This window comes from Thermomonas sp., from assembly GCF_019104945.1.
GTDB lineage: Bacteria > Pseudomonadota > Gammaproteobacteria > Xanthomonadales > Xanthomonadaceae > Thermomonas.
This window is the reverse complement of sequence record NZ_JAHRWW010000022.1, coordinates 1-40823: the sequence shown is the minus strand read 5'-3', so window position 1 is coordinate 40823 and position 40823 is coordinate 1. Positions and strand designations below refer to the sequence as shown.

At 56.6% G+C, this 40823-nt stretch carries 38 protein-coding genes and 2 pseudogenes; 11 read left to right on the top strand and 29 right to left on the bottom strand.

The genetic code is table 11. From position 1 onward, the window contains the following. The 10 genes and pseudogenes from KUL77_RS06425 to KUL77_RS06380 form a co-directional block, all read right to left on the bottom strand. Window positions 1–830: pseudogene (locus KUL77_RS06425) on the bottom strand (carboxypeptidase regulatory-like domain-containing protein); the annotation flags it as partial. Next, window positions 827–2947: a hypothetical protein gene (locus KUL77_RS06420; RefSeq protein ID WP_297144679.1), complete on the bottom strand. Its 2121-nt coding sequence runs from the start codon at window positions 2945–2947 to the stop codon at window positions 827–829. The gene KUL77_RS06420 and the pseudogene KUL77_RS06425, both read right to left, overlap by 4 nt. Continuing rightward, window positions 2944–4095: a BatA domain-containing protein gene (locus KUL77_RS06415; RefSeq protein WP_297144677.1), complete on the bottom strand. Its 1152-nt coding sequence runs from the start codon at window positions 4093–4095 to the stop codon at window positions 2944–2946. The genes KUL77_RS06420 and KUL77_RS06415 overlap by 4 nt, the downstream gene beginning before the upstream one ends. Further along, the gene (locus KUL77_RS06410; protein WP_297144674.1) at window positions 4092–4976 is read right to left on the bottom strand and encodes a DUF58 domain-containing protein; all 885 of its coding nucleotides are present in this window, start codon (window positions 4974–4976) and stop codon (window positions 4092–4094) included. The genes KUL77_RS06415 and KUL77_RS06410 overlap by 4 nt, the downstream gene beginning before the upstream one ends. 12 nt (window positions 4977–4988) lie before the next feature. Next, window positions 4989–5990, bottom strand: coding sequence for a MoxR family ATPase (locus KUL77_RS06405; protein ID WP_297144672.1), 1002 nt, complete (start codon window positions 5988–5990; stop codon window positions 4989–4991). 5 nt (window positions 5991–5995) lie between these two features. Next, the gene (locus KUL77_RS06400) at window positions 5996–6661 is read right to left on the bottom strand and encodes a DUF4159 domain-containing protein (protein WP_297144682.1); all 666 of its coding nucleotides are present in this window, start codon (window positions 6659–6661) and stop codon (window positions 5996–5998) included. Between the two features lie 39 nt (window positions 6662–6700). Next, entirely contained in the window at window positions 6701–8035 is a 1335-nt protein-coding gene (locus KUL77_RS06395) for a TldD/PmbA family protein (RefSeq protein WP_297144670.1), read from the bottom strand. Window positions 8036–8061: 26 nt separating this feature from the next. Continuing rightward, the gene (locus tag KUL77_RS06390; protein WP_297144668.1) at window positions 8062–9696 is read right to left on the bottom strand and encodes a TldD/PmbA family protein; all 1635 of its coding nucleotides are present in this window, start codon (window positions 9694–9696) and stop codon (window positions 8062–8064) included. A gap of 143 nt (window positions 9697–9839) precedes the next feature. Then, window positions 9840–11468 carry a TldD/PmbA family protein gene (locus KUL77_RS06385; protein ID WP_297144665.1) on the bottom strand — a complete coding sequence of 543 codons (1629 nt, stop codon included), beginning with the start codon at window positions 11466–11468 and terminating at the stop codon, window positions 9840–9842. A gap of 108 nt (window positions 11469–11576) precedes the next feature. Beyond that, a complete protein-coding gene (locus KUL77_RS06380; RefSeq protein WP_297144662.1) occupies window positions 11577–11780 on the bottom strand; it encodes a heavy-metal-associated domain-containing protein in 204 nt (67 codons plus the stop codon). 147 nt (window positions 11781–11927) lie between these two features. Between KUL77_RS06380 and KUL77_RS06375 the strand changes: the two genes are divergently transcribed. Next, the gene (locus KUL77_RS06375) at window positions 11928–14123 is read left to right on the top strand and encodes a heavy metal translocating P-type ATPase (protein ID WP_297144660.1); all 2196 of its coding nucleotides are present in this window, start codon (window positions 11928–11930) and stop codon (window positions 14121–14123) included. 9 nt (window positions 14124–14132) lie between these two features. Further along, window positions 14133–14576 (top strand): Cu(I)-responsive transcriptional regulator, encoded by a 444-nt coding sequence (gene cueR / locus KUL77_RS06370; RefSeq protein ID WP_297144658.1) that lies wholly within the window; start codon window positions 14133–14135, stop codon window positions 14574–14576. A gap of 5 nt (window positions 14577–14581) precedes the next feature. Here cueR and KUL77_RS06365 read toward each other — a convergent pair whose 3' ends face one another. The 11 genes from KUL77_RS06365 to ccmA form a co-directional block, all read right to left on the bottom strand. Next, complete coding sequence (locus KUL77_RS06365; RefSeq protein WP_297144656.1) at window positions 14582–14857, bottom strand: hypothetical protein; 276 nt, start codon at window positions 14855–14857, stop codon at window positions 14582–14584. Window positions 14858–15222: 365 nt separating this feature from the next. Beyond that, on the bottom strand, window positions 15223–16215 hold the full coding sequence (locus KUL77_RS06360) for a tetratricopeptide repeat protein (protein ID WP_297144653.1): 993 nt from the start codon (window positions 16213–16215) through the stop codon (window positions 15223–15225). Further along, window positions 16215–16664 (bottom strand): cytochrome c-type biogenesis protein, encoded by a 450-nt coding sequence (locus tag KUL77_RS06355; protein WP_297144649.1) that lies wholly within the window; start codon window positions 16662–16664, stop codon window positions 16215–16217. Before KUL77_RS06355 ends, KUL77_RS06360 begins: the two co-directional genes overlap by 1 nt. Beyond that, window positions 16664–17206, bottom strand: a complete 543-nt coding sequence (locus tag KUL77_RS06350) for a DsbE family thiol:disulfide interchange protein (protein WP_297144647.1) — start codon at window positions 17204–17206, stop codon at window positions 16664–16666. Before KUL77_RS06350 ends, KUL77_RS06355 begins: the two co-directional genes overlap by 1 nt. Then, window positions 17203–19185, bottom strand: coding sequence for a heme lyase CcmF/NrfE family subunit (locus KUL77_RS06345; RefSeq protein WP_297144644.1), 1983 nt, complete (start codon window positions 19183–19185; stop codon window positions 17203–17205). Before KUL77_RS06345 ends, KUL77_RS06350 begins: the two co-directional genes overlap by 4 nt. Next, window positions 19185–19673 (bottom strand): cytochrome c maturation protein CcmE, encoded by a 489-nt coding sequence (ccmE, locus tag KUL77_RS06340; RefSeq protein WP_297144641.1) that lies wholly within the window; start codon window positions 19671–19673, stop codon window positions 19185–19187. Before ccmE ends, KUL77_RS06345 begins: the two co-directional genes overlap by 1 nt. A 13-nt stretch (window positions 19674–19686) precedes the next feature. Then, window positions 19687–19863, bottom strand: coding sequence for a heme exporter protein CcmD (locus KUL77_RS06335; RefSeq protein ID WP_297144638.1), 177 nt, complete (start codon window positions 19861–19863; stop codon window positions 19687–19689). Beyond that, window positions 19860–20612, bottom strand: coding sequence for a heme ABC transporter permease CcmC (gene ccmC, locus KUL77_RS06330; protein ID WP_297144636.1), 753 nt, complete (start codon window positions 20610–20612; stop codon window positions 19860–19862). The genes KUL77_RS06335 and ccmC overlap by 4 nt, the downstream gene beginning before the upstream one ends. 148 nt (window positions 20613–20760) lie before the next feature. Continuing rightward, on the bottom strand, window positions 20761–21339 hold the full coding sequence (gene azu, locus KUL77_RS06325) for an azurin (protein WP_297144634.1): 579 nt from the start codon (window positions 21337–21339) through the stop codon (window positions 20761–20763). Window positions 21340–21428: 89 nt separating this feature from the next. After that, window positions 21429–22100: a heme exporter protein CcmB gene (gene ccmB, locus KUL77_RS06320; RefSeq protein ID WP_297144632.1), complete on the bottom strand. Its 672-nt coding sequence runs from the start codon at window positions 22098–22100 to the stop codon at window positions 21429–21431. Next, window positions 22097–22744 carry a heme ABC exporter ATP-binding protein CcmA gene (gene ccmA / locus KUL77_RS06315; RefSeq protein ID WP_297144629.1) on the bottom strand — a complete coding sequence of 216 codons (648 nt, stop codon included), beginning with the start codon at window positions 22742–22744 and terminating at the stop codon, window positions 22097–22099. Before ccmA ends, ccmB begins: the two co-directional genes overlap by 4 nt. 92 nt (window positions 22745–22836) lie before the next feature. Here ccmA and KUL77_RS06310 point away from each other — a divergent pair, with 92 nt between their 5' ends. Further along, on the top strand, window positions 22837–23985 hold the full coding sequence (locus KUL77_RS06310) for a pyridoxal phosphate-dependent aminotransferase (protein ID WP_297144626.1): 1149 nt from the start codon (window positions 22837–22839) through the stop codon (window positions 23983–23985). 6 nt (window positions 23986–23991) lie between these two features. Here the strand turns inward: KUL77_RS06310 and KUL77_RS06305 are convergent, their stop codons facing one another. Beyond that, the gene (locus tag KUL77_RS06305) at window positions 23992–24369 is read right to left on the bottom strand and encodes a hypothetical protein (protein WP_297144625.1); all 378 of its coding nucleotides are present in this window, start codon (window positions 24367–24369) and stop codon (window positions 23992–23994) included. Between the two features lie 213 nt (window positions 24370–24582). On the opposite strand from KUL77_RS06305, the gene msrA reads away from it, so the two are divergent. The 5 genes from msrA to KUL77_RS06280 all read left to right on the top strand — a co-directional run bounded on the left by msrA (window position 24583) and on the right by KUL77_RS06280 (window position 30385). After that, window positions 24583–25908 (top strand): peptide-methionine (S)-S-oxide reductase MsrA, encoded by a 1326-nt coding sequence (gene msrA, locus KUL77_RS06300; RefSeq protein ID WP_297144623.1) that lies wholly within the window; start codon window positions 24583–24585, stop codon window positions 25906–25908. A gap of 20 nt (window positions 25909–25928) precedes the next feature. Continuing rightward, on the top strand, window positions 25929–26726 hold the full coding sequence (locus KUL77_RS06295; protein WP_297144621.1) for an amidohydrolase: 798 nt from the start codon (window positions 25929–25931) through the stop codon (window positions 26724–26726). Window positions 26727–26793: 67 nt separating this feature from the next. Continuing rightward, a complete protein-coding gene (locus tag KUL77_RS06290; protein WP_297144619.1) occupies window positions 26794–27531 on the top strand; it encodes an ABC transporter ATP-binding protein in 738 nt (245 codons plus the stop codon). After that, a complete protein-coding gene (locus tag KUL77_RS06285; RefSeq protein WP_297144616.1) occupies window positions 27528–29309 on the top strand; it encodes a putative ABC exporter domain-containing protein in 1782 nt (593 codons plus the stop codon). The genes KUL77_RS06290 and KUL77_RS06285 overlap by 4 nt, the downstream gene beginning before the upstream one ends. A gap of 50 nt (window positions 29310–29359) precedes the next feature. Continuing rightward, window positions 29360–30385 (top strand): glycosyltransferase family 2 protein, encoded by a 1026-nt coding sequence (locus tag KUL77_RS06280; protein ID WP_297144613.1) that lies wholly within the window; start codon window positions 29360–29362, stop codon window positions 30383–30385. Here KUL77_RS06280 and KUL77_RS06275 read toward each other — a convergent pair. Continuing rightward, window positions 30382–31755: a tryptophanase gene (locus KUL77_RS06275; protein ID WP_297144611.1), complete on the bottom strand. Its 1374-nt coding sequence runs from the start codon at window positions 31753–31755 to the stop codon at window positions 30382–30384. The two genes, KUL77_RS06280 and KUL77_RS06275, sit on opposite strands and share 4 nt — an antisense overlap. Before the next feature lie 148 nt (window positions 31756–31903). Between KUL77_RS06275 and KUL77_RS06270 the strand changes: the two genes are divergently transcribed. Genes KUL77_RS06270 through tpx form a run of 3 tightly spaced genes read left to right on the top strand, consistent with a single transcriptional unit; the run spans window position 31904 to window position 33521 of the window. Continuing rightward, window positions 31904–32200 (top strand): biotin--protein ligase, encoded by a 297-nt coding sequence (locus tag KUL77_RS06270; RefSeq protein WP_297144609.1) that lies wholly within the window; start codon window positions 31904–31906, stop codon window positions 32198–32200. After that, a complete protein-coding gene (locus tag KUL77_RS06265; protein ID WP_297144606.1) occupies window positions 32197–32967 on the top strand; it encodes a biotin/lipoate A/B protein ligase family protein in 771 nt (256 codons plus the stop codon). The genes KUL77_RS06270 and KUL77_RS06265 overlap by 4 nt, the downstream gene beginning before the upstream one ends. Window positions 32968–33020: 53 nt before the next feature. Beyond that, on the top strand, window positions 33021–33521 hold the full coding sequence (tpx, locus tag KUL77_RS06260; protein WP_297144604.1) for a thiol peroxidase: 501 nt from the start codon (window positions 33021–33023) through the stop codon (window positions 33519–33521). A gap of 61 nt (window positions 33522–33582) precedes the next feature. Here tpx and KUL77_RS06255 read toward each other — a convergent pair whose 3' ends face one another. The 6 genes and pseudogenes from KUL77_RS06255 to KUL77_RS06230 form a co-directional block, all read right to left on the bottom strand. Further along, window positions 33583–35133: a S8 family peptidase gene (locus KUL77_RS06255; RefSeq protein WP_297144601.1), complete on the bottom strand. Its 1551-nt coding sequence runs from the start codon at window positions 35131–35133 to the stop codon at window positions 33583–33585. Window positions 35134–35183: 50 nt separating this feature from the next. After that, complete coding sequence (locus KUL77_RS06250; RefSeq protein ID WP_297144599.1) at window positions 35184–36803, bottom strand: M64 family metallopeptidase; 1620 nt, start codon at window positions 36801–36803, stop codon at window positions 35184–35186. A 132-nt stretch (window positions 36804–36935) separates the two neighbouring features. Continuing rightward, window positions 36936–39260: a serine/threonine-protein kinase gene (locus KUL77_RS06245; protein ID WP_297144597.1), complete on the bottom strand. Its 2325-nt coding sequence runs from the start codon at window positions 39258–39260 to the stop codon at window positions 36936–36938. 5 nt (window positions 39261–39265) lie between these two features. After that, entirely contained in the window at window positions 39266–39817 is a 552-nt protein-coding gene (locus KUL77_RS06240; RefSeq protein ID WP_297144594.1) for an ECF-type sigma factor, read from the bottom strand. Between the two features lie 57 nt (window positions 39818–39874). After that, window positions 39875–40261 (bottom strand): hypothetical protein, encoded by a 387-nt coding sequence (locus tag KUL77_RS06235; protein ID WP_297144592.1) that lies wholly within the window; start codon window positions 40259–40261, stop codon window positions 39875–39877. Between the two features lie 19 nt (window positions 40262–40280). Further along, window positions 40281–40823 (bottom strand): annotated as a pseudogene (locus KUL77_RS06230) (hypothetical protein); the annotation flags it as partial.

Here is a 40823-nt window from a genome sequence, read left to right as displayed (position 1 = left end):
CCGAGTATTAAGCCGTCACCGGCGCTGATACGGGTGTGCAGTGTGGCCCCGGCATCCAGCGCCCAGCGGCGCAGATATTTAAGCTCCGGCGTGGGCGCACCCGCCAACACTAGGATGCGAAGCGGCGGCGGCGCTTGAACTTCAAGTGTAATGGGAAAGGTTTCGCGCAGCTTGTTATGGGCATCGAATATGCGCAGCTGAAATGCGGCCAGCCCAGCCGTTTTAACGCTACCGCTAAGTGAGAATGCACCGTGGCTGGTTAACCGTGTTTCCGCAGCACGCTGCTGGGCGGGTGTGAGCAGTTCAACACGCCCCTGTGCAATGCCTTGTACGCGCCCAGATACTTGAAAAGAATTACCAACAGCCACTTGGCGCGGGGCTGAAAGTTGGATCAGCCCGGTCGGTTTTGCGCTTGGGTTAAATGTTAGAGGACGACGCTTGGCGGCTTCTAGGTCGCGGAGTTCAAGCCCTTGGCCAACGATGTGTAGCTGGCTTATGTTTGGGAAGCGGCGCAGTGCGCTGGCAAGGTCTGGAAAGTGCTGTGCTTGCACGGCTGGCGGTGCTTCTGGAAGCGCGATGCGTAGCCCTTCCGCAGATGCTGGTGTGGGCGCTTCTGCGGTGAAGACGGTTAGCGTATCTGCAGTAACGGCCGTGAGTGGTGGGTATAACCCAAGATAGAGCAGCGCAGCTAGTGTGGGCTGTGCGATCAGCAAAAACGTGAATCGAAGCTTTGGCATAGGCGCGCGGCGTTGACGCAAGGTGCAGCGCAGCAAGCCGAAGACTACGGCCAGTATGAGAATGCCAAGCGTGAGTAGCTGCGGCTGGCTCATGGCGTTTTCTCGCGCTGCAGGGCGTCTAAATAGCGCAGACCTTGCGCGCTTGGTGTAGGGCGACGCGTTACGCTGGCAGGAGGCGTGCTGAGCAACGGCCAAATTAAACGGCGCAATTCGCTGCGGCAGGATAAGCAGTTATTTTGGTGTTGCAAAACGTCTATCGCAGCCTGAAGTGCTAGCGGGTCTTCTGCGCGCGGAGCGGCCTCATGAAGTGCTTTGAGATCGGCCGCGTTGAGGGGGCTGAGGGTGGTTTCCCCTAATCGCTGCCAGAGTAAAGCGAGTGACGGGTTGGCGGATGTGGCGGGTTGCAGCATATCGGGGCGTGATGTGAGCCCATCGCGTTTGCCGGTAAGACGACGTGTTTCGTCAATAGGGGGAAGCTCTGGCCCCACACGGGCCAGATAGATACGGCTAGCCTGTTGCACCTGTTTGATAAAGCCCAACGCCTTGTAGGCGAATGGAAGGGCTTGGTCGGGCTTGCCTTGGCGTAGATGCAGCTCGGATTGCCACATTTGATCGAGTGCTTTTTTGAGCGTGGCGCGGGTTTCTGGGTCTAGCAGCGTGGTCGCTTCGGCGTTGTCGTGGGTGTGGCCGTAGCTTTCAAGTAGGTTAGATTCTTGGCCAAAAACTGTGGGTTCACTCGGTTGGGCATGGTCATGTGCATCGCTATGATCTTCGCCCTCGTGATCGCCGTCGGTGTCGCCGTCGGCGGTGGGGAGTTTGGGCGCACCGCTGGCTTCTTCGCCTAAAAATTGGCCGTAGCGCAGGCGCAAAATGCGTTGGTCCACGCCGATACTATCGGAGCGTTCAATAAACTTGTGTTCGGCTAATTTAGGCTTTTCTTTTTGCAGCGCTTCGGCATCCAAAATGATCTGGCGTTGGCTGCGGAAATAGGCAGGAAGCACGCGTTTCACCGCGCCTTCAATGCCTGCTGCTTCGGCTTGCTGCTGGGTTTGTACGCGCAAGATCAAGCTACTGCTACGCACACGCTGCGGCTGCGGGCGGCGGTTGTCTTCTACTTCAAGTTGAACAATTAAATCGTCACCGGGCTGCAGGCCAAGGGCGGGAAGGTTAAGCGTATGCGTGAAGCGCAGCCGCTTGAGATCGCCTTGACCTTGGAGTGGCAGGGTGCGGGTTTGAAATTGGATATTCTCGCCGCTGCCTTGCGCGTGCGTGATGTGCAGTGTGGCTTGGCGCGAAAGGCCAAAATCATCACTGGCTTCAAACGCCAATGCCCAGCGCTGCTGCGTGGGCGAGGCACTGGTGAGGCTGTGCTCGGGCTGGATCACTTTAATCTGTGGCGCTTGGTCTGCGCTGGCTTCAAGACGCCACGGTTTTTCGGTATTGAGCAGCGCGCCATCAATTTCAATGCGATAGAGGGTAGATGCCATAAGCGGCATGCTGGCGATCCACGCTTCACCTTTGCGCTGTAAGGGCAGGCGACGGCCGTCAAACAATTTTAATGCGGCCTGTTTGGGCTGACGTGAAAAATGTAACTGCCAGTAAAGTTGTGAGGCCTGCACAGTTTTAATCGATAGCGCGTCGCTTTGAATGTTAGGCAGGTGCGTATAGGCCGGAGGGTGGGCGCTCAGCGATGAGCGCAGCAGTGTGATCGGGCCTGCAGGCGTGATAGCGATGGCATGTTGGGCTTGAAGATCAACAAGAGTCGCTTTGTTTGGCCAGTACAGAACAATGCTTGTAGATAGCGCCGCCAAACACAGCCCAATTATTAATTTGCGTAATGGCCAATGTGGGCGCAGGTCTGCGGGGACTTTGCTCAAACGTTGGATTAAGCGTTCGCGCTGCAGCGTTTGTAAGGACGTTAGCGAAGGATGCTGCAAAAGTAGGTCGGCGCTGTCTTCAACATCTTTGCGCGTTTGATTGAGCTGATGAACACACCAGCGTGTAGTGATGTTGCGAAGCTTGAAAAACAGCGCCGCCGCGGCAAAAACAACGAACGCCGACACGGCTCCACTAGCGAATTGAATGCTGTGCGCATGACGAAGGGATAACCAAAGTGCGATGCACCACGGCAGTGCGAAGGCCACGCCGATCAAGCTGATACGAAGACGCGCTGCGTTGCGTAGATGCGCCAATAGCGGGGCTTGTGTCATGCGGCTGCCCCCTGCCGGTTGCGTAAGCTGAGGCCGCGTTCGAATAGAAATACGAGTGCGACTAATACGCCTAGCCAAGTGCCGAGTGGCAGCGGTGGTTGCGGGGCGCGGCGCGCACCTGTATTGGGGCGATAGGCGCGTGCATCGGCGCGCGTTGCTTGCTGCGCGTTGGGTTGTAGCATGGTGCGCAGTTGTTCGGGGAAGCGGACATCCATAAGTAGAGGGATGGCTGTGGCGTTCACCGCACGGGTGAAGCGCAGTAGCTGGCCTTGGCCTAATGCCGCGCCTTCCACTAAGGTCTGGCCGTTTTCATCTTGCCAATGTGGAGACAGTTGCAATGATTTTGAGAGGGGCGTGGTATTGGCCGTAAGCGCTGTCCCGCCTGCGCGAACCCATTGCAGAATAGGCTGGGGCAAGGGCCTGCTGTTGAGCCAGACCACCGTATCGGCTGTTGTGCTGGGTGGGTTGAAATTCGTTTGCACAAGATAGTGCGTGTTGTTACCCATCCACGCAAAAGCTGCTGCTTCAAAGTAAGAGGCTGCGTTCGACTGGGACGTATCTGCCCAGACATAAAGCTTGGGCAGCCCTTGTGCAGGCTGCGTCTGCGGGGGGCGATTGGAGGTGATGCGCCAATCAATTTTGCGCGATAGCTGAAGCGCTTGAGCATCTGCACCGTCAAATTGCGCGGTGGTGATGACGATCATTGGAACATCGGCGGGAAGCTCGGCATCAAGCTGGCGCAGCAGGCTGGCTGTGGGCTGTGGCGTGGTTGGAGCAGCGGCCGACAGTGCTGGAAAGTCTAGGCTGAGCCAGTGCAGCCGCGCTTGTTTGGGGAGGTTTTGCGCTGCAAGAGTCGGTGCCGATACGCCTGGCATCACTGCAACATAGGGTGTTTTTTCATCCATGCCATACATGGCGGGCTTGGCCAGCCAAAGCGCAATTAAGGCAAGCAGTACGAGGCGGGTGAGCAGTAGCGGCCAGTCTTCTAAATGCAGGCGTTTTTGCGGGCGCGGGTTGGCACGCAGCCAGCGCAGCGCGGCAAAATCGAGTGTTTTTAATTGCTGTTTACGCGCAAGATGGATGAGCAGCGGTAGCGCAAGCGCAGCGAGTGCCGCAAGTGCGGCCGGTGCGAGCAGAACGGCATTCACGCGCGCACCTGCTGTGCAAAGAGCGCGCGCAGCGGCGCGTCGAGTGGCTCGCCTAGTGTGTAGCGAACGTGGGGAATGCCTGCGGCTGCAAGTCTCGCGGTGAGCGCCGATTGCGCTGTATTAAAGCGTTGCAGGTAGTCTGCGCGCAGGGTTTTAGCATCGCCCGGGAGCTGCTCGCCGGTTTCAGGGTCACGAAAGAGATAGCCGCCGGAGAATGGGAAGTCACGCTCTTCTGTAGTGATGAGTTGAATCATCACTACTTCGCGCCCAGCCTTGGCTAAGCGTTCGGCCAGTGCAATGGCGGCTTCATCAAAACCATCACTAAGGAGCACGACAAGATCGTTGGCGGCGATGCGCTCCCAAACCGGCTTGAGCTGCTCGCCTTGTGGGAAGGTGCCACGCGCGGTGAGCTTATTGAGCGCAAGCCATAAACGGTTACGCCCGCGTGGGCCGTGGCTGGGAGGGAGCGGCTGTAGTTGTTGGTTGTTCAGCCCCAACATGCCGAAGCGGTCGCCCTGCTGAATGGCAAGTTCGGCCACGCATGCGGCAAGTGATTGCGCGGCGTGTAGGCGCTGCCAGTGCGGCTTGGTTTGATCGGCCTGTGCCATCGAAGCGGAGGTGTCGATGAGTAGCCAAACCGTGAGTGGGCTTTCACGTTCGGATTCGCGCACGAAGAAACGGTCGGAGCGTGCGTAAAGTTTCCAGTCGATTTGGCGCAGTTCATCGCCGGGTTCGTAAGCGCGGTATTGCGAGAACTCCAGCCCCACACCGCGGTTATGGCTGCGGTGGTTGCCAATGCCGCGCTGGCCAATGGCACGGCGTGCGTGCAGGTGCAGGTCTTTCAACCGGCTGCGCACGTCGGGCGGAATCAACGTTTCCATCACAGGTAAGTGCTAGTGCATCGGGAAGGGAACCGCCTGCAGCAGTTCGGCAATCACGTCGTCGGCTTGCTTTTGTTCGGCCTCTGCGGCAAACGAGAGCAGCAGACGGTGACGCATCACGGGGGCTGCGAGTGCGGTGACATCATCGCGAGTGGCGGCTAAACGGCCTTGCAAGAGCGCACGTGCTTTCGCGGCAAGCACGAGTGATTGCCCCGCGCGTGGCCCTGCGCCCCAGCGTAGATAATTGCGCACGGCGGCGGGAGCGGCTGCATCGGCAGGACGGCTGGCGCGTACTAAACGGGTGATCCAAAGCAAAAGGTCATCGCCCATATGTACGTCGCGCACTAAGGCTTGCAGCGCAAGAATATCGCCGCCTTCCATCACCTTGGGCACTTTGCCGGTTTGATTGCCGGTGGTTTGCGCCAGAATGGCGCGTTCGTCGGCTTCGTCTGGGTAGTCCAGCTTGATGTGCAGCAAGAAGCGGTCGAGCTGGGCTTCGGGAAGTGGGTAGGTTCCTGCCTGTTCCAGTGGGTTTTGCGTGGCCAGCACAAAGAACGGTGCGGGCAGTGGCCATGTTGTACCCGCATAGCTCACGGTGCGTTCGGCCATGGCTTCAAGCAGGGCTGCCTGTGTCTTGGGCGGCGTGCGGTTCAGTTCATCGGCCAGTAGCAGGCTGGTGAAGATGGGGCCTTGTTGAAAGCGAAATGCGCGCTTGCCGGTGCCGTGGTCTTCTTCCAAAAGCTCGGTGCCGAGGATGTCGCTGGGCATGAGATCGGGGGTGAACTGGATGCGCCGAAACGGTAGATCCAAGGCCTGCCCAAGCGAGCGCACCAGCAGCGTTTTTCCTAGGCCGGGTACGCCTTCAAGCAGGCAGTGGCCACCAGCCAGTAGGCCAATTAAAAGCTGTTCAACAACATCGTGCTGGCCTACGATCGCTTGTGCAATGGCCTGCCGGAGTTGCGCTAATTTTTCGATTTGCTGTGCAAGCTGGGTTTCGGTAATGGGGGCATTCATGGGGTTTAGGACATCAGTGCGTACATCACGATATTGACGGCGAATTTGGTGTTGTCTTCGGCAAGAAAGCGCTTATTGCGCCAGTCGTAGTCCCATTCGCAGCCGTAGTCTTTATTGCTGTAAAGCAGGCCAAGGCGGCCGTTGATCTCGATTCCCTTCAGGTAGTCGTGCACCAAATCATCGCCCCAGCCGTTGAGTTCAAACCCCGTTGCTGGCGGGCCATCGGGGAACTTGAAGAAGCTGGAATAGAGCGGGTGCTTATTGGGTAATTTCTTCAGCGCTGATTTGCCAAAGATAGAAGCCATTTGCGCTTCGAACGATTTGGCAAATAGACCGTCGATATCGTGGTTGCAATCGTCCACAAACACGAACCCACCGTTGCGCACATAGCGTTCAAAATTGCGGCGCTCAGCGGGATTAAATTCAACCAATTTATGTCCAGCCAAGTAACAGAACGGCGCTTCCAGTATCTTGGGGTCAGACAAGGCGACAACATGCTCTTTTGGGTCGATGCGAAGATGCGTGTAGTCGATTAACGAGGTGATGAGGTTAGACGGCATGCGCGCGTCCACGTCCCAATCGCCGGAGTCGTACTTTAAGCGCGTAAACCAAAAATCGTAGTGGGAAGCGGCACGCACCGGCGGCAGTAGAAGTGCCGCCGATGCGCCCATGAGCAGGCGCAGAAATTCGCTGCGCTTCACTCTATGTCCTTACACCGCATCAGAGAGCGAGGTGAAGGTGAAGTCACGCAGACGCATGGGCGGAAGCATCATGACCGTATTGGACTCATCACCTTGCACACGCACCGGCTTACCTAGCTCATCGATGTTGTTGAGCATGATGACCGGCGATTCGTTGAAACGGAAGTTCTTGATGGGGTACTTGATTTCGCCGTTTTCAATATAGAACGTGCCGTCGCGGGTCAAACCGGTGAGCAGCACCGTTTGCGGGTCCACCATGCGGATGTACCACGTGCGCGAAACCAAGATGCCTTTTTGCGTGCCGCGCACGAGGTCTGCCGTGGATTTATCACCACCTGCCATCAAGATATTGCCGGGCCGTGCGTTGGCGGTTTTGCCCTGCTTATCCGCCCAGTAGCGCGAATAATTGAGGTTCATCACCTTGCCGTTTTTGACAATATCCATACGCTCGCGCGGTAGGCCTTCGCCGTCCCACGGCAGCACTGGGGCTTGTTCATCCCACGGGTCGGTAATGACGTTGACGCGTGAGTCGAACACTTGTTCGCCCAGCTTATTGCCGCCGCCTTTCTTGGATAGGAAGCTGCGACCTTCATCGGCGCTACGTGCATCGAAGAAGTTCATCATGAAGCCAACCAGCCCGGCGACGGCGGCAGGCTCTAGGATTACGGTGTACTTGCCCGGTTCTAATGCCTTGGCGCCTGCGGAATCACGCGCTTTACGGATGGCGACTTGGATGTCTTTGCTGGCGTTGAACTCGTTGGCGTCTTTGACATCATGCCCCACCCAGCCCGAACCTCGCCCGTCCTCGGTGCGCACGGTGCAGGTGTAATTGAAGTTGGTGGTTTTCTGGTAGCCAAAATTTTTCTTGCTATTGGCGGTGGCTACAAAGCCTTGGCCGTCTTCAAGAAAGCCTGCTGCCACCAACCCTTTACCGCGACAGGGGGCGATGGAGTCGGCCGCGACTTGTGCGCGGTAGTCAGGGGTAATGGCGGCAATCGATTCGCTAAACGTGTTGCTGGGTTTATAGGTTTGCTTGCCGATCAGTGGCATGTGCTCCGGGTTTTCCGGGGCGAGTTTGGCAAGGTCTTCGGCGCGCTTAACCACGCGTGCCAGCGCCGCATCATCAAACTCGTTGATGCTGGCCATGCCCACGCGCTTGCCGTACGCCACCACGACGTTGAGCTGGGTGTTATCCACGATGCCGCTGGTGGAGATATTGTTCAACGCGAAGCGCACGTTGCCGTCGATCGAGCCTTGCAGCGTTGCGCTGCACTCGTCGGCGGTGGATAGCTGCATGACCTTGTCCAAAATGGCTTTGGCCTGTGCTTCGGTAAGAATGCTCATCTGTAATTATCTCCCTAAAGCGCCGGTTAGCCGAGCGCGCGCGCGGTGTTGATGACGTTGATGCCGTTGAAGCGTGCGGTGCTCGACCCGTGTGACACGGCCGAGACTTGTCCGGGCTGACCTTTGCCGTCGAAGAACGAACCACCAAGACGGTAGTCGCGCTCATCAGCTACAGCCACGCAAGCGTTCCAGAACTCCGGTGTGCGGATTTGGTACGCCACGTCTTCCAACATGCGGGTGACTTTGCCGTCTTTGATTTCGTAGAACAGCTGGCCACCGAACTGCGCGTTGTAGCGCTGTTGGTCGATGGAGAAGGAGCCATCACCGACGATATAGATGCCGTTTTCGACATTCTTCACGAGGTCGGCCACCGAAAGCGCGTCTTTGCCTGCGGCGAGCGATACGTTGGCCATGCGCTGGAACTGTACGCTTGACCATGAATCTGCGTAGCAGCAGCCGTCAGATTCGGTTTTGCCAAGGATATGGGCTTGATCGCGGATGGCTTGGTAATCCATCAATTTGCCGCCCTTGATTAGATCCCACTTTTTGCACTTCACGCCTTCATCGTCGTACCCCACCGCACCAAGGCTGCCGGGCTGGAGTTTGTCAGCAAAGATGTTGACCTTGTCACTGCCGTACTGGAAGTGTTCTTTCTGCTTGTCCAGTGTGGCGAAGCTGGTGCCTGCGTAGTTGGCCTCGTAGCCCAGTACGCGGTCGAGCTCGAGAGGGTGCCCCACCGATTCATGAATGGTGAGCCATGTGTGCGACGGGTCCAGTACAAGATCGTACTTGCCGGGCTTTATCGACGGTGCTTTGAGCTTTTCTTGCGCGTGCTTGGCGGCGGCTACGGCGTCTTCACGCATGTCATAAGACTTGCCGTACACGGTGACGCCATTCGGTAGAACGGTCTTATCGGCGGCATTGCCGTCCAGATATTCGTAGCCCATCCCCATTGGCGAGGAAAGTCCCGCGCGAGTACGGAATTTGCCGCTGGACTTGTCGATGGCGGTTACGCTCATGGGCGCCCAGATACGGTGCACGTCTTGGTCGATATACGAGCCGTCGGTGGAGGCGAAGTATTTTTGTTCGTTGATGGCAAACAGTGTGGAATTCACAAAGCTCGCACCAGCGGCCATCGCCGCAGCATTCACACCTAGTAATAGATCCGCTTTTTCTTTGACTGGGACGGCCATTGCGTTTTTCTGAAGCGGTGTGCGCCAGCTCACTTCACCGAAGCCGGGTGCTTTCGCTAGTTGCACCGGTGCGGTTTGAATTTTTGCGTTAGCCTTTGCAATGGCCGCGGCCTGCTGCGCAGCGCGCACAACGCCTGCTTGGGTGAGTTCATTGGTGGCCGCAAACCCCCACGCACCATTGGCAATCACGCGAATGCCCACACCGGTGGACTCGCCATTCATGATGCCTTGCACCTTGTTTTCGCGCGTCATCACGGCTTGGCGTAGATAACGGCCAATACGCACGTCGCAGTAGCTGGCACCTGCAGCTTTGGCGGCGGTCATGGCGTCATCGGCTAGGCGTTTTTTTAGTGCAGGGTCGATTGTTTCCAGCAGTTGTTCGGCGGCGATGGCGCGGCCGAAAAAGGAGGGCAGCAATAAGCCGCCAGCGGTAAGCCCGGAAAGGGCAAGAAAGTCACGTCGTTGCAAGGCAGTTCTCCGCGAGTTCAAGGTGGCAAGTCACAATGGAGCAAGGCAGGGATACAGTCTGATGTTACGCATGCTGATTCTTGTCATTGAACGTGCGTCCACGCAAATGACTTTTGACATAGGAAACGCCGTTTGCTGCGGCTTTAACCAAGATTACGCGCGGTGTTGATGATGTTGATCCCGTTGAAGCGCGTGGTGCTGGAGCCGTGCGACACCGCCGATACTTGACCCGGCTGGCCCTTGCCGTCGAAGAACGAGCCGCCAAGACGGAAATCCTTTGCGTCGCAGATGGCGGTGCAGGCATTCCAAAATTCGGGGGTGCGGATTTGGTAGGCCGCGTCTTCCACCATTTCCGCGATTTCGCCTTTGCGAATGCGGTAGTACAGTTGGCCACCAAATTGCGCGTTATAGCGCTGTTGGTCGATGGAGTAGGAGCCTCGGCCGAAGATATACAAGCCATCTTCTACGTCTTTAGTCATCTGTGCGGGCGTGAGCGGTTTCTTGCCGGGGGCCAGCGAGACATTGGCCATGCGCTGGAACTGCACCGACGACCAAGAGTCTGCATAGCTGCAGCCCTGTGATGCGGTTTCACCCAAAATATGTACCTGATCGCGGGTGGCTTGGTAGTTCACCAAAATGCCGTCTTTGATCAGATCCCAGCGGCGCGTTTTAACGCCTTCGTCGTCGTAACCGACGGCACCAAGGCTATACGGTTCTGTCTTGTCCGCGGTGAAGTTGACGATCTCGCTGCCCCAGCGGAAACCCGCGTCACGCTTATCGAGTGTGGCGAAACTAGTGCCCGCATAATTGGCCTCGTAGCCCAGTACACGGTCGAGTTCCAGCGGGTGGCCGACATTTTCATGGATGGTGAGAAATAGGTTTGATGGATCGAGTACGAGGTCGTACTTACCGGGTTTCACCGAAGGTGCTTTGAGCTTCTCTCGCGCTTGCTTGGCTGCCGCGATGGCATCTTCCACCGGGTCGTATGCGTGTTCGTAGCCGATGATGCCACCGGGTAGGTGGTATTTGCCCGCTGGGTCACCGTTGAGGAATTCCCAACCCATTCCCATAGGGGCCGACAGCCCGTTGCGCGTGCGAAATTTACCGCTGCTCTTATCAATGGCGGTTGCGGTAAACGGCAGCCAGATACGGTGAATGTCTTGGTCGATCCAAGAACCATCGCTAGAAGCGAAGTATTTTTGTTCATTCACCAAAAACAGCTGCGAATTGATGAAATTGGCACCTGCGGCCATGGCCGCGGTATTCACACCCAGCAGCAGTTCTACCTTGTCTTTAACAGGCACCGCCATCGCATTTTTTTGAATGGGTGTGCGCCAGCTGACCTCTCCTAGTGCGGGCGTACTGGCGAGCTGCACGGGTGCGGTTTGAGTTTTTGCATTGGCCTTGGCGATGGCCACGGCGCGCTGGACGGCGGCAAGTACGCCCGCCGCCGTGAGTGCGTTGGTGGCCGAAAACCCCCAAGCCCCATCAACGATGACGCGGATGCCCGCGCCGGTAGATTCGCTATTGGTGACGTTTTGTACCGTCGCCTCGCGGGTCATGATCGCTTGATTCAGATAGCGGCCAATGCGCACATCACAATAGCTCGCACCCAAGCGTTTGCCTTCGGTAAGCACCGCGTCGGCGAGCCGTTTATTACGCCGAACGTCATTGGGTTCAAGCAGTTGTTCCGCCGCGATGACATGGGCGTTTGGGAGTAGCAGCCCCGCCATGCCAAGGCCGGACAGGGTAAGAAATTCGCGTCGTAACAAGGGGGCTCTCCGTTGAAGGCCAAAACGGGGGCGTTTTGGCCGCAATACGAGCGATTCTTGTTGCTCAGCGGAAGCAGCGTCAACTGACTTTTGGCACAGTTGCGCGGTTTAATCGGCGTGGATGAGTGTTGCCGGGTAGTCTTCTTCCTGGAGCGCAGCGATCACGTCGGCCGCGCTGAATTGACCGTGTGCGGACACTTCGCCCTTGCTTAAATCCACGGTGACGTCAGCATGTTTGTCCAGCGCCTGCAGCGCCCGGGTAATTGCGTTGACGCAGTGCTGGCAGCTCATATTTTCAACTTTAAAAAGCATGGAATTGGCCTTTGGCTGTGGGGTATCAGGCCGTTAGGATGCACCCTGACATAGTGGGAAGGTCAAGCGGTACAATGCGTTTGACATTGACACGATGGGAAGGATTAAAGTGGCCTTCTCGACGATTCATTCAAGGCCAAAGCCACCATGAACCTTACGGCTAACCTCCGCTTAGGCATTACCGGGATGACCTGCGCATCGTGCGCCGGGCGCGTAGAAAAAGCACTGCGCAAAGTGGCTGGGGTGCAGGAAGCAACCGTCAATTTGGCAACCGAAAGCGCCAGCGTGCGTGGAGCCGTAGCCGTTGCAGCGCTGCTACAGGCGGTTGAAAAAGCCGGATACGGCGCACGCGAGCTGCGCGATGACGCGCCCGTCAAGCCAGAGCCGCAAGCCGGCCTTTCAAAAGAAGCCTGGCATGTGCTGCTGGCGGCGGTGCTTTCGTTGCCACTGGTGGCCCCCATGCTGGCCATGCCGTTTGGCGTGCATTGGGAGCTTTCGGGGTGGGTGCAGTGGCTGCTCGCCACGCCGGTGCAATTTTGGTTGGGCGCGCGGTTTTACCGCGCTGGCTGGGCGGCGCTGAAGGCACGCAGTGGCAATATGGATCAGCTGGTCGCGCTAGGTACAAGTGCGGCCTATGGGCTTAGCATTTACAACTTGCTTGTGGCCAGTAGCGAGCACCACTCAGTGCCGCTGTATTTTGAATCGGCGGCTGTCGTGATTACGCTGATTTTGATGGGCAAGTGGTTAGAAGCACGGGCCAAGCGTCAAGCCAGCGATGCCATTCGTGCATTGCAGGCGCTACGCCCGCTAACGGCGCAGGTACTGCGCGAAGGAAAGGAGGTAACACTCCCCATTGCGGACGTTGCAGTGGGCGATACGGTACTGGTGCGCCCCGGTGAGCGCATTCCAGTGGATGGGGTGATTGAAGAAGGAAACAGTCATAACGACGAATCTCTGCTCACCGGTGAATCTCTCCCTGTGGCGAAAAGTGTTGGCGATCGCGTTACCGGTGGCGCCGTGAATGGCGAAGGGATGCTGCGTATCCGCACGCTCGCGGTAGGGGCTGAGTCTGTCTTGGCGCGCATCGTGCGCTTGGTGGAAGATGCACAAGCGAAGAAAGCACCGATCCAGCGGATTGTTGATCAGGTGAGTGCCGTGTTCGTGCCTTCTGTCATTGGCATTGCGCTGCTTACATTATTGGGCTGGGGGCTGATCCAAGGCGATTGGACGCAAGCCCTGCTCAATGCGGTTGCGGTACTCGTTATTGCCTGCCCGTGTGCGCTGGGCCTAGCAACACCTACGGCGGTAATGGCAGGAACAGGCGTGGCAGCACGCGCGGGGATCTTGATTCAAGATGTAGAAGCGTTGGAACACACGCGCAATCTGCGCACCATCGCGTTTGATAAGACCGGAACACTTACCGTTGGCCAACCGACACTCACCCTGTTGTATGCTGTTGATGGTAATGAAGGCAGGCTATTAGCCCTCGCGGCTGGTGTGCAAGCGGGCAGCGAACATCCGTTGGCCAAGGCGGTATTGAACGCAGCCAAGGCGCGCGACGTGCAGGCTGTTGCGGTAGCCGAAAGCCGTGCTGTGGCCGGGCAGGGGATTGAAGGGCAAGTAGAGGGGCAGCGCATTGTGCTGGGGCATGCTCGTTGGATGGCGGCGCTTGGCATTGATCTAGGCCCGGCGCGCACGGCCGCCGAAGCCGCAGCGCAGGCAGGTTATAGCCAGTCGTGGTTAGCGCTTAAAAGCGCACGCGGTTGGGAGCTGCTGGGTTTATTGGCTTTTGGTGATGAAATTCGCCCGCAGTCGGCGCAGGCCATTACCCGGCTGCACGCGATGGGCATTCGGCCGCTGCTCCTTTCAGGAGATAACGCAGCGGCGGCGCGGGCGGTGGCGGCACGTCTAGGCTTTCAGCAGGACGAAATACACGCTGAGCTTTTGCCTGCTGATAAGTTGCAAAAAATTCAAATGCTGGCCAAACAAGGTGCGGTAGGCATGGTGGGGGATGGCATCAACGACGCTCCAGCACTTGCTGCAGCAACGGTGGGATTTGCCATGGGCAGCGGGACAGATGTGGCGATGCATGCAGCGGCGATCACCTTGATGCGCCCAGACCCGCGCTTGGTGGCAGATGCCATTGATATTTCAAGGCGCACTGTGCGCAAAATCTGGCAGAACCTATTTTGGGCATTCATCTACAACGTCATTGGTATTCCGCTGGCCGCGCTCGGCATGTTGGACCCCATGATCGCGGGCGCTGCCATGGCGCTTTCTAGTGTGAGTGTAGTGAGTAATTCTTTGCTGCTGCGGCGCTGGTCGCCGCAAAAATACGATTAAAGGCTGCATATGGCGCATAAGCCGTTTCCTCCCGAGCTTGCCGACGCCTTAGAGCAGGGCTTGCACAATATCGGCCAAGCCTCGAAGTTGAGTGGCGTGTCCGCAAAAATGATTCGTCATTACGAAAGTATTGGCTTGGTGCAACCCAGCAGCCGTACTTTTGCCAACTACCGCTTATTTAACGAAGACGATGTGCACCGCCTGCGCTTCGTTCGGCGCGCACGCACGCTGGGCTTTTCAATCGAGCAGATTCGTGAATTGTTGGCGCTTTGGGATGATCCCAAGCGCGCGAGTAGCGAAGTAAAAAAATTAGCCCAAGCACATGCCGATGCACTTGGCGAAAAAATTTTAGAGCTTCAATCGATGCAGCGTACCCTGCAAACACTTGCTAAACGTTGTCACGGCGATAGCAGGCCGAACTGCCCAATTTTGGATGATCTTAGAGGGGGATGAACCCCCTAGGCGTTGATTGCCCCGTAAGCGGTGGCGGATGCGTTGATTGGGTTTCCGTGCGCTGCGAGCACGGCATTGAGGCGTGCAGCGGCTGTTGGATCACCAAGGGCATCTGCCGGAACGGCAAGCTCCGCCATGTAAATGATATCGATACTGTTGAGTAAGTCGGGGGCTGCACAGGTATCGATGCTAGTAAGTTGCATTGGCCCTTGTGCAAGCTGGTGCATGATGCTGCGCGTGCTGGCATTGTCGAAATGAATGTCGCCTGCGGCTGTCGTCATACAGTAGGCGTTTTTGATTTGCCGTGTGATTCTTTAGCTATCTTGGCTGTGGGCCTCGAAGCTGTTTGTGCTTGATCGCTAGTGGGCGTTACTTGAACTTGGCTTGCCTGGGTGGTGCCTTGGGGTTCAACGGCAGCCACCGAAACGGAAGCGCATAGTGGCGCTGCGATGGCAACGGAAAGGCAGAGGGTGTTTTTAAGCTTAGGCATTTCGATACTCCAAAGTGGGAACTATCAAATAACAGCCAAAAGCAGGTACCTAGGAAGAGAGGCTAAGCTAGGCACCCATGTGTATATATGTCTGTGCTGGGGAAATTTATAGTCCCCTGAAATTGACCCTGTCAAGCTAGCTAAAGGGTGTGTATTTCAGTGCAATTCATCAATGTTCAGCACGACCGGCTTGGTCATGGGTAGGGCTACGCGCACAGGTTTGGATTCAAGATCGCCTGCTTGCTTGCTCGCCTCACCGCTTTGTGAAATGCGCGCCACCAGCTCCACTTCTTTTAACTGAGAAAGTTTGAGCGTGGGCATTGGGCTGTCGTCGTCGCTCAGCTCGGCTTTTAATGGCAAGTCAGTAAGCGCGAGTTTTTGTGCGGCCACGGGCATCGGCGCGCCGCCCACTTGGTGGGCAATGACAAACACGCTTGTCGTTGGCGGCAGAGACTTCAGTAGCGCCGGGTCAATATTGACTTCTACAGTTGCTAGCTTGGGGGCAGCCACAGGTGCAGCCAGCGGCGCCAGCCCGGCTTCTGTTCGCGCCAAATTGATTTCGCGTAGCAGGCTTGCAGATGTGGACTTATCCACTTGGGTTAGTAGAGGTGCCCAGGTGGCGGCCGCTTCTGCATTTTGTCCAGCTTGGCGCTGTGCAACGCCCAGAAACCAACGGGCACGCTGGTGGTTAGGGTCGGCTTTAAGCGCGGCGTTGAGCCAAGCGATCGCCTGTGCATCAAAAGCGCGATTAGGGTCGGCAAGCGCGCGTGACTGCGCAGCGCTGGTCAAGATTTCTGGGTTATCTGGCGCAAGTTTTGCCGCCTTGCCAATGGCATCGGTGGCGGCCGCGGCATTGCCTTGGCGCTGGTAAGCCTGCCCCAGCAGCACCCAGCCTTCGGCTTGCTGCGGGTCGCGTTCGAGCGCGGCCTTAAGTTGCACGATGGCGTCTTCTAGCGTTTGCGGTGCTTGCCGTAGAGTGGGGTTCAGCGCTTGTGGAGTACCTACTAAGCGATAGAGCAATGCAGTTGAGCAAAGAGTCACGATGCCAATGCCAAGCGCAACGCCGCGCGCCTGCCGCCACAACGGGCGCAAGAGCAAGGCAAGAACAAACAGGCAAAGCAGTGCCGCTACACTAATAAAAACCGCCATTACCACTCCTGATCGTCTTCGCTGGTTGCTGGGCTTGCGGCCGTTGGTTTACGGCGGCGAACGATGGCGACTACCGCGCCTGCACCAAACAGCAGTACCAGTGCGGGGCCCGCCCAAAGCAGCCAGGTGCGCCCCTCTAATTTAGGCTTGTACAGAACGAACTCGCCGTAGCGCTGCACAAGATAGGTTTTGATTTGCTCATCGCTCATATCTTTACGCATGAGGTCAAGTACTTCGCGGCGCAGCTGCAGGGCGATCAGTGCGTTGGAGTCGGCCAGCGATTGGTTCTGGCACATTACGCAGCGTAGTTGCAGGGTTAGGTTGTGGAAGCGCGCTTCTTCAGCACTCGATTGAAACACCAGCGGTGCGGCGTCGGCCTGCTGATTGGCTTGGGCAAAGGCTGGTAGTGTGGCCAGCCAGAGCAGGGTGGCAAGAAGTAGGTGGCGCATTACTTCACCCCAAATTTGGCCATTTGCGGCATAAGTTCTTGCTCAATGATGGCATCCGTCAGCGGGCCTACATGCTTCCAGCGCACGATGCCTTGCCCATCCACGAAGAAAGATTCGGGTGCGCCGTACACACCCCAGTCCAGCGCGGTACGGCCTTCTTCATCAGAGAGCACCACCATATAGGGGTTGCCGAACTGCTCCAGCCAACGCAAGGCGTCGGCGGGTTCGTCTTTCCAGTTGTAACCCACGATGCGCAGCTTTTTGGTTTCAGCAAAGCGTGTGAGTACGGGGTGTTCCGCGCGGCATTCCACGCACCAGCTGCCCCACACATTCATTAAGAACGGCTGGCCGCGCAGGTCTTGCATGGCCACTTTGTAGGAAGGGTCATGCAAAACGGGAAGCACGAAATCTGGTGCGGGCTTGCCGATGAGCGGCGAAGGAAGCGCTTCACGATTGGGTTTGCGGCTCATCCAAACACCTGCCGCCAATAGCGCTGCAAGTAGGGCAAACGCGGCTAGCGGAAGCCAGCGAGAAGGTTTCATGCGGGGGTTCCTTGTGCCGCAGTTTGGCTTGCATCGATGGGGGCTTGGGGAGCCGCCTTAGCCGCGGCGGGGGCTTTAACACGGAAGCGTTTATCGCAGGCGGTGATGCCAGCACCCAGCGCCATCAACAAGGCGCCGCCCCAGATCCAACGGATAAAGGGTTTGACGTACACGCGCATGGCCCATGCGTCGTTGCCAAGTGATTCGCCAATGGCCACGTAGGCGTCTGCGAGAAAGCCTTGCGAAATGCCGGACTCGGTCATCACTTGGCCACCCGCCACATATTTGCGTTTTTCAGGGTGCAGGGTAACGGGCGTGCCGCCGTTTTTGCTGACGTACACGGTGCCGTAGTCGGACACGTAATTGGGGCCGGGCCGTTCTTGAATGCCGTCGAAGCGGAAGCTATAGCTGCCTAGGGTCACTGTGTCGCCAGCTTTTACTGCCAGCTCGCGCTGCATACCAAGCCCTTCTACCAGCAGCGCACCGATAAGGAACACCGCCACGCCAAAATGCGCAAATGCCATGCCCAGCATTTCGCGAGTGATGCGGCCACTGCTGCGCAGGCGCTGCCAAACGAAATACAGCGTGCCTGCACCCACCCAAAGTGCGCCAAGAACGCCGAGTGCCGCCTTCCATTGCCCTTGCGGGGCCATGAAAAAGGCCAGTGTCGCGCCAATCAATGCCAACACAGCCCACGGCATCAGCATGCGGGTGGGCTTGCCAAGATCATCGCGCTGCCAGCGTGTGAGCGGACCAAACGGGATCAGCGCCACCAGCGGGGCCATGAGCAGCATGAACATCGCAGCAAAATAAGGCGGGCCTACCGAAATTTTGCCCAGTTCCAGTGCGTCGGCCAGCAGTGGGTACAGTGTGCCAAGCAGCACCATCGCGCAGGCGGTGGAAAGCAAAAGATTGTTGAGCAGCAGAAGCGTTTCGCGCGAACTGGCGGTAAAGGGCTTGGCGTTGGATTCGGTATCCGGTGCGCGCAGTGCATACAGCAACAGCGAGCCGCCAATGATGATGCCAAGGAAAATGAGGATAAACAGGCCGCGTGAAGGGTCGGCCGCAAACGCATGTACCGACGTCAGCACACCAGAGCGCACCAAGAAGGTACCCAGTAGCGAGAGCGAGAATGCGGCAATGGCAAGTAGCAGCGTCCAACCACCAAAGCTGCCACGCTTTTCGGTGACGGCCTGCGAATGAATCAGTGCGGCGCCAACCAGCCACGGCATGAAGCTGGCATTTTCAACCGGGTCCCAGAACCACCAGCCGCCCCAGCCTAGCTCGTAATAGGCCCACCAGCTGCCAATAGCAATCCCAAGGGTGAGAAACGCCCATGCCGCGTTCGTCCATGGACGTGTCCAACGCAGCCACTGGGTGTCGATACGACGTTCGAGTAGCGCAGCAATTGCGAATGCAAACGGTACGGCAAAGCCCACGTAACCGGCGTACAGCATCGGCGGGTGCATGATGAGCCCCGGATCTTGCAGCAGCGGGTTGAGGTCGCGGCCTTCGCCAGCAGCGGGCAGGATGCGGATGAATGGGTTGCTGGTGAAGATGAGGAAGGCCAGAAAACCGACCGAGATGATCCCCATCACCCCAAGCACGCGTGCTACGACATGTTCGGGAAGGTTATGCGACAGCCGCGCCACCGCGCCCGTCCAGATCGCCAGTACCAATGCCCACAGCAGCAGCGAACCTTCGTGTGAGCCCCAAACCGCGGTGTAGCGATACAGCACCGGCAATAATGAGTTGGAATTTTCGGCGACGTATTGCACCGAGAAATCGCTCACCACAAAGGCGTGGGTCAAAATTGCAAAACTCAGCCCTACCAGCAGTAATTGCATGTAGGCAGCAGGGCGTGCCACAGCCATCATGTCGTGATGGTTACGGTGCGCGCCTAAAAGTGGCAGCAGGGCTTGCAGCGTAGCCACAAGAAGGGCTAACGCCAGTGCGATTTGACCAAGTTCGGGATACATTACTGTGCGCCTTCGGCGGGTGCTTGTGCCGCGTCTTCAACATGATGCTTCTTATGTGCCTGCGACATTTTGTCGGCAACTTCCTTAGGCATATAGGTCTCGTCGTGCTTGGCCAGCACTTCTTCGGCTACGAAGACCTTACCCTTCATGCGGCCGGTTGCCACGACAGACTGATTTTCACGAAAGAGATCCGGCAAGATACCGGTATAGACAACGGGCAATTTGGCATCGCCGTCGTCCACATCAAAATGCGCTTCCATTGAGCCAGCGGCGCGTTTGAATGAGTCTTTGGCCACCATGCCGCCCAAGCGAAACCGCGCCTGCCCGGAGGTGACGTTTTCGCCTGCGCTACCGCTCAATACTTCGTGAGGGGTGTAGAGATAGGCCACGTTGCGCTGTAGTGCGAGTGCGACAAGCGCAACGGCAATGCCAGCAGCAACCAGCAGGGCGAGGATCAAATACAGGCGGCGTTTGCGAGTGGGGTGCATGGCGTTCTTTTAGTCAGTCGCGCGAGAGCGGAAGTTCCGTATCTCGCGGCGGTGTGGAAGCGGTGCGGGCAAGCCGCAATTTGGCGGCACGTAAGGCGCTGCGAATTTGCAGGCGCGGGATGAGGTAGTCCCACACCAGCATGAGGGCAAACACGGCGTAAGCGGCGATCACATAGTCACGGTAGCTCATGTGGTATCTCCGCTGGCGCGCTTGGCGACCCAGTCTTTGCCCAGCTCGCGGCGCAGGTTGTCGGCGCGTGCGCGTGCTAAGAGTGAACCGATAAACCAAAGTTTCGTGCCGATAATCATCCAAATCAGTGGCGGTAGCATGCTGGAATCCATGCTGGACTCACCAAAAATACGAATGGTTTGCCCTTGATGCAGCGAGTTCCACCACACCACCGACCAACGGATCACCGGCAGCAGGGCAACCCCAACAATCGCGAGCAAGCCCGCCGCGCGGGCGGCGTTGCGGCGGTCGTCGATGGCGGCGTACAGGCCCATCACGCCCAAGTACAGAAACAGCAAAATCAATTCTGTAGTGAGGCGCGGATCCCAGTCCCACCATGTCCCCCACATCGGTTTGCCCCAAATCGAGCCAGTGGCGAGGGTCGCAGCGGTGAACGCGGCACCAGTAGGGGCGCAGGCCATCGCCAAAATTTCGCAAAGTTTGATTCGCCAGATCAGGCCAATGGCTGAATAAAACGCCATGAGGCCGAAGATCGCCATGCTCATCCACGCGGCGGGGACGTGGATATAAAGAATGCGGAAACTGTCGCCCTGCTGATAATCGGCGGGAACTTGATACAGCGCGCCGTACGCACCGACCGCCATGGTGAGCAGGCCAAACAGATAGGCCCACGGTATCCAACGGGCGGCGAAGCGGTCGAAATAGGGTGGAGAACCGAGTTGGTGGAACCAGCGGATCAGTGGTGACATCGTGGCCTATTAAAAATCGGCCGGGAGGTGGCCGCGCATATCCTGTGAATGATACCAGTCTGCATCTGACTGAGCATTGACACGCAAACGGCGCGGAAATGGCATTCCGCGCCGTTTGGTCAACAAATTGAACTAACCCAAGCCAGAATTACTGAACTTGGATGCTGCCCTTCATCAGAGCCAGATGGCCGGGGAAGCTGCAGAAGAACTCATACGGGCCGCCGTCCTTGATCTTGGACACGTCGAAGGTCACCGAGGTGGACTCGCCGCCGCCGATGATCTTGGTGTGGGCGATCGAACGCGTATCGGCTTCCTTTACATGGTCGGTGGGGTTGGAAGCGCCATCAGCGGCGATGCCAGCAGCGTCGGCCGCCTTAGCGATCACGACGTTATGGCCCATCACAGTGGCAGCCATGGTGCCGGTGTGCTTCAGGTTAATGGTGAATTGCGTGCAGCTGGCAGGAACAGTGATCGAATCTGCGTTGTACTGCATGGCATCGTTGGCTTCGATGGTGGTGGCGCAGTTCTCAACCACGGCAGGCTTGGTGGAAGCGGCAGCGGCCGGTGCGGCCTCTGCAGGTGCAGCTTCGGCCGGGGCTTCGGCAGCAGGTGCTTCAGCCGCAGGAGCTGCGTCGGCAGCCGGGGCCTCGGCCGGGGCCGAAGAGTTACCGCAAGCAGAAAGAGCCAAAGCGATGGCACCAGCAAGAAGAATCTGACGGGAAATCATTGGAAACACTCCGTAGGGTATGAACTGACCACAGTTGATCAGGCGTGCGTATTCTCCACGCTGAAGTGTTAAGGCCGCATTGATATGGGTCAGGAATGCGCGATGCGTAGTGCCGCCGCGGCAGTGATAGGGGCTAGTATCACTGCGATTGCAAGGCCGGCCCCCAGCAGTAACAACGCCCCCACCGCGTCTAAGCCTTGCGCATCGGCAGCCACCGCACCTGCGCCAAACACCAGTACAGGCACATACAGCGGTAGCGCCAAAAGGGCGAGCAATACACCGGCGCGGCGCATGCCCACGGTGAGCGCGGCAACAACAGCACCTAGGAGGCTGAGGATGGGTGTGCCGAGCAGCAGCGACAGCAGCAATACAGGCAGTTGTGCATGCGGCAGGTAGAGCAGTTCACCCAAAAATGGAACGGCGATAATGACCGGCAGCGCAGTTGTGAACCAATGCATAAGCGTGCGCACAAGCACCAGCCACCACAGTGGAACGGGTGCGAGCATCCACTGCTCTAGCGAGCCGTCTTCGGCATCACCGCGGAACAAATTGTCTAGCGCGAGCAGCCCCGCCAGCAGTACGGCCAGCCAGAGTACCGCCGAGGCAACCGGGGAGAGTGCTTTGGCTTCACCACCAAGGCCAAGGGCAAATAGCACGACGGTGAGCAGCGCGAATAAAGCGGGTTGGAAGGCATCACCACGGCGTGCCCAAAGGAGTTGTAAATCACGCACCATTAGCGCACGAGCGGCCTGCCACATCATACGGTGGCCCTCGTCATTTCCAGCAGACGGGTGCGTACAGGTGGGGCCGCATATGCGCCATGAGTGGTAATCAGCGCCGCACCGCCGCTGCGTAGATGGGCCTGCACCATGCGATTAACTAAGTTGATGCCTTCAAGATCGAGGTTCGCGTAGGGTTCGTCTAGCAACCAAAGCGGAGCAGGCGATAGCCAGAGCCGCGCCAGCCCCAGTCGTTTTTTTTGCCCGGCAGAAAGTGTGCGCACGGGGGCGTCTTCAAACCCAGTAAGCCCGACGATATGCAGCGCCGCTTCATGGGTTTGCTTAGGGCGACGGCCATGCAAACCACACAGATAACGCAGATTTTGCAGGGCAGAAAGATCGGCCTTTAACCCAGGAAGATGCCCCAAATACGCCGTATGGCGCGCGCGCAATTCGTGCTGCGCTGGCTTGCCGTCAATCTCAACGTGCCCTGCGTTAGCGCGCAAAAGCCCAGCCAGTACACGCAAGAGCGTAGTTTTTCCCGCGCCATTGCTGCCTTGTACCAGTAGCGCCTCGCCTTCATTTACGGAAAAATCGAGCGGGCCGAAGATCGGCAGATCGTCGCGCATAAACAGTAGTTCATGCGCGGCAAGCAAGGGGCTGGATGGGGCGGCAAATTCACTCATTGGCTGGCAATGATACCGGCATGCCATGGGAATACATGCGGGGTGCCCGCAATTTCGTACACTGTTGCTTCTCTAGGATGGGTTTTGTAGCGATGCAGATTGAAACCAAACTGCCGAAAGTCGGCACCACCATCTTTACCGTGATGTCGCAGTTAGCGGCCCAGCATGGTGCGGTGAATCTTGGCCAAGGCTTTCCTGATTTCCCGGTGCCGGAGCGTCTGTTGGCTTCGCTCACCAAGGCGATGCGCGATGGGCATAACCAGTATCCGATGATGACTGGCATCCCCGCGCTGCGCCAAGCGATCGCCGAGAAAACTACGCGCTGCTACGGCTGGGCGCCGGACGTGGACACCGAGATTACCGTCACCAGTGGCGCCACCGAGGCGATTTTCAATGCCATTCATGCGGTGGTACGGGCGGGTGATGAAGTGATCGTGCTTGATCCTTGCTATGACTGCTACGAACCGGCGATTGAATTGGCCGGTGCCACCGCCGTGCATGTGGCGCTGGATCCGGCTAGCTTCACCCCAAACTGGGAGGCCATTCGCGCTGCAATTACCCCGCGTACGCGGATGCTGATGATTAACAGCCCAAACAACCCCTCCGGTGCAATGTTCAGCGCGGCCGACATGCAAGCCTTGATCGGCCTGCTAGACGGCACCGGCATCTACCTGCTCAGTGATGAAGTGTACGAGCACATCGTGTTTGATAGTGCTCGTCACGAATCTGCGCTGCGCTACCCACAGCTGCGTGAACGCGCCTTCGTTATTTCCAGCTTCGGTAAGACCTACCACTGCACAGGCTGGAAGCTGGGTTATGCGATCGCCCCGCCAGCGCTCTCCGCCGAGTTCCGCAAGGTGCACCAATACAACACCTTTTGTAGCTTCGCCCCGGCTCAGTATGCGTTTGCCGACATGATCCGCGAAGAACCGGAGCACTATCTGCAATTGGGCGCGTTCTATCAGGGCAAGCGTGACGCCTTCCGTGCCAAGCTGGCGACGACCAAGCTCAAGCCATTGCCGGTTCCGGGTGGTTATTTTCAGTTGGTGGATTATTCAGCGATCAGTGATTTGCCTGACCTCGAATTTGCGCGCTGGCTCACCACCGAGCATGGCGTTACCGGCATTCCACTCTCCCCGTTTTACGCCAACCCGCCGCGAGGACAGCGTTTACTGCGGCTGTGTTTTGCAAAAAACGAAGCCACGGTAGACGCCGCCATCGAGCGGTTGGTCAAGCTTTAATGCTTGCTAATTGCTGTTTTGACGGTTGCTGCGCACCGTATTGAAATCTTGCGCAGGGGCGGTTTTTAGTGCGCTGTTCTGGCGGTTACTACGAACAGTGTTGAAATCTTGCGCTGGCCCCATCGCGCTGCTCTGTGGCAGGCCGCGTGTTGGGGTGGGGCCTTGCGTGGGGTTGGTTCGCAGCGCGCTATTTTGACGGTTGCTGCGTACCGTATTGAAGTCTTGGGCTGTGCCAATAGCGCTGTTTTGGCGATTACTGCGCACAGTGTTGAAGTCTTGGGCTTTTGTAGCTTGTGCCGCTTGCGGTGGTGGAGCCGATTGGGCGAATGCGCTTCCAGAAACGGCGAATAACAGAGCAACTGCGGACAATCTGAACGTGTTCATGACCTATCCTCATTGTAGTTGGCGTATCTGCTGGCTCTTTGCACTGTTGCACCCATCCCCCAGCGCCAAAGGCTTAGCCGACAGTACTGCAGCCTCAAAGGTGTCGCAACAAAGCTGCGCGGCTGTGAAAGCTGGCGTTCAGGTTTGCCTAACACCGTGACAACACCTATTTTGAGAAGGTAATGGCGGTTATCGGTCTCGAAGGGTTCGGCTATGCAGCCCGAAAAAATCTTCGCAATGTTACTTGCGCTATTGCTGACGGGAGTGGTGATGCTGCTTGGCTGGCGCACCCTGCAGGCGCGTCCGATGACGGGAGAACAGGCGATGAATGCAACGCAATTACAAGATATTTATTTTGGAATGGGCTGTTTTTGGGGGGCAGAAAAACGCTTGCGCGTGGTTCCCGGTGTGGCCGCTGTGGAGGTGGGCTATGCCGGAGGGGATACCCCTTCAGTAGGGTATGAAGATGTGCTGCGCGAAGAGCGGCGTATCCATATGGGGGCGAGCCATGCGCGTAATCACGCGGAAGTTGTGCGGGTGCGCTACGACCCGAAACAGCTCGATTTAATGACACTGCTAGCGGTGTTTTGGGAGAGCCACGACCCAACGCAGGTGGGCGGGCAGGGCAACGACATTGGCAGCAACTACCGCAGCGCGATTTACACCACTACACCACAGCAGGCCACACTTGCGCAGCAAAGCCTTGCGCTTTACCAGCAAAACCTCACCGCCGCCGGGTTTGGCAAAATCACCACGGAAATTCTCCCGCTGCGCCATTACAACCGCGCAGAAGAACTGCATCAAGATTATCTGATCAAAAACCCAGATGGGTATTGCGGGCTGGGAGGTACCGGGGTGAAGTACGGCCTAGTGGCAGCCAACCATGCCGCTGCCGCACTGGATGCTGCAGCCTTGCAAGAAGACGCGCAGCTCGTGGTTTATGAGGCTGAGGATTGCCCGTATTGTGAAAAGTTCGAAGCCGATGTGCTCGCGCATTGGCAGGCCGATGTTCCATTTGTGCGCACCCAATCACAGCAAGCCCCTAACGGCTGGGTACTGGCGGGGCCGCTTTTGGCCACCCCAACCATTGTGCTATTCAAAAAGCAAAAAGAAGTAGCGCGGTTTACCGGTTACCCGGGAGATGCCCAAAAGTTTTGGCAGTGGCTGGGTTTCCATATGCTTAGCGCGGAACAGCAGCGCATCGCTTTCGACAGCGGTACTGAGCTCCCCGGTACGGGCGAACATTTGCATGAAACACGACCTGGTACCTACTTTGACCCTATCAGTGGTGCTGCGCTGTTTCGCAGCGATGCTAAGTTCGATAGCGCCTGCGGTTGGCCCAGCTTTTTTGAGCCGGTAGCAGGCGCACTTGTGTTTTTACAAGATGATAGCCACGGCATGCACCGCATCGAAGTGCGTAGCGCGAGCACCGGCATTCATTTGGGGCATGTGTTTAACGATGGCCCGCCGCCCACCGGGAAACGCTATTGTATTAACGGTAATGTATTGAAATTCACACCCGACCCTCCACACGCATGACAGACAAGGACGCAGCCTCCATGCAGGATCTTCGTGTTTCCATTGTTCAAGGTGATACCCGCTGGCACGACCCGGAAGAAAACCGCCGGTATTACGGCCGATTGATCGCGCCACTGCGCGATACAACCGATCTTGTGGTGTTGCCAGAAACATTCACCAGTGGTTTTTCGAATGATGCAATTGCCAACGCCGAGGACATGACAGGGCCAACGGTGGCTTGGATTCAAGAACAAGCGGCCAAGCTCGGTGCCGCAGTAACCGGTAGCGTACAATTGCGCGATGGCGATAACGTCTATAACCGAATGCTGTTCGCCACCCCGGATGGTGGGCTGACACACTACGACAAGCGCCATCTCTTTTCATTTGCCAAAGAGCACGAGCGCTATGCAGCAGGGGATAAGCGCGTTGTGGTGCAGTGGAAGGGCTGGCGTATTTTGCTGCAGGTCTGCTACGACCTGCGTTTCCCAGTGTTTGCACGCAACCGTTTTGATGCGGCTCAAACTGGCCAAGCCGATTATGACCTAGCGCTGTATGTTGCCAATTGGCCTTCGGTGCGCAGCTATCCGTGGAAGACCTTGCTACGCGCGCGCGCAATTGAAAATCTCAGCTTCGTTGTTGGTGTGAATCGCGTGGGCACCGATGGCAATCAGCTGCATTACAGCGGTGATAGCGCGGTGATCAACTTCTTAGGTCAGCCATTGAGTGAAGCGGCGGATGAGGAAGTGGTGAGCACTACAACTTTACAATGGGCCGAGCTACTAGTACACCGCCAGCGCTTCCCAGCATTGAATGATGCGGATGCGTTTGCATTCGGCTAAGTCCCGCTTTTACTATGGCGGGTCATGGATACAGCCGCGCAATGCGGCTGTTTTATTGGGGGCATCAATGATTGAAGCAGAAGGTCTGAACAAGTACTACGGCAGTTTCAGGGCCGTAGATACCCTCTCGTTCCGCGTGGAAGCAGGGCAGATCATGGGCTTGGTGGGGCCAAATGGTGCTGGGAAAACCACCACGCTGCGCTGCTTGTCTGGAATTATTCCTGCAACCTCGGGACGTGCACGCATTGCTGATCGCGATGTGGCTAGCGACCCCGTTGCCGCTAAGCAGCAACTGGCCTTCATTCCAGATGAGCCGCGCCTGTTCGAGCACCTGACAGTGGAGCAGCACCTGAATTTTGTGGCGCGGCTTTATCAGGTTGGCGACTGGCGCGAGCGCGCACAACCGCTTCTCGATGAGCTGGAGATGGGCGATAAGCGCGGCTTGCTGCCTTCAGAGCTATCGCGGGGAATGAAGCAAAAGTTGGCCATTGCTTGCGGGCTGATCCATCGCCCGCAGGCTGTAATTTTGGATGAGCCACTCACTGGCCTCGATCCTTACGGGATTCGCAGGATGAAAGACACCATGCGCAAGCTGGCGGCGGAAGGGGCGGCGATTATTCTTAGCTCGCATCTTTTGGATTTGGTGCAGGAAGTTTGCACCCATCTGCTGATTTTGAAACAAGGACAAAAAATCGCCGCTGGCTCGGTGGCTGAAGTGCGTGAGCGCTATCAGGTAGAAGGGGGTGCTTCTTTGGAAGAAGTCTTCTTCCGTGCAACAGCGGATGAGCGCGAGCCGCTCGTATGACAGTACAGCCCCAGTCTTCGCGTTTTTCGGTTGCAGTAAGTGCATTTTTCTATCTGCAGGTCATGACGCTTGGCAATAAGCTGCGGCGCAGCTTGTTGCGTATTCGGCAGCCTAAATACTTACTGGGTGCATTGGCGGCACTCGTTTACTTTTATTGGTTCTTTTTTCGGCACTTGCTTGGTGGAGATCTGAGCCGGGAAGGTATGGCTGAGTTGATCAATCCAGCGCTGCTGGTGGTGCTTCCCACCGTAACGGCGATCTTGCTGCTGCTGTTTGTGTTGCTGGATTGGCTGCTTGCAGGAGAGGGCGCGCCACTTGGTTTTAATGAATCAGAAATCGATTTTCTGTTTCCTGCGCCGCTGTCGCGCACGACGTTGATTCAATACAGCTTGCTGCGCTCGCAGCCGGGCATCATTCTTTCTTCGTTATTGATCGGGCTGCTGCTGCATCGTGGCATTGGCCACCCGGTACAGCACGTCGTTGGGCTATGGTTGATGCTGTCAGTAAGCCGGCTATATACCGTTGCAGCAGCGTTTAGCCGAGAGCGATTGCGTTGTATGGGCATGGGGATTGGGCTGCGCCGAGCGATCGTTCTGCTTGTTATCGTGGGGCTGGGGTATTGGTGTGTGCGCCTATTCCAGATGGCGCCTGCACCTTTCGATGACGATGTGTTGACCAAGCGAGAAATGGTGCTTGCATGGGGGCAGGGTGTGGTGCTCCATTCGCCTTTGGTCTGGGTGTTGTTGCCATTTCAGTGGCTAACGGCACCTATTTTTGCGGCCGATCTGCGGCTTTTTTTCCGTGCGCTTCCGCAAGCTTTGGCCTTGCTTGGAATATTGTATTTCTGGGCGGTGCGAGCACAGGTGTCGTTTGAAGAAGCTTCAATTGCGAAAGCTGAGCGCAGGGCTGCGCTGGTGGCTGCAGCGAAACAGGGGCGCTTAGGCTTAGGCAGGCCAAAGAAGGCAAAGGCAGAGCCGTTTGCGTTGCACGCAAAAGGGCGGCAGGCCGTTGCATTTCTATGGGAAGAGTTGCTTGCACTGGGGCCTTTATACCGCCTAAGGAGTTGGCTGATCGCTTGCGGTATTGTCTTTGCCAGCGCGCAGTTATTTGCAGCAAAAGTGGCTTGGTCAAAGCCCGTGCTACTGGGTGTGGCGGCGGTATCGCTGGTGGTTGCGGCCTATGCCTTGGTATTTGCGCCAATGATTCGGCAATACCGGTTATTGCGCTTTTTAGAACAGCTCGATGTGCTGAGGTCCATGCCGCTAACCGGCCAGCAAATCGCATTAGGCCAACTGCTGTCACCCACTATCGTGATGAGTTTTGCACTGTGGCTACTGCTGTGGACGGCTGCGGTGTGCAGCATTATCGCTGGTGGTGCCCAGATGATGACGCCAGCACGTATCGTTGCGGCCACCTTGGGTGTGGCGCTGTGGGTGCCTCCGCTATCCGGTTTGATGTTGAGCGTGCCGCTTGCGGGAGCGCTTTATTTCCCGGCTTGGGCGCAGGCGTTGGGAGGTGGGCCGAAGGGGGTTGAGGTGATGGGGCAGCGCTTGATCTTTATGGCGGGGTATATGCTGGCGCTGTTGTTGGCGTTAGTACCCGCTACGCTGCTTGCAGGGCTCGCTTTCTTTTTGGTGAATGCCATTTGGGGCTTGGTACCGGGCTTTGTTGTGGTCTTCGTATGTGTATTTATTGTGTTGGTGCTAGAGCTTGGTTGGGTGTTGGAACAATTTGGCGATCGTGTCGAGCAACTCGATATCTCCCAAGAGCTGCGCTAGCACAGAGGGGCTTGACCTTCCGTAAACTTTTTAACTGCTAGTCTGCCTGCATGGGCGGAGTGCGGTTTCATCAACGGTCACAAGATGATCGTTTTAGCGTTGTGATACCTGCGTTCAATGCGGCAGCTTATCTGCCGGATGCGCTGCAGTCGCTTGCGTGTGCGCATGGGCTTGAGCAGTTGGATCAGATCATCGTTGTGGATGATGCATCGCAAGACGATACCGCAGAGGTGGCGCGTTCGGTCTTGGCCTCACTGAAGCTGCCTGGGCAAGTGGTGCGCAGTGGTATCAATCTCGGCGTTGGCCGGGCACGTCGGCTGGGTTTTGCATATGTGCAAAGCCCGGTCATTGCCTGTGTGGATGCCGATGATTGTTGCGAACCTAATCGCTTTGTTGATCCGTTAAGGCTGCTACGTAACCCTGACGTTATGTTGGTGGGCGGCGACATGCGGCTATGGGCAGATGCCCCTATAGCGCTGAGACAAGACGGTGCGCGTATCAAGATGCCGACTCGTGCCGATGCAATCGCCGCCGCGTTGCTCTTTTTCTGCCCAGTGTATGGCGGTATATGTACTTTCCGCAGGGCCCTCTTGCAGAAGATTGATGCGCCGGTTGCAGCGATCGGTGAAGACTGGTTGATGGCGCATCGCGTGGTACAGACTTTTGGCGGGCATGCTGTTGCCAATACCGGGACGGTGCTTGCGCGTTATCGGCGGCACGCGAACCAGCTTACGCAGTCATCGTCCATAGACAGTACGAACGTGCTTCCGCTGTGGCGAGGCATTCTTGAAAAAACACTTGCGCTAGATATTTCTACCGAAGAACTGGCATTGCACGCCAAGTTTTCTCCGCTCAGTTTTAAGCAAACACCTGTTCCCACAGGCGCAGAACTCCAGCGCTGGGAGGTATGGGCAAAGCGCTTGCAGGCAGCAGCCAATCATGTAGGTTATGTTCCTGCCGCAGTAGCCTCGCAGATCGAAACGATTACTCATGATCTGCGTAAAGCATTTGCTGGTGCGAACCGGCATCCGTATTCGCAGATGCCGACTTTAGAGCAATACGAGCTCGGTACTTAGGCTAATGGATCAAAACGTGCGGTGAAGTGGCGCAGTTGCTTGGGTTCATAAGCAATGCGCAGCCCACGCAGTTCCTTGGCCTTGCCGGCAACGTGCTGACACACCTCAATGACATAGTCGATATGGCTTTGCGTGTAAGTACGGCGTGGGATGGCAAGGCGCACCAAGTCCATTGCCGCTGGCGTTTCACTGCCATCAGGGTGGCGGCCAAACATCACCGTACCAATTTCGCAGCCACGAATGCCGCCTGCCTCATACAGCGCCACAGCTAGTGCTTGGCCGGGGTATTGCAGCGGTGCGATGTGCGGCAGCAGGGCGCGTGCATCGAGGTACACCGCGTGGCCACCAATTGGCTGCATCACCGGAACACCTGATCGAATCAACGCTTCACCCAGATAGGCGGTGGAGCGAATGCGGTAGCGCAAGTAGTCGTGATCCACCACTTCTTTCAAGCCCTGCGCCAATGCTTCCAAGTCGCGCCCAGCAAGGCCGCCGTAGGTGGGGAAGCCCTCGGTGAGGATCAGCAGGTTGCGGCATTGCTCAGCCATCTCGTCATCGTTCAGTGCGAGCCAGCCACCGATATTGCCCATCGGGTCCTTCTTCGCACTCATGGTCATGCCGTCGGCTAGGCTGGCCATTTCGCGCACGATATCGGCGACATCACGGTTTTGCTGGCCCGCTTCACGCTCACGAATAAACCATGCGTTTTCTGCGAAACGGCAGGCATCAAGAAATAGCGGTACACCGTGTTTTTTACACAGCGCGCTGGTTTCGCGCAGGTTGGCAAGGCTCACCGGCTGGCCGCCGCCAGAATTATTGGTGATGGTGATAAACACCGCAGGCACGTGGCCCTTATGCTCGGTTAGAAATGCATCCAGACGCGCCACGTCCATATTGCCCTTGAACGGGTGCTGGCTGGCCGGGTCGCGGCCTTCGGCAATCACTAGGTCCTCAGCCGAAGCGCCGGTGTATTCGATATTGGCGCGGGTTGTGTCGAAATGGGTGTTACTGGGGATGGTCTTGTCGCTACCGCCCAGCACAGTAAAAATAATTTTTTCCGCCGCACGCCCTTGGTGGGTGGGGATGATGTGCTTGAACGGGAATAGGTTTTGCACCGCGTCTTTGAAAATTCCAAACGAGGGGCTGCCCGCATAAGACTCGTCACCGTGCTGGATCGCGGCCCATTGGTCGCGGCTCATCGCGCCAGTGCCAGAGTCGGTGAGCAGGTCGATTAGCACGTCGTCCGAATGCAGCGAAAACAAGTTGTAGCCCGCCGCTTGCACCGCCTCGCGGCGCTGCGCTTCGGTGGTCATGCGCAGCGGCGCAACCGAATGAATACGGAAGGGTTCAATGATGGTGCGAAATTCCACGGGCGATCTCCGAAAATGCGTACGGCCGCTAAGTGCGGCCGCGGACAATGATGCAAACAGGTCATGCCCGTTTGTCAAGTTCGAAAAGAAATTTTATTTTTCCTAAGGATGAAGAGACACTTCATTCAAGCCCCACTAGACTAGGCCTATGCGAAAACATGGCGAATACAAAATGCCCGGCGGCAAGCTCATCGTCGCCGACTTGAGCGTCGTTAACGGCCTATTAGCAGCCGTTGCCATAAGTGGCGATTTTTTTCTGGAACCCGACACGGCACTCGATAGCATCAATGCAGCGTTATCCGGGCAAGCGGCCAACGCAACCGAAGCCGAGCTTAGCGCATGTATCACGGCGCAGCTTCCTGACGATGTGCAGATGTACGGCATGAGTCCTGAAGCTGTGGCTGTGGCCGTGCGTCGTGCTATTGAAAGTGAGGACATCGCGTGAGCCAGTGGAATGATTTTGATTGGCAGTTGATCCACGAAGGCCCGCAATCGCCTGCATTGCATATGGCGCTGGATGAGGCCATTACCGACGAGGTGGCTGCAGGACGGCGCGCGCCTACGTTGCGCGTATGGGAGTGGGCCTCGTCTGCAGTGGTGATTGGGCGCTTTCAGTCGCTGCGCAACGAAGTGGATCCCGAAGGCGCACAGCGTCATGGTATTGAGGTTGTGCGCCGAATTACCGGCGGCGGCGCGATGTTTATCGAGCCGGGGAATACGATCACATATTCGCTGTCTGCACCCGAATCATTAGTGCAAGGTATGTCGTTCGAGCAGTCCTATGCCTTCATGGATGCATGGGTGCTAGAAGCGTTGCGTTCGCTCGGAATTGATGCGTGGTATCAGCCGCTCAACGACATTGCATCCAAGGCCGGGAAAATTGCCGGAGCTGCACAAATGCGACGCGGCAAAGCGGTGCTGCACCATGTCACCATGGCCTACGACATCGACTCCACCAAGATGCTAGAGGTGCTGCGGATTGGGCGCGAAAAACTGTCGGACAAAGCCACGCAAAGCGCGAACAAGCGCGTTGATCCGCTGCGCACGCAAACCGGGCTTGCACGTGAGGATGTGATTGCGCGCATGATCGAAACCTTCCGCAACGCACACGGACTGCAAGCAAGCGCCGTACAGCCGCATGAATTGGCGCGTGCGCAGCAACTGGTGGAAGAAAAGTTTGGAACGCCCGCATGGACTGCGGTTGTGACGTAATCGTCACATAAGACTGACTATCATTTGCGCACTTAATCAGGAAGGAGTGCGTTATGTCCACAGTCGCGTTTCATGGTAACCCCGTCAAGGTTGGCGGGCAGCTTCCCAAGGTTGGCAATCAAGCACCAGCATTTAAGCTGGTTGCAGGCGATTTAAGCGAGAAGAGCCTTGCTGATTTTTCTGGCAAGCGCAAAGTGCTCAATATTTTCCCCAGCATCGACACAGGCGTTTGTCAGGCGTCGGTGCGTCATTTCAATCAAGACGCGGCCAATATGAAAAACACGGCGGTGCTGTGCATTTCTGCCGACCTTCCGTTTGCGCAAGGGCGCTTCTGCGGCGCAGAAGGCATCAACAACGTCACTATGCTTTCTATGATGCGCGGCCGCGAGTTTTTGAATAACTACGGCGTTGCGATTGAAGACGGCCCATTGGCTGGCCTTGCTGCACGCGCAGTCGTGGTGCTGGATGAAAACAACAACGTCCTGCACACCCAGCTTGTCTCTGAAATTGCAGAAGAACCGGATTACGCAGCGGCGTTGAAGGCGTTGGGCTGAGTTTTGGAAAAATGGGCGGCTAAACCACGCCGCCCTAGTCCAAAGCCGAATTGCAGGGACGTTATTTCGGGAATGAGTAAGTCAGTGTGTAATTGCCTGATCCACGGTATGAGTAAACTTCGACCGTGTAATACCCTGGGCTAGCGTTGTAGCTTATGGACTCGTTGGAAGACGGCGTCTCTGATTTTGCAACGGCTTGCCATGAAGAGCCGTTCCAGCGGTAGAGGTACAGTTCGAAATCAGCATTCGAAGGCCCCTTCAGTGATGCCGTAATGGTGCCGCCATTCGGAATGTATTGATAAGGGTAGGGATGATCAGCGTAGTAGCCCGTTCCTTGAAGGGTTCCTGTGACTGTTGTTCCGGATGGATCGGGCTGATCGGGAGTGTCCGGAGAGCCGCCCCCCGTGTAAAGCATGCGGTTCGTGGATCCTGTCCCTGCATTGAGCACTTTGTTGGGCGTCGCACTGGCATAAAGTGCTTGCTCAACTTGGGTGGGCGTTGCATTGGGGGTGTTAGCAAGATACAGCGCGGCAGCACCGGCGACATGCGGAGTAGCCATTGATGTCCCGCTGATAGTGTTGATTGCCGAGCTTCCGGTGTTCCAACTAGAAGTAATATTGCTTCCCGGGGCAAAAATGTTGACGCATGTTCCCCAATTAGAGAATGAAGAACGATAGTCATTGTTTTGGGTTGAACCTACAGTAATTGCACCAGCAGCGCGAGCAGGTGAAACATAGCAGGCGTCTTGGTTTTCGTTACCTGCTGCCACAACAACGACTACGCCAGAGTTTCGTAAACGGGCCACGGCTTGGTCTGTTGCTGTGGATGCCCCACCTCCTAGACTCATGTTGACGACAGAAGGCCCCCGGTGAGTGCTGGCAACCCAATCCATACCAGCGACGATGCCGGAAGTGGAGCCGTAGCCATCACAGCCAAGCACACGAACTGGGTAAAGTTTTACACCTTTTGCGACACCATAAGTTGTGCCACCAATTGTGCCTGCAACATGGGTGCCGTGCCCGGCGCAGTCGGATGTGCCGTAGCCATCGTTGATGGCGCTATAGCCTTGCTGCACCCGGCCGCCAAATTGGCTGTGCGAGGCTAGGATGCCCGTGTCGATGACATAGGCAGAGACATTACTGGCACTGGTGGAATAAGCGTAGCTGTTATTGAGCGGCAGGTTACGCTGATCAATGCGATCAAGCCCCCACGTTACGCCGTTTTGTACGGCGCTTGCGTGCATTACACCGTCTTCTTCTATATACGCAACACGCGGATCACGCAGCAGGCGCTTCACTGTAGCTGGGTCAGCGTGAATACTAAACCCTCGTAGTACGCGGTTATAAGACTGCTTCAGGCTTAGCCGATATTGGCTTGTCAATGCAGTGGCAACGTTTGCAACGGTTGGAGGTGTCGCCATTCCTCGCGTTACGCGGTTGGTTGCGCTTGTTTCACCCTGCAAGGTGGCGGCATCTTCTTTAAGAACAACGATGTAACTGTTCTTGATGGGCTTCTGTGCGCTGACATACCACTGCGCGGATACTGTATTGGGGGGCAGCGCTGTTGCCAGCGCACAGATAAGCAGGCTGAAGGTGAGGCGTGTTGATTGCATAGCGATCTCCCTTGGAAAATTTAGAAGGTTGTGTTGCGTCTGCCTGGTGCCTACTTGGGCATGGAGTAGGTCAATGTGTAGGTGCCAGTGCCTCGGTAGGAATACACTTCAACCGTGTAATAGCCCGAGTTCGCGCTGTAGCTGATGCTTTCAGTGGATGTGGGGGATTCGGACTTGGCGACAGCTTGCCAAGAAGAGCCGTTCCAACGGTACAGGTATAACTCGAAATCGGCGTTGGAAGGTCCCCTCAGCGAAGCGCTGATAGCGCCGCCATTTGCTAAGTAAACGTATGGGCTTGGATGATCGGCATACTTGCCTGTACCACTTAAGCTGCCCGTAACCGTTGTTATGTCGGGGTTGGGATTCGGATTGGGGTCAGGAGTGTTAGTGTCTTTATATCGGCTAAAAATATTGCTCGCGACTCCCCAGTTTACTGCGTCCCATGGGTAACCAAGGTTGCGCATTTTGGAGTTCTCGGTAGGCCGATAAACGCCTGCCGTGCAATAGTTTCCGCCTTGGAATAAACCTACGGTGCCAAGCGTGTAGCGGTTGGTGGGCGTGGGAAGTGGTGTTGAGCCAGAAATTTGTGAGCCCCATTTGATGTAGGGGCGCTGTGTTTGACGGGTGACATTGGGGGCTGACGGTTCTCCGCCATAACAGCTACCGTAGTCATACTCATCGGCTAGGCCAAATAGAGTGTGTCCCAGTTCGTGTAAGGCCAATTCGGTTGCTGCGCTGTGCATGGTCATTGTTGCGATGTACCCACCGCCGCCGCCATAGCGCGTGGTGTTTCCAACAACCAAGATTACGTCGCGACCATCGGCCGAGGTGACCTGTGCTGCTGCGTTATAGGCAAGATTGTTATCGGCGCAAACAAGACGGTCGATGCCAGCGCACGCCATTGTGGCATTGAGTGCAGTGTTGCGAGAAATGCCATAGGGTGGGTCATCGATCCCCGATTGCGCACTGATGACGTCAACTCTGCGCACGTTGAGTGCTTTAGCATTCGCGGCAAAAAGTGGGTCTGCCATTAACCCAGTAACAACCTTTTGCGCGTCACTGCGCCATTTGGGCATCTCGTTACTGGTGTAGCCGTCCCCCATGATGACGATGTCGAGACGCTTTTCTGCAGGACCATTGTTGATAAGCAGTTCACTGCCCGAAACGTTGCTTGCTTGAACCGTTTGCTGCTGTTTTTTTCTCAATAACCGTTGAATTTGATCAATAGAGATTTTCCCTAACCTTCCTGCTGCAGTTATGCCGGCACCAGCTTTGCTTGGAGAGCCAATCTCTAGAGAGGCTAGGGCAGAGTGGTAGGGGACTTGCACCTCAAATTGTTGATTCTTGAAAAATACATCCCGAACGGACTCAATTTTCCCGTCTCTTGGGTTGAACGATTCGGCGCGAATAACGCGGGGGTCGCGTGTGCTGTGAGTGAAGAGCTGGTTCCCGTTTTTATCACGGCCAATTAATAGTAAGTTGTTGTTTTCTATTGCTTCTTTGTTTGTTGGCCGGGCGGACATGTTGCCGCTCTCTGCACGTATTAGTGTGACGTTGCCAACGCTGGAGCTCGCCTCTAAGCGTAATGTTAGCGTTTTGCCTGCATTCGCAGTGGTTGAAAGCCCAAGCGTCATAACGACGCTTAGGTAGACGATAGTCAATGGTTTCATGATGTGCGCGAACTCCCCTTCGATTTCATGTTGATTCGCTCCGGCACGTACCGGCCGTAGCTTGTTGTGATATCCCCTTGATCATCAACAACACGAAATGGGTGAGAATCCCGCCACAAAAAAGGATGTTGTTTACATTGATTTACTCAATGCTTGGCGTGCACTGGCGATCATTTCGCTGCGACAGTCGGCACGAGTGCCTAGTGTGTTCAGTGCCTGCTTTATAGACTGCTGCCCTTCGTCTTTTTGTCCATTATTGATGAGTGCGAGCCCAACACCTATCTGCAATGTGGCGTAGCCACGGTGGTTGCTTGGGAACATGCGCGAGGCAATTTGCATCGTTTCACGATAGCGTGTGATAGCGTCTGCATAACGATGTTGTGCGAGCGCTAGGTCGGCTTCATTTTGCAGAAGAGTAAGGCTGATGTAGGGTAGTTCTTCACCGTGGTTACCTAACGCTTCGCGTGCCATGGATAGTGCTTGAGCAGCGTCATCAAGTTGATGATCCTTGATTAGCGCCATTGCCAACACACTTTGTGTCATTGCATACCAAGGGTGCTGTGTTCCCAATGTCTTGGCGCGACCTTCGACAACGTATTTGAGCAGTTTGACCCCTTCTTTCGGCTTGCCTGCACAGAGTGTCGCCAAACCTTGGTCGTGCAAGATGGTGAGTGTGGTGGGGTGCATGCGGCCATAACGCCCCTCTAGCGCGGCAACAAGCTCGCGAGAAACTTGCGCAGACTCTTCGTAACGGCCGCTGCCTAAAAGCGCCGTCTCAATGGCAATTTGTGTTTCCAGTGTAAGCGGATTGTTGGGGCCAAGTGCTTGGGTATTGATGGTGCGTGCGTGGCGGGCATGCAAAATGGCTTGATCCCAATTTCCTAATCTGCTTTCGCACAGGGACAAGCCAATATAGATACCACCAAGCTCTTCAGATGATGCATCACGCTCCCTCGGTAGTAGCTCAAGGTAACGGGATTGGCATAGCTTGAAATCATCTCGAAGGAAGGCAGCACGTGCGAGGTACGCATCGGTTTCTATTAGCAATGCAGAGTGTGGGCCGAGGGCTTTTAATATGTCGGTGCGCAACGGTAATAGCCGTGTATCTGCAGTCTGCAGCATACTTGGTTCGATACGGGTTTTTTCCAAGTTTAAGCGTGCACGAAGGACACGTTCGTCCTGGCTTCCTACGGCCTGAGTAAGGTGTGCAATGGCATTTGTATAAGCGGCTCTTGCCGATCGGAACCGCCCCAAGTTGCCAAGCATGTCACCAAGGTTGGATTCGATATTGCCAGCAACTTCTGGAAACTTGCCTAGCCGAGACTCAACGCGTGTCAACGCCTGTTCACCCAAGTCAGCAACACTGATTTCACTTGAACCATCTTGCAGAGGATCCGCAGCGGGAAGGAAGTCTTGTAGCAAGAATGCATTGATCTGTTCGGAGGTAAATTGCGCTTGTTTAGCTGCGTCACGTTCGGCGGCAAGGCGCAACATGAATCCTAGCGTGATGGCGATAAATGCTGAGAATGAAAGTGCGGCTGCAATTGTGCCGGTTGGATGGGCACGGGTAAGTAACGCTGCTCTATGCAAAACTCCAGCAGGACGTGCCTGCACCGGGCGATGTTGCAGTAGATTTAGCAGATCAGCATGTAATTCCGCTGCGGAGGTGTAGCGCTGATTTGGTTGACGTTGTTTGGCTTTTTCGATAATGGCGTGTAGGTCGTTGGGGTAGTGCAGTGCGGCTTGGTTGATGGGATGCGCTTCAAGCACGCATTGCAGCAAGTGACCAAGTTGCCAAATGTCCGAGGCGGTGGTCACCGGCTCGGCATTCATTTGCTCAGGGCTTGCGAAACCCGGCGTGCAAGCACTAAAGCACGCGGCATCAACCAGCATGGATGCCACCCCGAAATCAATTAACTTCGGTGTGCCTTCGAAATCAATCAGAATGTTGTCAGGCTTGATGTCGCGGTGAACTAGAAGTTGACTGTGCGAGAACTGTACGGCCGCAATAACGGGCAGCAGTAAGCGTATGCGTGCCTGCCAGCTCAGTTGGTACTTGACGGCATGCTTATCTACTGGCAATCCATCGATGTATTCGAGTGCGAACCAGAGATGGCCGTGATCGCTACGACCACCGTCCAAAAGTTTGGCAATATTGGGGTGATTTAGTTGAGCGAGGATTTGTCGTTCACGGCGAAATTGTGCAACGTGTTTGGATCCATGCTTGCCAATAGGGAGCCATTTGATTGCGACGCGCTGCTGGTAGGCGCCGTCGGCACGCGTTGCAAGGTACACGATTCCCATGCCACCACGGCCAAGCTCACGCTCGATCTGAAACGGCCCTAGTAGTTGCCCATGATTTAGCTCTTCAATTTGGAAGTGCTGTTGCAATAGGTCTTGAGCCAACGCGCCTTTGAGTAGGCTGCCTGGTTCAAGCAGTTGGTCGAAACGATCCATTGCGCTTAATCATTGGTGAGGCTTGTACGAAGCTTTTCGCGTGCCTGCTGCCAACGGCGCTGCACAGTTCGCAGCGATATCTCTAGCGCATTAGCGGTTTCTTCCTCGGTGAGTCCTCCAAAGATGCGGCAATCTACGATACGGCTTAGCTGCTCATCCTCTTTTGCAAGTTGCAGTAGTGCAGCCTCTAGCAGTAACACTTCATTAGCTTCTTGATCGGCCCTGATTTGCTGCTGGGTCAATGTGACATGGACAGCACCTCCACCGCGTTTTGCAGTCACGCGGTCGCGCGCATGGTTGACCATAATTTGCCGCATAGCGCGGCTGGCAATTGCAAGAAAGTGTCCGCTATCAGCAATGGCCTTGTGTCGGCTGCGTGCTACACGTAGATAGCATTCGTGTACAAGTGCAGTGGCATTGAGCGTCGTTGGACCACGGGAAAACGTGGCTCGCCGGGCGATCTGTAGTAAATCGTCATATAAAAGTGAAACAGCCTGCTCCCACGCAGCAGAGTCACCGCTGCGAGAGCGCTCTAACAGTAGCGTAATTTCACCCATCACCGCCCCCGGTGAGATACCCCGGCCCAGTCTATCACCGCAAAATTAGCTTCTTAACTATTGCGTAAAACTAATCTCAAGCGCTGCGTAGAAAGGTGCTTGCGGCGGCTTAATCAGCGTTTGATCTCGAACGTAGCGCTGTAAGCAGATCGCTAGGGGCGATTCGCCTTGTCGCCATGTCGCTGTGATGTGGCCGTCGCTGTCGAGCTGCATCACCACTACGAAAGGTGTGCGGTCTTTACGCAAGGGTTGCTGGTTGCAATGCGCTACGCCAGCATCGAGTAGCTGGGCTTGCGCGCTAAGTAGTGCTTGCTTGGCAGGGTCGGTGACGCTGGCTTCGTCACGGTCGGCTAGACGCTTGGCCTGCAAGTAATCAATAGGCGCCGCAGGCGAGGTGCTCTGCGGCGATAGAAGAAGCAGCAGGGGCAGAATGAGGGAGTTCATCTGCCCAGTCTAGAGGGTTTTAACGTGCGCCGCCGCGCGGGCCACGGGGGCCGCTGCTAGGACGCGGGCCGCCAGGGCGTGGCCCACCCGGACGCGGGCCACGTGGGCCTTTGTTCTGCGGGGGGCGGTTGCCGCCACCAGGCTTAGGGCCACGTGGGCGAAAGTTGTCGCCGTGGCTGGCGCCGCCGCCGTAGGGGTTGAAGCCACCACCCGCGTGGTCCGACGGGAAGAACGGCGCATTGCCGGGGTGGCCATAAGGCTTCGGTGCGCGCTGCGGGCGGCCTTCGCCGCCAGCACTGAAGCCGCCTTCGCGGCGTGGACCGCGTTCGCCAAAGGGTTTGGGGGCACGCGGGCCGCGCTCGCCATAAGGTGCACGCTGTTCGCCGTATGGGGCGCGCTGCTCACCGAAACCACCACCCTGTGGGCGCGGCTTACCTGCACCGGCTCCAAATTTCTTCGGGCCGCGTTGGCCTGGGTTGCGGTGCCCCGAAGGACCTGTATCCACACCATCTGGCACGTACCAAGTACGCATTGCGGCTGGGTTACCTTCGCCGCGCTGCTC

Coding starts and splice junctions, on each gene's coding strand:
- KUL77_RS06420 (WP_297144679.1), bottom strand. CDS start 2,947: ATGACACAAGCCCCGCTATTGGCGCATCTACGCAACGCAGCGCGTCTT.
- KUL77_RS06410 (WP_297144674.1), bottom strand. CDS start 4,976: ATGGAAACGTTGATTCCGCCCGACGTGCGCAGCCGGTTGAAAGACCTG.
- KUL77_RS06405 (WP_297144672.1), bottom strand. CDS start 5,990: ATGAATGCCCCCATTACCGAAACCCAGCTTGCACAGCAAATCGAAAAA.
- KUL77_RS06400 (WP_297144682.1), bottom strand. CDS start 6,661: ATGGGCGCATCGGCGGCACTTCTACTGCCGCCGGTGCGTGCCGCTTCC.
- KUL77_RS06395 (WP_297144670.1), bottom strand. CDS start 8,035: ATGAGCATTCTTACCGAAGCACAGGCCAAAGCCATTTTGGACAAGGTC.
- KUL77_RS06380 (WP_297144662.1), bottom strand. CDS start 11,780: ATGCTTTTTAAAGTTGAAAATATGAGCTGCCAGCACTGCGTCAACGCA.
- KUL77_RS06375 (WP_297144660.1), top strand. CDS start 11,928: ATGAACCTTACGGCTAACCTCCGCTTAGGCATTACCGGGATGACCTGC.
- cueR (WP_297144658.1), top strand. CDS start 14,133: ATGGCGCATAAGCCGTTTCCTCCCGAGCTTGCCGACGCCTTAGAGCAG.
- KUL77_RS06365 (WP_297144656.1), bottom strand. CDS start 14,857: ATGACGACAGCCGCAGGCGACATTCATTTCGACAATGCCAGCACGCGC.
- KUL77_RS06360 (WP_297144653.1), bottom strand. CDS start 16,215: ATGGCGGTTTTTATTAGTGTAGCGGCACTGCTTTGCCTGTTTGTTCTT.
- KUL77_RS06355 (WP_297144649.1), bottom strand. CDS start 16,664: ATGCGCCACCTACTTCTTGCCACCCTGCTCTGGCTGGCCACACTACCA.
- KUL77_RS06350 (WP_297144647.1), bottom strand. CDS start 17,206: ATGAAACCTTCTCGCTGGCTTCCGCTAGCCGCGTTTGCCCTACTTGCA.
- KUL77_RS06345 (WP_297144644.1), bottom strand. CDS start 19,185: ATGTATCCCGAACTTGGTCAAATCGCACTGGCGTTAGCCCTTCTTGTG.
- ccmE (WP_297144641.1), bottom strand. CDS start 19,673: ATGCACCCCACTCGCAAACGCCGCCTGTATTTGATCCTCGCCCTGCTG.
- KUL77_RS06335 (WP_297144638.1), bottom strand. CDS start 19,863: ATGAGCTACCGTGACTATGTGATCGCCGCTTACGCCGTGTTTGCCCTC.
- ccmC (WP_297144636.1), bottom strand. CDS start 20,612: ATGTCACCACTGATCCGCTGGTTCCACCAACTCGGTTCTCCACCCTAT.
- azu (WP_297144634.1), bottom strand. CDS start 21,339: ATGATTTCCCGTCAGATTCTTCTTGCTGGTGCCATCGCTTTGGCTCTT.
- ccmB (WP_297144632.1), bottom strand. CDS start 22,100: ATGATGTGGCAGGCCGCTCGTGCGCTAATGGTGCGTGATTTACAACTC.
- ccmA (WP_297144629.1), bottom strand. CDS start 22,744: ATGAGTGAATTTGCCGCCCCATCCAGCCCCTTGCTTGCCGCGCATGAA.
- KUL77_RS06310 (WP_297144626.1), top strand. CDS start 22,837: ATGCAGATTGAAACCAAACTGCCGAAAGTCGGCACCACCATCTTTACC.
- KUL77_RS06305 (WP_297144625.1), bottom strand. CDS start 24,369: ATGAACACGTTCAGATTGTCCGCAGTTGCTCTGTTATTCGCCGTTTCT.
- msrA (WP_297144623.1), top strand. CDS start 24,583: ATGCAGCCCGAAAAAATCTTCGCAATGTTACTTGCGCTATTGCTGACG.
- KUL77_RS06295 (WP_297144621.1), top strand. CDS start 25,929: ATGCAGGATCTTCGTGTTTCCATTGTTCAAGGTGATACCCGCTGGCAC.
- KUL77_RS06290 (WP_297144619.1), top strand. CDS start 26,794: ATGATTGAAGCAGAAGGTCTGAACAAGTACTACGGCAGTTTCAGGGCC.
- KUL77_RS06285 (WP_297144616.1), top strand. CDS start 27,528: ATGACAGTACAGCCCCAGTCTTCGCGTTTTTCGGTTGCAGTAAGTGCA.
- KUL77_RS06280 (WP_297144613.1), top strand. CDS start 29,360: ATGGGCGGAGTGCGGTTTCATCAACGGTCACAAGATGATCGTTTTAGC.
- KUL77_RS06270 (WP_297144609.1), top strand. CDS start 31,904: ATGCGAAAACATGGCGAATACAAAATGCCCGGCGGCAAGCTCATCGTC.
- tpx (WP_297144604.1), top strand. CDS start 33,021: ATGTCCACAGTCGCGTTTCATGGTAACCCCGTCAAGGTTGGCGGGCAG.
- KUL77_RS06255 (WP_297144601.1), bottom strand. CDS start 35,133: ATGCAATCAACACGCCTCACCTTCAGCCTGCTTATCTGTGCGCTGGCA.
- KUL77_RS06250 (WP_297144599.1), bottom strand. CDS start 36,803: ATGAAACCATTGACTATCGTCTACCTAAGCGTCGTTATGACGCTTGGG.
- KUL77_RS06245 (WP_297144597.1), bottom strand. CDS start 39,260: ATGGATCGTTTCGACCAACTGCTTGAACCAGGCAGCCTACTCAAAGGC.
- KUL77_RS06240 (WP_297144594.1), bottom strand. CDS start 39,817: ATGGGTGAAATTACGCTACTGTTAGAGCGCTCTCGCAGCGGTGACTCT.
- KUL77_RS06235 (WP_297144592.1), bottom strand. CDS start 40,261: ATGAACTCCCTCATTCTGCCCCTGCTGCTTCTTCTATCGCCGCAGAGC.